The organism is Vibrio sp. OPT24 (assembly GCF_015163545.1).
In the GTDB taxonomy this organism is placed as follows: Bacteria; Pseudomonadota; Gammaproteobacteria; order Enterobacterales; family Vibrionaceae; genus Vibrio; species Vibrio cyclitrophicus.
On record NZ_JADDYI010000022.1, the window covers coordinates 69,735 to 127,405 of the forward strand.

Here is a 57,671-nt window from a genome sequence, read left to right on the forward strand (position 1 = left end):
TCCGTTACTGCATTTATCACCCCAATATCACTACAGACAAAGGTGAAGTGCTCGAACCGTTCGATGGCGAAGAGTATGTCGGTAACAATGATTGGGATTTCTACTTAGGTGACACTATCTGGGCGCCTGTCTCGAACAAGCTGGGCAAATGGCGCATGACGGTTGAGCTAAAAGGCAACATCATCGCCGACAAGACATTCGACCTAGTAGCAAAAGACGAAAGCCAGTTTTGGAAGCGTAGAGGTTTTTAGGCTAGAACTTCTGGCTAAATTCAGATACAAAAAAGCCGAGTCACATGTGAACTCGGCTTTTTGATATTGGCTAAATGGCTTTCACCACCTCGCTAACAAGTAAGATTATTGTGTTACGTAAGCCACTACAAACTCAGTGATTGCGACCATGTCTTTCACTGCAATGTATTCTTCAGTGGTGTGAACTTTCGCCATACCAGTAGAAAGGTTAACCGTTGTTAGGCCTTTCGCGTTGAAGTTGTTTGCATCGCTACCACCACCAGTGCGTTTGGTGTTTGCGCTTACGCCAAGCTTCTCAAACGCTGATTTGATAGAAAGAATATGCGGGTGATCGTCTGCAATAACGAATGCATCGTAAGCTCGAGTAGAGTCGATTTCTACTTCAGCGCCGAACTGCTTCGCACTCTCTTGGAATGTAGAGATCATGTGCTCAACTTGAGCTGTTAGCTTTTCGCCGCTTAGAGAACGAGCTTCAGCCACGACTTTAAGCTCTGGCATTACGATGTTAGTCGCTTGACCGCCTTCAACAATACCAACATTTGCTGTTGTTTCTTCATCGATACGAAGCAGGTTCATCTTAGTGATTGCGTCTGCAGCCACTTGAATTGCGCTGATGCCTTCTTCTGGCGCTAAACCAGCGTGAGCAGGGCGACCTTTGATCTTCGCAACAATTTTTTGCTGTCCAGGCGCTGCGTTTACGATGGTACCAATCGGGCCGCCTGTATCAAGCACGATAGCGTGCTCAGATTTGATGTAAGACATATCGAAGTTCAAAGAGCCGAATAGACCGCCCTCTTCGAATACAGTAAATGCAATCTCAATAGTTTTGTGTTCTTTGCCTTCCGCTTTAATTACGCGAACCGCTTCCATGATAGCTGCGATACCAGACTTATCGTCGCCACCCAGAATAGTGTTGCCTTTTGAACGGATGATGCCGTCTTCTATGATTGGCTCAATGCCGATACCTGGCGTTACTGTATCCATGTGGCAGCTGAATACAGTGCTGCCTGAAAGAGTGCCATCTAAACGTGCATAAATATTGAAACCGTTCGACACTTCTTCTGGAACAGCCAGTTTATGTACGTCAAAGCCTAATTCGCCTAGCTGCTCAGCCAGCGCTTCAGCAATGGCTTTTTCGTTACGTGATTCACTATCGATTTTCACAAGATCGCAGAAATGGTCGACAAGGCGTTGTTCATTAATTTGGGTCATTGTTAATTCTCATTATGCTTCCGCTTGTTCTAAAAAATCCGCGGAGGTAGGAACAGGAAAATCACTATAACGCCAATGAGGTAGATGATTGCCTGAGTTAAATCAAGAAAGTCGCCTGATTATTCTAATTAGTGAGAAATACACGTCGTCATTCTGCTAAATAGCGATATTTTAATCTGCATAGCGATCGGTATAATAAGTTTCTAATATAAGTAAACAGCAGTGATATGATCACTCAATTTGTAACGGTCTTAATACATGATATTGAGTGATCTTGAACGAGTATTTGCATTTTTTGAAGTGGTTGGGAGCAGAAGTTGGAAAGTGCTAAGCTTAAAAACACTGGCTGAATATTACGAATCCCAGGGTGACCTTGATACTGCCCCGAAATACTACAAACAATATTATCATGGCAACAAAGCGCTGCTGTTTGATAAAAGGCAGAGCGACATTTTCTTATTAGAACAAGATTATGCAACCGCGACACTCGCCAAAGAAAATGAGCTACTCAATACTGAAAAAGACCTCAACGAATTATTACTTCAAAAGGAACAACTTAGAAACAGAATCGTGATCGCATTAATTATAATGGTCAGCATTAGTGCTATATTGCTGGCGATTAGGCTTCGCAGTATTCTAAGCAAAAATAAGGCTCTTATCACTCAATCGACAACGTGTGAGTTAATGGGGTTATACAACCGACGTTATCTAGATCTCGACCACTTTAAGCGTGTTAATGACACCTTTGGACATGATGTTGGTGATGAGGTATTAGTGGAAGTTGCAAGGAGTGTAAAGTAACACTTATACCCAAATGACGTAGTGGCTCGCTGGGGGTGGAAGAATTTGTTCTGTTGTTGTCTGGTTCCATTGATAGGGGCATCGATTGGTATTTCTCAAAACCAACTCAACCAAGATACTTACAAAAAGTACCTTAAAGCCGCGGATGATGCATTATATTAAGCGAAAGAGTCGGGTAGGAATCAAGTCATCATCGCTGAAAGTTAATTGCTGATTAGAAAACATAAAGCCATTCTGATCTTCGTGAGACAAGAATGGCTTTTGGAATACTTTCAGAACGCTAATATCAAAGTTTGAGTTAAATATGGGTTTTACTTAGCGATATCTTGAATTTGTCTATATCAGTCTTGTTCAATTCGGCTTATTTGGCGATACCTTGCAGCATTTCGACCAGCTCACCTTCTGTAGTCGGTTCTTTAGACAGTTCAATGACTGCTGAAGAACCGCCTTTTAACATATAAGCTTGCGTTCCGCAGTGATCATAGTGGAACCATTTACCACTTACACACACGTCGGTATAACATCTTGGGTCTTGTTTAAGTTCCATATCAATTTCCTTATTAACATTTGCCTAACGTTTTTCAGGCTAATTGATCACAAACTGGCACTAATTGATCTATATCAATTTTGAGGCTAAATAATAACCGAATACTCAAATAAGAGAGCTGTGTCGGTTATCTAAAATCTCAAATCAAGCAGTTAGCGAACAACTCTAAGAGAAAGGTCGTGATTCGAGTTAACAACTGATTCTCTTTTTCTTGCCACATGATGCTTTTCTACTTACGCTACAATCACTTTAATCTCCCTACTTGCGTGGAACATGACTAATATTTTTATCGTTGTAGTGGTGCTTGTCGTCTTCTTTTACTTCATTCAGAAGTACGTATTTAAACATGACGACACAAAAGACCACGCTTATCAAAAAAAAGGGGCATTGCTCAACGTACAGCAAGCCACTTTTTATACGGCCTTGATCTCAGCAGTGGGTAATCATGGCGTGGTGTTTGCAAAAGTGAACATGGCGAACGTGCTTGCTCCTGCAAAAAGTAATACTAAGAAAAACTGGTTTATTGCCAATAACAAGATATCTCGTAGCTATTTTGATTTTGTAGTGTGTGACCCAAGAACATTAGAGCCACGTGTCATCATTGAACTCGATAATGGGAAAGAGTTGAACAAAGGCAAAGTTGACCGAGAAAAGCTGCTCATTCACGTTTGCAAGTCAGCAGGCCTGCCGTTGATCGGTGCATCGGTGAAACACAGTTATCAAGTGAGTCGCTTAAAGAGATTGTTGGCGGCACATATCGATCTTATCGAACCATCAAAGGAAGTTCGCTTCTGTAAAAAGTGTGGTAGCCCGATGATCATAAAATTGGCTAGCCAAGGCGACTATAAAGGACGACGCTTTTTTACTTGCAGTCGCCAGCCTAACTGTACTTATACTGAGAACTACAACGTGGTATTCGATAGCGAAGAAGAGTCAAACTAATATCTCAAGCTAAAAGTTCCGTTGGAGGTTTAAAAGACACAAAGCATGTCTATGTAGCTAGCCAGTAAAGTTGACTTGAAATGTGATCTATCTCAACCCGTTGATCTGCTTTGTGTTTAAAATTTACTCTGATTGTTGTTTTTAAAAGCAAACGAACAGTTTTGTGCAAATTTATCCTTGCACGCTACCCATTCACTCGTTATTATCCATCTCGTTCTGAAGCGTTAGCCACTTAGTAAAGCGGTTAGTTAAGTTTCACAGCATTGCCCGCTTAGCTCAGTTGGTTAGAGTACTTGCATGACATGCAAGGTGTCACTGGTTCGAGTCCAGTAGCGGGCACCACATTATACGAAAGAGCCCACCTAGTGTGGGCTTTTTTGTGCCTGTCGTATTTAGCTAGAACTAGCCGTCATAGCTAAATACCTAGAGGGATTTAGCCTCGAATGATCATTTGCTCGCGCTCAGGACCTACCGATACCATCACGATTGGTACGCCCATCAACTCTTCGATGCGAGTTACGTAATCTTGTGCCGCTTGAGGAAGGCTTTCAAACGTGCGGCAGCCAGTGATGTCTTCATCCCAGCCTGCCATGTCTTCATACACGGGCTTTAGCTCAGCTGTCTGTGGCCAAATTGGATTCTCAGTGTGCTCACCTGAGTAAGCAGTACAGATCTTAAGTTCGGATAAACCAGATAGGCAATCAATCTTAGTTAGTGCGATTTCAGTCGCGGCTTGTAGGTCAACACCGTTGCGAGTAGCTACTGCATCAAAGTACCCCATATCACGTGGGCGACCCGTAGTTGCACCATATTCGTTGGAGCTTTCGCGGAAGCTGTCTTGCTCTTCCATTGCAGTTACTAGCGTACCAGTACCAACAGACGAGCTGAACGATTTAGCAACAGCAATAACACGCTCAGGGCGAAGGGCAGGTAAGCCACTACCGATACCCGCGTAAGCTGCGGTTACATTAGAAGACGTCGTCCAAGGGTATTCACCGTAGACAAGGTCACGGCCTGCACCAAGTTGAGCTTCAAAAAGTAGGTTTGCGTCTTGTGATTGCAGTGCTTTAAGAGGCTCAGTCACGTTGCAGATGAATGGGCGCCAAGCCTTAGTCACTTCAAGTAGCCATTCTGTCATTTCAGAAGCTGTCTGAGTGAAATCACATTGAGGGTATAGCGCTTTAAGTTGAGGCATCTTCCAATCAAGCAGGAATTGAATGCGTTGCTCTAAAATCTCAGGTTGATTCAACCAGCCCACAAGAATGCCTTTTTTCATTACACGATCGCCGTACGCTGGTGCAATACCTTGACGTGTTGAACCGTAAGCGCCGTCGCCCAAACGCTCTTCTTCAAGCGTATCTTCAAGGGCGTGTAAAGGGAGACACAGTGTCGCACGATCTGAGATCGCCATTTTAACTTTGATGCCAGCCTCTTGAACTTCTGCAATCTCTTGAGTTAGCGCAGCAGGGCTGATCACCATGCCTGGGCCAAGAACCGCTGTACAATCAGGATTAAAAATACCACTTGGTAGTTGGTGCAGTTTAAATGTACCGAAGTCATTTACTACGGTATGGCCTGCATTGTTTCCGCCTTGAAAACGAATGCTAGCAGAAGCTTGGTCTGCTAAAAAATCGACGATGCGGCCTTTGCCTTCATCACCCCAGTTTGCGCCCACAACAACGATAGATGGCATAATTTTTCTCCTAACTGATTGAGAAATCATGTTAGGCCTACAAGGTGGATAAGAGAAATTAATTATCTTTATTATCTTGATAAGAATTTCATATATCTCTAAAGTCTTAAACCATAAGCGAGATTCCCTATTGGGTTCGTCTCTCATTTTAGAGAATGATGCAAGGAACACAGGAGAGATATGATGCTCGATATTAATTTGTTGAAGACGTTTGTAACGCTTGCGGAGTACAAGCATTTTGGGAAAGCAGCCAATGCACTACACATGACACAACCCAATGTGAGTTTGCACCTAAAACAACTAGAACAACAAACACGCATAAAGTTGATAGACAGAAGCCCATTTCAATTGACTCAAGCGGGTGAACGGCTATTGGAAACGAGCCAAAGAACGTTACTCGAACTACAGATTTGCCAGGCAGATCTCAATGCTATTAACGATCTCAAAATTGGCACTTTGACTATTGCTGTCAGCGACATCATTTCTCGATTCTTGTTGATTCGTCCTTTCCAGAAGTTCAAAGCACAGTATCCGGGTATAGACCTAACATTGTTGAATACCACATCATCTCAAGCATCGAGCCTAATCAAAAACGCTCAAGCGGATCTTGGTTTTGTTATCGCTAAAGAACAACACAATGAGTCGTTATATTTCACTAAGCTGCAGGATCTTTCTTGGTGTGCGCTAGGCGATGGGTTTGATATTCAAGGGGCTGAAAGAAATATAGAGAATGAGGTTAAAGGCGCAGAAGAAGATTCTGAGCTCACCTTAATTCTACTTGGCCACGATACGAGAACGCGTGATTTCATTGATGAAGGTTTACCAAACCTGAATCTACCAAATTACAGGGTGATGGAAGTAGGGAGTGTCGATGCTCAAATCGATTGGGCGGAAGCGGGGTTTGGTGTGGCGATTGTTCCAGAATTCGCGGTATCCACCAAGCAGCATCTGCATTCGAAAGTGACACCATTAACGAACTTTTCTAGTACGAGCCTTGGCTATATTGTTCGCCAGAACCAAGTATTGTCGAAAGCGACCAAGCAATTGTTAGGTTGGGTGAATGATGAGATTAGTCTGCTGCAAAACAAATAAGCGCCATCATTGACTTTGACTTACCTAAGCCTGCCTAGTATGGGCTTTTTTGTGCTTAACAAGCGCAGTTCTTTTGCAACCAATGGGCTATAGGGCTAATTGGAGCGCACATCAATTATTACTTTCGCAAACCAGAGCTTTGAAATTCGTCGTTGACAAAGTTTGACAATCAAACTAAATTTCAATCAATTGATTTGATAATCAAATTACTTGTGAGTCAAAGGGAATTTGTCAGCACCATGCCCTAATGACAGATAGCCCTAACCACAATACCAACTAAGGACGCTATTTTGAGTTTTCCAACACGTCACCAACACAACTTTTCTTCACATAACAGCCAAGGTGAGAAACGCACATTCTATGTCTTGTTATTGACCGTCGTTACTATGATTGTCGAAATTATTGCGGGTACCATTTACGGCTCTATGGCATTACTCGCCGATGGTTGGCACATGGGGACGCATGCTGCAGCGTTTGGCATCACCTTATTTGCATACCGTTATGCGAAGAAACATGCCGAGAGCGAACGTTTCTCTTTTGGTACAGGTAAAGTTAGCGTGTTAGGGGGCTACACCAGTGCGATTGCATTGGGGATAGTGGCACTATTGATGCTGGTGGAATCGGTGCATCGTTTGTTTAACCCACAAGCAATTCAGTTCAATGAAGCGATCATCGTTGCCTGTATTGGCTTAACCGTGAATGTGGTGAGTATGTTTTTACTCGGCGATCACCATCATGACCACGGACACGAGCATGGCCACAATCATAGTAAGAATCATGATCATTCACATAGCCATGATCACGACAGCGACCATAGTCATAAGCATGGTGAGCACCATCATGACCATAACCTACGCGCAGCCTACATGCATGTGTTGGCGGATACTCTGACGTCTCTGCTTGCGATTGTTGCACTGTTATTTGGTAAGTTCTACGGTTGGAACTGGTTGGATGCCGCAATGGGTATGATTGGCGCACTAGTAATTGCAAAGTGGACGATGAACCTGATGAAGCAGACCAGTCCAATCCTACTGGATGAGAATATTGGTGACGACTACCGTCAAAGCATCACCGAAGCTTTGGCTTCTTACGCCATTGTAACAGATTTTCACATGTGGAAGGTGAGCGGGCATCACTACTCAGCGGCGATTACTCTTGAATCAAACAGTGATAAAACCATCTCTGAATATAAACAAATGCTCGCCAAGTTTGATAAGATTAACCATCTTACTCTTGAAGTGCACTCAAACGGCCATGCGAAATATAGAACAGCTTAATCAAATACTAACCGAGTTCTACGATAAAATGTCTTCGTGGGAGCAATCTGTTGTCAAAGAAACGGGTTACTCCTTAGCGCAAGTTCATACCATCGAAGTGCTTGGTATGCATGGCGCGTTGAGAATGAAAGAACTCGCAGAAAAGCTCGGCATCACTACAGGCACACTCACTGTTCAAATCGAAAAGCTAGTGAAAGCCGAATTGATAGAGCGCCATGAACACCCAACCGACCGACGTGCGATAGTCGTAGCGTTGACCGATGAAGGGCAGAAGATCCACCTTCATCACAATCAGCTTCACTTGAATTTGGTCAATGAACTCACACAAGAATTCGAAGAAGACGAAAAAGTCGTATTGCTGAAATGTCTGACAAAAATGGTAAAAGCATTTTAGTTCGAGTGAGTATAAAGCTGAGAACGAATAGCGACAACTAACCGCTAGCAAGAACATAGATAAGTGGATCGTACCCGAGTAGGGGCGGTCCATTTTTTATGAATCGAAGAAATTGAGCATAATTTTGGTTCCTCTGATGAGCCCAAATAATGTCATTATAGCAACCGAGGTCAATGCAGTATGAAAGTTATTTGATTCAAAGCCTTACGTAGCCTGCTGTTTAAGCCTTGTTCGACCCGTCAAATAGCTGCCTCCCAAATCTATAATTCAACTAATGTACATGTTAGAAATTTGTGTTATTGATAATTCTAACTTTAGGTGCGCTCTCATTGGTAGCTCAAATCCAATTGAGAACAGTACGAGTTAATCACTATATAAATAACCTAGGTTATGCAAACGACTAGAGCTAGATAGATAACTGAAGCTAGATAAACATAAAAATAAGATAACAAAAGTTACACAAAAACTTAGATACCTATTATTAGATTAGTAAAGACGAGTCACATACATGAACATAAAGAACAAGCTCTATTCATTGGGAATATTTTCCATTTTCGGCATGATTGCATTGCTGTTTACCACTTCACAATTTGCAGATACCACGGCTCAAATGAGCCAAGCTAAACAAATCACCAAGGAACTTGAAGTACGATTGCTTAACCTTCGCCGCAACGAAAAAGATTTTTTGTTACGTAGCGATTTAAAATATCTCGATAACTTCGATGTTAACTACAACCAATTTTTAGAATCTGAATCTCAGCTCAATACCGTACTTAGCGATTTGGGTTTGGCCAACAGAGCACGGTTACGTGATGACATTGAAGCCTACCAGGTAAGCTTCGTTGAATTGGCGAAAGCTTATGAAGTCTACGGATTAGCACGAGATAAAGGCTTACTCGGTCGATTTCATGAAGAACTAGACAGCATCGGTGCAACAGTCAAAGCAGAGCAACAAGTCGAACTGTACTTGTTTAATGATCTGATTGAAAAGGGCATATTCGATCCAAGTGGTCTTTCAGTTAGTTCAAGCAAGTTGTTAGATACCGCTAAACAAGTGGTCGCACAGAAGCAAGTCATTGGCTTGAAGCACAACGAAGGTCTGTTAGGACAAGCACGCTCCGGTTCTCATGCTATAGAAACTCAGTTTAAAGAGTTCTCAGCGGTGTTAGAGCAACAAACGCAACAAGAGATGGACAAGCTATCGCTGATTAACAATATCCTTTGCGTCACATTGCTTGTGTCGATCATTCTGTTCAGCTGGTTAATTGTCCGCTCTATCATCGGTAAAATTGAATCTCTACTTTCGGTGATTCGTAACATTGTCGATTCTAACGATGTGTCCATTCGTTCACACATTGATGGCAAAGATGAACTCAGCACGCTAGGCCAATATTTCAACCAATTGCTTGATCAGTTGGAAGGCTTAATCGCGGCGTCTCAATCTAAGTCACTGCAACTGACGCAAAGCACGTCGAACATGCATGATGAGCTTGAATCGGTCATCAAACAGTTTGAAGTGCAAGCTGACCATACTTCAACCATGACCACTTCAGTGCAAGAAATGGTGCTCACCATCGGTGAAATCTCAGAAAGTACATCTGTGGCTGCGGAGGGTGTCCAGCAAGCCAAAGTGAATGCTGATAAAGGTCGTGAAGTGGTTGTAGACACTATAAACAATATTACCCAGCTGTCTGAACGTCTTTCAAGCAGCCAAGACTCGATCAGTTCATTGAACCATCATGTTGATCAAATTGGCGACGCGGTCAATATCATTCAAGGGATTGCAGAGCAAACCAATCTGCTAGCATTGAATGCAGCCATTGAAGCCGCGCGAGCAGGTGAACAAGGCCGTGGCTTCGCTGTGGTTGCGGATGAAGTACGAGCGCTGGCGAGTAGAACGCACCAGTCAACCACTGAAATCACCAGTGTAGTCACCGCAATCCAAAGTCAAATGAACGCTTCGATGACCGAGATTGGCGAATGTAATCAACAAGGGCAACTAACACTCAAAGATTCAGAAGAACTGGATGCAAGTTTGCAGCTTATCTTGAGCGACATGGAAAGTATTCAAGGCAACTCTGAACGTATTGCATCTGCGATTGAAGAGCAGGGCGCAGTGATGGCGCAAGTGAGTGATTCAATCACGGAGCTTAACACCATTTCGAACGACAACAACGCATCGGCTCAACACTGCTTAATGGAGGTAGATAAAGTGGCAGAACAAGCTCATGATATGGATAGAGCGGTAGCGCAGTTTAAAACGTCATAGTGGGTTTGATTTCATTCGGTAGGTAAGAAAAAATCGCCGCGAGGTATTAATCAGACTTAGTAATCTGAGGGCGCAGTTAATCTGCGCTTTTTTGTGTCTGAAATAATTAGATAATTACAAACAAATTAAAGCGAAAAATGAATGGAAAGGGAAGAACGTTGTTAGATAAGAAAAAAACGACCCTATAGGGGGGGAGGAGCAGGGTCGTTTAATCGTAGTAATTGATTGAAGCGGGAAGTCGTGGGGTTACTTATTTCGACCTTCTAGCACGTCTAGTGCTAGTTCAACCGCCTTATCAATGTTGTCGCATCCCGCTAATTTACCTGAGCTAATTGGCCCCAGTACGTTAGCGTATAGCGAGAGCTGCTTGTTAAATGGCAGGCTCAACTGCTCATATAAACGCTGGCGAATCTCGGCGTGCTGCTCAGGAGCGTGAGCAGCAAGGCTTTTCAAAGTGTCATAAACAAGAGTGGTTGTAGTGTTCATTCGTCTCTATATCGTCAAGTGGGAGGCGCTTATTTTATAATCTTTTGACCCTAGCTTGCTGTGATATATGTCATACAATAGTGCAAATGATATTTGCTTTTGGAAAATCTAATGTTTATAGATGTATCTCTTGAACCTGATGAGAATAAGGCATTCCAAAATAGACTTAACTATCTGTGAAATAAACCTAAAATGATGACAGACTGTAAAAGGCAGCTACATTATCGATTTTATTAGCTTATTTGACTGACGTTTAGAGCTTAAAGGAAGAGGAACAAAATGCACTACGACGTATTTAATGGAGACGCAGACGGCATCATCGCGTTGTTACAACTTCGCCTAAGTCAGCCTAAAGAGAGTGTACTCGTTACTGGTGTGAAGCGCGATATCAAGTTGGTATCTCAAGTCGTTAATCAGATGATGGGGCAAGGTAAACAAGGTGATAGTTCATCTGTTACGGTCTTAGATGTATCTATGGAGAAAAATCTATCCGCACTCCATTCACTACTAGACGCAAGTATCGACGTTTTCTATTGCGATCACCATCGTACGGGAGAAGTGCCGAAATCTAGATATCTTGAAACTTTGATTGATACTGCACCTGAATGCTGCACTAGTTTGTTGATAAATCGAAAGTTAAAGGGTGAGCATGTGGCATGGGCAATTGCTGCCGCCTTTGGTGATAACCTAAAAGCTGTCGCTGTTCAGTTAGCTGTTGAGAATGGATTGGATCAAGCTGAAATTGATTTCTTAGAGGAGTTAGGGACTTTAGTTAACTACAACGGATATGGCAGTTCGTTGAGTGATTTACATTTCACGCCAATTGAACTTTACCAAGCTCTTTACCAGTACCCCAACCCATTTGATCTTCTAGCAGATCAAGATTCTGTGTTTTACCAATTACGCAATGCTTATAAAAATGACCACCAAAAACTCATGAGCATTACACCTGTCCATGAGAGTGAATTTGCTCGAGTGTTTGAGCTACCCGGTGAGACTTGGGCGCGTCGCATTAGTGGTGTCTTTGGCAATGAAATCGTGAATCAAGATCCAAGTCGAGCACAAGCCGTTTTAACGAAGAATCAAGACGATAAATCTTACACCGTAAGCTTACGTGCTCCATTATCAAATCGAACAGGTGCAGATGAAATTTGCGCGAGCTTTGATACGGGGGGTGGTAGAAAAGCAGCTGCGGGAATAAATCAACTGCCAGAAACGGATAAGCAACGTTTTATCAACACTCTAACCAGTTACTATTCAAATAAACCCTAGTGGTGAAATAAATTAGGGCTTTATAACGCCCAGTTTATTTCCATTTCATACCGAAGGGGTAAAACTTTTAACGCGTGCTGTGTGACGAATGGAACTTTAATTGAGCTTCTATGTTGGCATATGAGAACGATCTATATTTAACAGCTCGGTTACGGTAAGGCCGAACAGTAATTGGATAATTTCGAGTGGGTCTTCGGTCGGGAGCCTGTCTGAGATATATTTTGCTAGGCCAAGTACCCCTAATCGACCTGAACCTTCAGAACCTTTTTTGTGAGCCTGCATTACAAACATGCGCATGATCATTTTAAATTGAGTAACTTTCATGGCTTTCTTCCAAGACTCAAGAAGGAGGGGCTTTGACGTGAAATCAAGGTGCTGCAAAATGATAGGGAATACCTTTCCTTTGATTGCAACTTCGAAATCGGCATTACTTGGGTAGTAGCCTTGCAAGGTACTTTTTCTAAGGCCGGTTTCTTTGCTTAGTCGATCATAAGTGACGTGATCCCAACCCTCGTTGAGGAAAATATCGAGAATAAGAGCGTTGTAAGAAGCGAAATTGTCCTCGCGTTGGTTTTTGGTGATTCGTCCCATACATATCTCCAGAAATTTGAGACGAAAGGTTAACACAACAGTTATTAAAACTGATGGATAGGTATGATGGTTAACTAATGTTTGACAGAGACTTGTCATTGGCCATTTGGAAGCCTTAACAACGGCATGTTTAAAAGTCTATATGCAACTTTGAATTGACCCATGATTCTAACTTTGTAATAATTATCGATGTGAATTAAGTCCATTTAACCATTTCTTCTATCAATATTAAATGCATGAAATTCAGCATTTTAGCGTTATATTTTCAATGAAAAGTCAAAATCAAATTGATTTTGTTATTCAATCTGTGACTTAAAATCACAAGTTAAATCAAAGCCTCAATTTTTATAAAAATTCCATTACTGATCCATAAATATTCATGACTAAAATGAATTGGTTTGGTTGTGATTGGCACAACTGTTGGTTAGGAAGTGGGATAAATGTTGAAACGTAAAGCTCTGCAATTAGCAGTATCGGTCGGCATGGCCGCAATGTCTGGCGCTGTTTATGCGAATGGATCGGACATGACAAATCCAGATTCGGGCGTTGTGGTTGGTTACTGGCACAATTGGTGTGATGGTGCGGGTTACCAAGGTGGTAATGCGCCTTGCGTAACATTGGATGAAGTGAACCCAATGTACAACATTGTGAATGTGTCATTCATGAAAGTGTACGATGTGGCTGATGGTCGAATTCCTACTTTCAAACTGGACCCAATTATTGGGGTTTCAGAACAACAATTTATCGATCAAATTTCTGAACTTAACAAACAAGGCCGCTCTGTACTGTTAGCTCTGGGTGGTGCGGATGCACACATAGAATTAAAAACAGGTGATGAAAGAGCGTTTGCTGACGAGATTATTCGTCTAACTGAACACTACGGTTTTGATGGCCTAGACATCGACTTAGAACAAGCGGCAGTGACGGCAGCCAACAACCAAACCGTGATTCCAGACGCGCTTAAGCTTGTGAAAGACCACTACCGCACTGAAGATAAAAACTTCCTAATTACGATGGCTCCAGAGTTTCCCTATTTAACGTCAGGTGGCAAATATGTCCCTTACATCGATAATCTAGAAGGTTACTACGATTGGATTAACCCGCAGTTTTACAATCAAGGTGGCGATGGTATCTGGGTTGAAGGTGTAGGTTGGATTGCTCAGAACAACGATGCGTTAAAAGAAGAGTTTATCTACTACATATCTGACTCTCTTATCAACGGAACACGCGGTTTCGACAAGATTCCACACGACAAACTTGTGTTTGGTATTCCTTCAAGCATTGACGCAGCAGCGACGGGTTTTGTAAAAGACCCTCAAGATTTATACGCCGCGTTCGAAACCTTAACAGCTCAAGGTCAACCTTTGCGAGGCGTGATGACCTGGTCTATCAACTGGGACATGGGCACCAACAAGAACGGTCACGAGTACAGCGAACAGTTTATTAAAGATTATGGCCCGTTTGTTCATGGTCAAGTGACGCCACCACCCGTTGAAGGCGAACCAGTACTGAAAGGTATCGAGAATGCACGAGTTCTGCACGGTGTTGTCTTTGAACCAATGGAAGGTGTGACTGCAACAGATAAAGAAGACGGTGATCTAACGCCATCAATCGACGTAGAGGGCTATGTTGAAACAGCAGTTATTGGCACTTATGTTCTGACTTACCGTGTAAAAGACAGCGACAATAACGAAACGGCTAATGCAAGAATGGTTGAAGTGTACAGCCAAAAGCCTACGTTTGGCGGCGTATCTGATACCACGGTCATGCTAGGCGCATCGTTTGATGCTATGGCAGGAGTGACGGCGAATGATGCTGAAGATGGCGATCTAACAAGTACCATCTCACATTCTGGCAGTGTCGATGTGAATGAAATAGGCAGCTACTCGCTTGTATATAGTGTGACAGACAGTGCTCACCAAACCGTCACTGCTGAACGTAAAGTGTCTGTGACTGATGGGTCTAACTGTGCTACGGCATGGGATACTGACACCGTTTATGTTGAAGGTGACCAAGTTTCGCATGACGGCTCAACGTGGGCTGCGGGTTGGTATACTCGTGGCGAAGAGCCAGGGACGACAGGTGAGTGGGGCGTTTGGAAAAAGGTTTCAGAAAGTTCATGTGGTGGTGAAAATCCAGATCCAGGCGGTGACTTAGAACTTCAAGTAGCGGGCCTACAGTCTGAATACGCACCGGAGAACGGCCATGTACATTTAGAGGTGACACTGACTTCAAGCGAAGCACTTGATGTTACAACAATGGTGATAAATAGCGCAGGTACTGTTGTTGAACAGGAGAAAGTGAACTTGGTTGATAGCCGTACTATTACAATGGATCTCTATGATGTAGCCGAGGGCCAATACTCATTTGAAGCGGTTGGTAAGGCAGCCGACGGTGAAATAGTGATGGTAAACAATTTATTCTCTGTAAAGGCAAACGGCGGCACAACACCACCTCCAGGCAATTATCCTCCATATGTTGCGGGTACAAGTTACGCAGCGGGTGACATTGTAATGGGTAGCGACAATGCCTTATACGAATGTAAGCCTTGGCCATACACTGCATGGTGTGCAAGCCCAGCTTACGCCCCTGCAGTCAGCCAATACTGGCAAGATGCTTGGACAAAGCTGTAAGCTCGTTAGAAGTTAGTGATAAGATAACAAACAACGATAGAAGAGAGGCATTTTGCCTCTCTTTTTTTATCTGTAGTTCTTAATACAGTTGGTAGATGTGGAAGGCCGAAAGTTAATGAGACTAGACATTGCTAAAGTCGTTTTTAAGCTCAAATCAAGTAAATCATGTTTGCTTTAGATCAAAATAAGAGTGATTATCAATTGTATTATTTATTGAGAAAATGCACTATGCGTACACTGAATTTTATGTGATCTAATTATTTAAAAAATGAATCTTGCACAAGTCGACCTCAATTTATTAGTCATCCTCAAACACCTGTTAGAAGAGAAGCATGTTTCTAACACGGCATTAGCTCTTGATATGAGCCAACCAACAGTGAGTCGTTCACTGCAAAAACTGCGAACGGTATTTAACGATGACTTGTTGGTGAGAGCGGCATATGGCTATGAATTGACGCCAAAAGCAGAAGCGATTAAGCAAGATTTGAATTCGGTACTGACTCGGTTAGAAAAGTTGGTGCATGGCGATGTGTTCGAACCTCACAACAGTGACACAACGGTTCGATTTTTCGGCCTTGTTCCTCAAGTGTCACACTTGCTTCCTAAAGTGGTCGCGGAGATACGTAAGCAAGCACCGAACATGATTGTCGATATTGATTCTATTCCTAAAAGACACTTCGACCCTTTGTTGTCTGGGGATGCACACTTTGTATTGTCGACTCATGAACCATTGAGTTCAGAACAGAACCTGTATCGAATGTTCGTGATCAGTCGCGATTACCGCTTATTGATGAATAAAGACCATCCCTTGGCTGATAAAGAAATTACGGTCGATGATTTGCTCAACAGTCATCTTGGTCAAATTTCTTTGCAAGGAGACAAGAAGCTCTCAATTGAGAGTCGATTTAAAGATCTCGGTTTGATTGATAAACAACGTCAGCTCTCGATTCCCATCCAGTTGTCGAATTTTAACGTAGCGCCTGACATGGCGGAAGCGACAGACATCATCTTCCACTTGCCTACGCCTTTTGCACTGCAAGCTACAAAGCAGAGGAACCTCATTTGTAAACGCGTTCCTAAAGCACTTCGCCACCCATCTGAAGATGTGTATTTATACTGGCATAAACGTTTTCACAACGACCCAATGTGTCGCTGGGTAAGGGACCTCTTTAAAGAGGTTTATGCTTAGCGAGCGGCTTTCAGCGCAAGTTATGAACCTTACTATGGCTTTAAATCTGATATTAATAGGTATGTAAAATGTGAGCTTGGTTATTGAAAGATATTGAATATGCTTATTTTTATGTATGTGAATATTGAATAGCGAAAATCAATTTTTGGTATGAAACTTTCATTGATAACAATGGTAAGTGAATGTCTAATGCAAACCATTATCATTACCAATCACATATAAGAATGCATATCATGTCTGAGAGATCTCTTTTAACTCGCACACCTTTATCGATCGCAATTGCTGTTCTTTGTTCGTCACTTTCGGCTAACGTGCTAGCGGAAACAAAAGTGACTGACACGGATGAACAGATGGTTGTTACGGCGACTCGTACTGAAATGGCTTTGAAAAAAGCACCAGCCTCAATGTCGGTTATCACTGCCCAAGACATAGAAGACAGCCCTGGTATTACTTTGGCTGATATCGTTGCTGAGTCAACCAGTGTGGAGTCTGATTTTGACAGCACTCGTGCTGGTCGTCAGATGATCTCGATTCGTGGTATGGATTCTGATTATACGCTTATCATGGTTAATGGCCGTCGTCTAAGTTCAGCAAGCGCGATTATCCGCGGTAACGATTTTGACTTATCTACTATTCCAGCTGACTCAATTGAACGTGTTGAGATTATTCGTGGCCCAATGTCGGCGCTTTACGGCTCTGATGGTATGGGCGGTACAATCAACATCATTACTAAAGCACCAGAAAATGACTGGAGCTCTACAGTAAGCATGGATAACTCATCCCCTATGGATGGCAACGGGGGACAAGAATACTCAGTTGGCTTAACTACTTCAGGTGCGCTGATTGAAGATGAGTTATTTGCTCGAGTGTCTGTTAACCAAACGAGCCGTAATGCATGGCAACCATACTCAGGTACGCATAATTCAGGTTACGATCGTGAAGATGTAACAGCATTAGAAGGCCGAGATACGCTGAGCATGTTAGCAAGCCTGACATGGCATGCAACAGACAACCAAACTCTCGATTTCGACTTTGGTTACAGTGATGACGAGCGTGAATCTGCCGCTGAAAGTTCTAGCTCAGTGATTGAGTCCAATACTCACGTGGTTCGTCATAGCCAAGCTATTACACACAGCGGTTACTGGAGTTGGGGCGATACTCAAGTACGTTATTCTCGCGAGAACGTAACGGATAACGATGCAGCCGATTTAGGAAACAACTTCAGCAGCGATATCGAAGAACTGACTCAAATTGTTGAAGCGTCTGCAACGACTTATCTTGGCGATAGTCACACATTAACGTTTGGTATGGATTACCAACTGAGTGAGTTGACCAATAAAGAAAACCTAGTGAGCGGCACGTCCGAAGCGTATCAAGGTGCATTATTTATTCAAGACCAATGGCTAATGACCGAGCAACTGACAGCAACGATCGGTGGTCGCTTAGATAAACATGAACTTTACGGCGAAGAGTTTAGCCCGCGTGTGTACCTTGTTCACCAAACTACCAATGACTTAATCATTAAGGGTGGTGTCGGTAAAGCGTTTAAAGCACCATCATTGACTCAAAACCAACCTGATTATCAAGTATCAAGTTGCAAGGGAGGCTGTGCTCTGGTTGGTAATGAAGATCTAAAACCTGAGACAAGTTTGAACTACGAGTTGGCAGCCGTGTACACGCAACCACGTTGGAATGTAGAAGCTGCGTTATTCCGTAACGAAATCAATGATCTGATCGACAGAACAGAAGGTTATTGCCCACAAGGTGGTGATTGGAACGAAAGCGCTCGTCAGTGTGAAAATCCTGATGGTTCATCAACGGGTGAACTCGGCGCAAAAACATACGAGAACGTAGCCGAAGCGATCATTCAAGGTGTTGAAATTGCGGGTCAGTACCAAATTTCAGACGAGTGGGGCGTATCGGGTAACTACACATATCTAGATACGGAAGATAAATCTACGGGTGATGAACTTCTTGAGCGTTACAAGCATTCAGGTTTAGTTAAATTGAGCTGGAATCCTACGTATGACCTCAACACATTCGTGAGTGCGCGTTACCGTGGCGAGCGCCAAATCGAAGCCGATCTAATTCAAGATGCTTACACGACGTTAAATATTGGTACCGTTTATAATGTGAACGATTCAGTACGTCTGCGTGCGGGTATCTCGAATTTAACTGACGAATCAGTATCAAACGAACTAGAATACTTAGGTTATGTTGAACAGCCACGTACTTACTATGTTGGTATGACCGCTGATTTCTAATCCGTCTGTTTGTAACTCGATAAATAGAGCCTGATAAAATAACGAACCCACACGACTTAACATCGTGTGGGTTCTTTAGATCTAATGCTCATACATTACTTAGTTAAATAATGCCGGTAATGTAAGCTAATAAGCTAATAAGCTATATAGCTAGGAATCCATTAGGCTTTGACACAAGTTATCAGCGCGTTGCCTGAAATTAGATCCCAAGGCAAAAGTTTGTCGTAATCGTGTTCGAAAGTATGAACCTCAAAATAGGGCTTCAATATTTCGAACAGCGCTTTGAAGTTGAACGCCACCATTGGGTGTTCATCATTCCATATTTGCGTTTCACCTGCGGTCGTTTTTTCAATGCTGAGTTTCAGCGCTTGCTTATCACCTTCGCCAGAGTAATACCAACCTGAACGGAACGTAAAATCGTCTTGCGCTTGGTTTGTGGTATGTCGAACAAACAGATCGTTGCTGATCTTATCTTTATCTACCACGTTAAAGCAGAATACACCGCCAGGTTTAAGCGCTTTATGAACGCTTGTAATGCACGCTTTCAAATTCTCGATGCCATCGTTGTAATGGATGGAGTATAAGAAACAAGTGATCAGATCTAGTGGCTCAGATACTTCAAAATTACTCATGTTCTGCACTGAAAAGCTGGCTTCTGGGCAGCGAGCTTGAGCGATGTCTAACATTGGTTTGTTCAGATCAAGCCCACTACTTTGGTAGCCATAGTTAATGAAGTGACGAACGTGTGGGCCGGTGCCACAACCAAGGTCTAGGTGAGTTTTTCCATCATTTCCGAAAATTTGATGTAGCCTACGAACGCAGTTACTTTGCGCTTGGTAGTCAATATCGACACACATTAAATCATAATAACCCGATAGGTCGGTGTAGAGTGCGTTGGCGGACATAGTGGCCTACAGCATTTGCTGAAATAATTGGGGTGGCGCATAGTAAACTAGAACCTAAAAATAACAAGCAAATCTTCGATAAATTCATGTGCATTCAGTACTGTTCTTGATTACTAGCCAAGCACTTAATGACCATGCCACCAACAGTGTGAGCATCGGTATCGTTAGTCAACTTAAAAATCGTCAATATCTAACATTTACTAGTTGGGATGTCAGTGTACAACTTTCCTTTTGTAAGCCTACCCTGATAGCGTCTAGATAACGCTTTTTACTCGGTCTTGGTAACCGAAGGTATGAGCGTTCTGATTGTCGACATCGATTCTTCGGTGATTTTGAAGTGTCATACGCTCTTGTGAAGAATCGAAATTCCGACAAGGTATTACGGCGGTTAAATCTAGTTAGATACCCATATCGACCTGACTGCTTATTTTTCATTGAAAACAGGTGCTTTAAGCAAAAGCTAATGTCGTGCTCGTGCTAAGACTTGTCTTGTTGTCATGTATGTGTCAAAAAGGGTACACGAGAAATACAGCGACACTCCATCGTTACAGTGTGTTATTCGCTAGGTATTAGGATAGAGTAATTTTACGGTATCGAAAGTTGATTAATAATTTATTAAGGAAAATGAATCAGTTATGGAAATAAAAATTGACGACTTGTCGGGTGGAGAAGTGATTGCATTGCTTGAAGAGCATTTGGCGGATATGTATGCGACATCTCCACCAGAAAGTGTACACGCACTGGATATTAAGGGTTTAAAGTCGCCAGATGTTACCTTTTTCAGTGCTTGGAAAGAGAACCAGTTACTTGGTTGTGTGGCAATCAAAGAACTTGATACCCAACACGCCGAACTTAAATCGATGAGAACGAGTCAGTTTGCAAGGAAATCCGGTGTCGCAAGCAAACTATTGCAACACGTTTTGGAAACCGCAACGGCCCGCCAGTATCAACGTATTAGCCTAGAAACCGGTTCAGAAGTGTACTTTCAACCTGCTCGTAGTTTGTATGAGAAGTTTAGCTTTGATTACTGCCAACCCTTTTCGGATTATTCGCTTGATCCTCACAGCCAATTTATGACTATTGAGCTCAATTAATGCCAACTGATCTTTCAAGACAACAATTAGTGCTAAAACCGTTGTTACTTTCAACTCATTCAAACTTAAAGATTTAGTTTAATGTCGACTTACTTTGCTGGTTTCACTCTCGGGCTTTCGTTGATCCTCGCGATCGGCTCTCAAAATGCTTTTGTTCTTAAACAAGGTCTGAAGAATCAACATGTGTTTGCCATTTGTTTGGTCTGCGCTATTTCAGATGCCCTTTTGATTAGCTTCGGTGTGACAGGCTTCGGCGCGATTGTGAAGCAGTTTCCACAAATCGAGCAATTTGCTCGTTACGGTGGGGCAGTATTTTTAGGCGTGTATGCGTTCTTGAGTTTACGTTCGTCTTTCACCGAGACTCATGCGCTTGAGGGAGTTGGAGATACCAAGGAATCACTAATAAAGGCGATGGCGATGTGTTTAGCGTTTACATGGCTGAACCCGCACGTTTATTTGGATACTGTAGTCTTGCTAGGGTCGATCTCTACGCAATATCAACCTAACCACATGCTATTTGGTGCGGGCGCGATCACCGGATCATTTGTGTTCTTTTTCTCTCTTGGCTATGGCGCTCGCTTTTTAGCTCCGCTGTTTAAGAATCCAAGAGCGTGGAAAGTGTTGGAGTTTGTGATTGGTATGATCATGGCGTCGATTGCGGTTTCTTTAGTTATTTAGTTCTTGCGTATCGAACTGTGAGGCCGTTTAGTTTACGGCCTTATAATTTTTGTTGTCTAACTTTCTGTCCTTAAACATTCCGTCTTATAACTTTCTGTTCCACATGACATTTCATGCCTGTTTAACTTATTTCTAATTTGTTTATTTTTGCCTTTTTCGAGTGTTATTTGAACAGTGACGCTCTGAATATTAACCATGGTGAGCGCAAAGTCTCACTTTTGAGACTGATAAAATATGGCTACAGGTTCGCTTGATAGCGCTAAAATGTTGTGCTAGTTTCCCATTCGCTTTCTAAATGAACACTGTTTTATTATTCATGGGAGGCTTTATTTTTCATTTTTTTAAACAGTAGCGCAACAGTTGGATTGGTGTCGGAATACATCCAAAGACAGTGACAGCGCTATTGTAGGACAGACTAAAAAGGGTATTTACATGCTTAAATCAACATTTCTATTAGGCCTAGTTGGCTTGGTTTCACTTCCTACTTATGCTGCTGGTATCGAAGGCGGTCCATACATTGGTGCTGGCCTTGGTGTCTACCAAGATTCAGACACTGACGGGGCTGGTAGTTTAGATGCTGAAAGCATGGGTTATAACCTTTACGGCGGTTACCAATTTAACCGTATTGTAGGTATCGAACTTGGTTACACGGATTACGCTGACTACGAAAAATTTGGTACTAAAGTGTTGTCGCCGACCTCTTTTTCTGTTGCTGCAAATGTAGGTTACACATTTGATAACTCAATCCGACCTTTCGTGTTGGCTGGCCTGAGCTATGTTGACCTAAACGCTCATGGTTCGAGCTACATTGATGACGATTCTGGTGCTGGTTTTCACTTCGGTGTTGGTGTTGAATATACCCCGGTTGAGAGCCTTACACTGCGTCTAATTTCACAGGCAGATGCCGTAAACATCGAACTCTTTAATAACAATGGCAATAGAATCGCGAGCAGAGATGTGGCGTTCAGCAGCGTTACTTTAGGTGCTTCGTACAACTTCTAACAGCTTCATATTTTGGGTCATAAAATAGCTTAAATTTTAGTCGTCAGTTGATTCAATCATCAGATAATTTAATGATTAGTTAAGTGAATTGAATGAGTGACTAACTAATTGGTTTACAAAATGACCCGTTAGTTTTGAGCCCACGTTATCAAGCGATACCGTGGGCTTTTTTGTAGCTCAGTAGGTTCGTAAAGAAGGTATAATGTGTAGAATCTTATCTTTGACAAAACCGAGAATGCTAGATGTCTGAACTAATCCAACAACAAATTGGAAATATCGCACTAGTCGTCGAAAACTATGACGATGCAATCGAATTTTATACTAAGAAACTTCAGTTTACTTTGGTTGAAGACACTGATTTAGGTGGTGGTAAGCGTTGGGTTCAGGTGTCGCCACCCAACTCGAACGGTACTAACTTGCTAATAGCTCAGGCGAGCAATGAGGAACAGAAAAAAGCGATCGGCAACCAAACTGGCGGCCGTGTATTCTTGTTTTTGCAGACCAATGATTTTTGGCGTGATTATGAGCTAATGAAAGCGAAAGGTGTTGTGTTTAATGAAGAGCCACGAGAAGAAGCGTACGGAACGGTCGTGGTTTTCCAAGATCTGTATGGTACTAAGTGGGACTTGCTACAGTTGAATCGTCCCAACCATTAAGTTCTAAGTTAACTCGATTTACACATCAAAACCGCTCTAACTTTGAGCGGTTTTTTCATATGAAAAGTATCGATTGATGGTACGTTGAAAACAAAGCCTATAAAGCCTGAATTTTATTGTTTTTCACAAGCTTATAAAAGGAAAATAATGCTAACCCATTTGGTAGTTGATCGGTATTTTGATAAATTAAAGCTATTATAGACATCCAGTGAGCCGCAATGAAAATTCTTCACACGTCAGATTGGCATCTTGGCCAAAACTTCTACAATAAAAGCCGCAAAAACGAACATGAACGGTTTTTACAATGGTTGCTAGAGCAAGTTACTGATCACGATATCGACGCAATTATCGTGGCTGGTGACATCTTCGATACCAGCACACCGCCAAGTTATGCCCGTGAGATGTACAACAAGTTTGTTGTCGACTCGAATAAAATTGGTTGCCAGTTAGTGCTATTGGGCGGTAACCATGATTCTGTGTCGGTACTTAAAGAAACACAGCAATTGTTGAAGTATATGGGCGCGGACGTGATTCCAAATACCAATGAAGATCATGCGACTCAGGTTGTCGAGCTGAAAGGTAAGGGCGGCGAGGTTGAAGCGCTAGTTTGTGCGATCCCTTTCATCCGCCCTCGTGATGTTTTAACCAGCCAAGCAGGCGTGTCGGGTGTTGAGCGTCAGAAACAGTTGGGCGACGCGATTAAGCAGCATTATAAAGATGTCTACGATGCAGCAGTCGAAAAACGCGATACTTTTGCTAACCGCGACACAATGCCGATCATTGCGACAGGGCACTTAACCGCAATGGGTGTGAAGCAATCTGACTCGGTGCGTGATATATACGTTGGTAATTTGGATGGTTTTGCTGCCGACGGTTTTCCAAATGCCGATTACATCGCGCTTGGACATATTCACCGACCTCAAGTTGTTGCTAAGCGAGAACACATTCGTTACTGCGGCTCGCCAATCCCGCTCAGTTTTGATGAATTGAAATCTCAAAAGCAAGTGTGTGTGGTTGAGTTTGTTGAAGGCGAACGCACCATTTCTCAATTGTCTGTCCCGACATTCCAACTGTTGGCCGAAATCAAAGGTGATTTGAGCGAGATTGAATCTCAACTGAATCAATATATTGGTTTGGAAGAAGGCCAAAGCGTGTGGTTGTCTATTGAAGTTCGAGCACAAGACTATCTATCGGATTTACAAGAACGCATGCGTGCCTTAACCGAAGACTTAAACGTTGAAGTACTTCAGTTAAGAAGAGCAAGAGAGCGCCGAAACCAATCGTTAGAGCAAGAATCAGCAGAGACATTAGCGGAACTCACGCCAATAGATGTGTTTGAGAAACGTATCGCACTCGAGGAGTTTGAAAGCGATACAGAGAAAGCGCGCTTAGAAAGAATGACGGTGAAGTTCAAGCAAGTAATTGTCGAAGTGTCTCATGGAACTGATGATTTAAACGGTACAGAAGAGTAATCAAGAATGAAAATCTTAAGCTTAGAATTTGAAAACTTAAACTCTTTGAAAGGGCGTTGGAAGCTCGATTTCACACAGTCGCCTTTTGCCGAAAACGGCTTGTTTGCGATCACCGGCCCTACCGGGGCCGGTAAGACGACGATTCTTGATGCGATTTGTTTGGCATTGTTTCATCGTACACCACGGTTAAGAAGTATCGCCAAAGGCACTAATGAGCTGATGACGCGCGGCACTGGCGAATGTTTTGCTGAGATTGAATTTGAAGTAAAAGGAAAAACTTACCGTTCGAACTTTCATCATAAAAGAGCTCGTGGTAAGCACGATGGCGCGCTGCAAACGCCAACTTGTGAGTTTGCAGATGCAGACAGCGATGTGGTTTTAGAAACGCAGCTGACTAAGAAAATTAAGATGGTTGAAACCGTAACGGGTTTGGACTTTTCTCGCTTCACTAAATCGATCATGCTTTCACAAGGTGAGTTTGCAGCGTTCCTAAATGCCAATGCAAATGATCGAGCAGAACTCCTTGAAGAGCTGACTGGTACAGAAGTCTACAGCCTGATTTCAGAGCGTATTTATGATCACTTCAAATCGAGCGAAGAGTCACTTAATCACCTTAAAGCGAAAGCAGAAGGCGTGAGTTTACTGTCTGAAGAGCAAATCCAAGAACTGACTGGCGAGCGAGAGGCTCTCGAAGCTGAACAGAAGCGTTTAGCCGATCAGCTGAAAGAGTGGCAAGCACATCTCAGTTGGTGGAAAGAAGTGACCAAAGCTGAGCAAACTATCACGACCAGTGAGCACGATCTTAAAACGGCTCAAGATGAACTAGATCGCAACCAAACATCATTAGTTCGTTTAGCAAACAGTGAACCTGCTGAAAAACTGCGTCCAATGCACAAAGATCTAAAGCGTTGCGAGCAAGAGGTCAACACTACTCAAGCTAACTTAGGCAACAGTACCAAGTTACTTGCTGTCCGTGATGCAGAAAAACAAGACGCACAGACTAAACTGACTCAAAGCAGTGTGATTGTCGAACAAGTCAAAGCCGAGCAGCAAGATCAGGAGAAGATCATTGAGCAAGTTCGCCCACTCGATAACCAAATTGCAGTGCTCAAAGATAAACAGACAGCGGCCGTTAACGCAGCGAACACGCTAAACGACCAACAAATGCAACAGCGTAATCAACAGCTCGTTTTAGTGCAAAAAACTGATGAGCTGAAACAACAAGAGCAACTCAGCACTGATTACCTAAATACTCATCAAGCTGACCAACATCTAGAAAAATACTTAGGTCAGTGGCAAGCCAAAGTAGAGCAAGTTCGCACCCTTGAGCGTCAGCATTCAGAGCAGTTGAACTTAGCGAAGCAAGCCTTGTCTGCGGTTGATGCTCAGCAATCAGTGATCAAGTCAGCTCAAGAAGAAAAAGCATCGCAAGACAAAGCATTAGCTGAACTGGTTGTAAAGGAAAGCAATGCAGAGCAACAATGGGAAGCATTGCAAGGCAACACCAGTGAACAAGTGTTGAATGCACAAAAAAATCTGTTGGAGTTTTGGAATCGCAATACGCACTCATTGCTTGAGGTTAATCGTGGCTTCTTAAATGCCCAGCAACAGCTGCACGCTAAAACTCAGGGACATCAAACTAACACTCAGTTGGTCGACAAGCTTTCGAAAGAGCGTGCAGTGCTGGTGGAGCGATACAAAGAAAAAGAGACTTCACTTGAGCGATTAACGCGCTTGATTGATCAAGAAGGCGAACTGGCAAAATATCGTGCAGCATTAGAATCTGGATCTGTATGCCCGCTGTGTGGTTCAACAGACCATTATATTGAGCAGTCACAAGATATTGCCAACTTAGTTGCTCAACAAGAACGTGAAAAGCATGAGCTAGCGGTTATTAAAAAGGACGGCCAAGAGCACCGTCAACAGTTAGATTCTCTAGCACCAATGATTACGGGGCTTAACGATGACATTCAACGTGCGCAAGAGGATATTCAGCAAGCTCAACTTAACTGGCAAGGCATTGTTGGTAAGCTTCAGCAGAGCTTATCGGATTTCGTTGGCACGGCTCCAGAATTAGCATTGTTAACGGTAAGCGATTTAGGCAATGAAGCTTCAGTTGCGACTTTCGCTCAGCAGTGTGAACTTCTACTAAGTCAGATCTCGCGGCAACTCAAAGCGCTAGGTGATGCTAAAGCTCACTATGCCGAAGCTGAGAAACAACGCTTATCTGTAAGTGTTATGGCTGACAAGGCGCAATCTAACCTTGAGTTGGCCGAGCAACGCTTAGCTGACTTGAATAAGCAAAACCACAGCACAATTAAACAAGTGGCTCAGATCGCTCAAACGAAAGAGCAGCAATGGAACTCTTTGAAAGAGAGTATTGTTCAAACTTCTATTGAAGCACCTGAACTTGAGCATATTGATGATTGGTTTACTGCAAAATCGCAAGCATCAAACACATGGCAGCAAACTAAACAGCAACAGGCCGATATTGAGAAGCAGCTACTCACTCAAAATGCTGAATTGAAAACGCTAGATGACAAGTTGAGCAGCCTTGAGAAAGAGCTTGCGACATTGACGCAAGAGAGTGAGTCTTTAGTGTCAGAGCTCACTCGTGTAACTGCTGAAAGGACAGAGTTATTTGGTGATAAAGACATTCAAACCACCAGCAATGCGATGAAGCAAAAAGTCACTGAAGCGGTGAGTACATTTGATGCCGCTCAGTTGGTGCTTAACCGTTGCGAACTTGAACATCGAACCGAACAAACCAAACACACAAGCTTCTCTGAAGAGTTGATGAGCAAGCAATCAGCTCATACGCAAGCGCAGCGTGATTGGTTAGAAGCAATGAAAGCTAGCCCATTTGAAAGTGAGGCTGATTTTGAAGCTGCGTTGCTAGACGAAGAGGTTAGAACTCAACTTCAAAGCTTGAAGAAGACACTTGAAGAAGCAATCGTAAGCGCACAGGCGAGATTGAACAGTGCTAAAGCGAATAGAGTTGAACTGCAAGCTCACGAGAAAGCCGAAACATGGAGCGCCTTACCGCAAAATGAAGTAGAGCTAGCGATGGCTCAATGTCAAAATGAACAGCAACAACATGCTACTCAAATAGGTGCAATTTCTGCGAATCTAGAGACCGACCGTCAGAATCGCAGCAACCAACAAGACTTGTTCAAACAGATAGAAGAACAGCAATTGGAGTTTGATGACATATCACGTTTGAATTCTTTGATTGGCTCAAGAAATGGTGACAAGTTCCGTAAGTTCGCTCAGGGCTTAACACTTGAGAACTTGGTGTACTTAGCCAATAAACAGCTACAACGTTTGCATGGGCGCTATGAATTGAAACGTAAGACTGATGATGCTTTAGAGTTGCAAGTGCTAGATACTTGGCAGGGCGATGTGATGCGAGATACCAAAACGCTCTCGGGTGGTGAAAGCTTCTTGGTGAGTTTGGCACTAGCGTTAGCGCTATCTGATCTTGTAAGCCACAAAACCAGTATTGATTCGTTGTTCCTCGATGAGGGTTTCGGAACGCTAGACAGTGATACCTTGGATATAGCGCTTAACGCATTAGATAACTTGAACGCTTCAGGCAAGATGATTGGTGTGATAAGCCACGTAGAAGCATTGAAAGAGCGCGTGCCTGTGCAGCTCAAGGTGACCAAACACTCAGGCCTTGGCTTCAGTGAAATGGAAGGACAATACAAGGTTGTTGTTTAGTTAAACTTTTCTCTGTGTGTACAAATACATGCAGGCATAGATAAAGATAAAACAGCTCATCGGCTCTGTCGCTCTCCCTTCTGGAGGTTGACGGCGTTGGGCTGTTATCTTTCACCGCCGTCATTCATCGAAGCGAGGGGCGAGCGTAATGGGGAATCTCTAGTAAACGAAGAAAGTTCATTCAGCGATAAGGAAGCATCAATGCACAAGAAACCATATCTACCCACGAAGATATGTCCGGTTTGCCAAAAACCATTTGCATGGCGCAAGAAGTGGGAGCGTTGCTGGGAAAATGTCATCTATTGTTCAGAACGCTGTCGTCGCAACAAATCCTAATTTAGATCGATATGATCCAACCAGTGACACTTAAAGTGTTAGACTTAAAAGCCTACCGATCTACAAACACAGCCATTACTCCAATCAAGTGACATCAACACCAAATCGCTGTTTAAAAAAACAATCACCCCAATTCTTAATGGTTTTAAGAACCAATTGATAATCACTTCTTCATTTCTTAAGTTAATATTTCTATCTGTAAGATAACTGCTGTATAAAGGCGGCATGAAGATACCAAAAAGAATACAGCCTTTAGTTGACGATGGTTTAGTCGACGAGGTAACAAGCCAACTGATGAGTGGCAAAGAAGCGTCAGTGTATATAGTACGCTGCGGCGATACGATCCGTTGTGCCAAGGTTTATAAAGAAATAAGCCAACGTAGCTTCAAGAAAGCGACAGCATATCGAGAAGGGCGCAAAGTCCGTAATAGCCGTCGAGCTAGAGCCATGGAAAAGGGCTCGGGTTTCGGTCGTGAGCAACAAGAAAAAGTATGGCAAAGCGCTGAAGTTGATGCTTTATATAAATTGGCAGAGGCAGGCGTTCGTGTACCCATTCCTTATGGCTGTTTCGACGGCGTGCTTCTTATGGAGCTAGTCACTGATGATGACGGTTATGTCGCGCCAAGACTAAACGATGTCGTGATGTCAGCTGAACAAGCGATTGAAGATCACCAAGTCATGATGACCTACGTGGTCAAAATGCTGTGTGTTGGTTTGATTCATGGCGACTTGTCTGAGTTCAACGTGCTTGTGGATGAATATGGTCCAGTGATCATTGATTTACCACAAGCGGTTGATGCATCTGCCAATAATAATGCAGAGTGGATGTTGACTCGCGACGTAAATAATATTCGTGATTATTACGCTCAGTTTGCACCAGAGTTATCAACGACAGAGTATGCTAAGGAAATATGGGCTCTGTACGAGAAGGGCGACCTTAAGCCAGATACTAAGCTAACCGGTGAGTTTACAGAAACCGATGAATTAGCGGATATCGAAGCTATCATGCAAGAGATAGATGCGGCAAGAGTTGAAGAACAACACCGTCGTGAACGTGTTAAAGAAGAAAAAGAAGGTGTCGACGACAGCAAATTTAATTGGTCTGAGTCTTAGTAAAGACCAATTAAATCAAAGCTGAACCTAAGCTATGCCTCTTTTGATAAGACAACGTTAACTGTAACGAACTGCTTCTTCCAGACGACTAAACCCAATAGAGCCAAAACTCTGTTGGGTTTTCTGTTTTTATACCAATCACAGTAAGTGATTTAACAACGATAGCTTAGAAACGGTAGAGAACGAAGCCGTGTTTTTCGATAAGTAATGATTCTAGAATCAAAAGTTCAGACGAGGTTATCGGATTTTTTAACGATCTATGGTCAGAATTATTTACCACGATCGGTAGTCCTTATCACCAAGTCAATTGCTCACCATCATACGCGTAAAAGTTGCCACTGTTTTCCGGTATTGCACTGCTGATTATGTCGACCAGTTGGTGGGCGACGTAGCTCGATTCAAACAGCTTTCCTTCAGGCACATTCGCTTGAAATGGCTTTGACAACGCGGTATCGGTTGTACCTGGATGCAGTACTAACACGGTTCCTTTCTTAACCGTTCGTTGCCATTCAATCGACATGGTTTTGATAAACATGTTTAACGCTGCTTTTGATGAGCGATAGCTGTACCAACCGCCTAATCTGTTATCTGAAATACTGCCTACCTTAGCTGAGACGACCGCGAATTTTGGATTGTCACTGAATCTTAGAACAGGTGTGAAATGTTTAGCCAACAGTAAGCTTGGTAGTGTATTAACAGAGATGTTTTTCAGAAAAAATTCAGGGTCGATAGACGATAAGTTCTTTTCCGGCCCAAGGTTTGGCGTGTGAAGCATCCCTACGCAGTTGATTAACCAATCAAGTTTATTGAACCTCGCGCTTAGTTGTGCGACTTCTGTTTCGTTGGTTGCATCGAGTTGATGCCAGTGAAGTCGCGTGTCTTCAAGAGCGGGGCATTGCGAGTGGTAAGTAGCATCAACCTGAACATCGAGAAAATCAAAATGAGACAGCTCAGACAGTAGGTGTTGAACCACTGCGAAACCAATTCCGCCGCTGCCACCAATGACTAATATTTGTAATCTGAGTTGTTCCACCATTATAAGTTCTCCAAGTTAGTCAGTCGTTGTTCTGCAGTATCGAGAATTGCTTGTTGGTCTTGCTGATCCATATTGTCCCAAGATCGATATAACATGCCCATGCGCGGGTTACGGTTTAACGCATCGCGATGTTGATTCATGAAGCGCCAGTACAAGCTATTGAATGGGCAAGAGGATTCACCGCTGCGCTCTTTTATCTGATAGTGGCATCCTTTACAGTAATCACTCATACGGTTGATGTACGAACCGCTGGCAGAGTATGGTTTGGTTCCTACGATGCCGCCATCCGCAAACAGTGCCATACCTCGCGTATTTGGCATTTCGACCCATTCAATCGCATCTACGTAAATGCCAAGGTACCAACTGTCGACTTGGTCAGGTGCTATGCCAGTTATCAAGCAGAAGTTGCCAGTGATCATCAGCCTCTGAATGTGATGTGCATAAGCAAACTCAAGGGATTGACCAATCGCGTGCTTCATGCAATTCATTTTGGTTTGACCATCCCAAAAGTAATGAGGTAATTGTCGGTCGGCTGAATAATAGTTTTTATTGGCATAAGCGGGCATGTTGGCCCAATACACGCCTCGAATGTACTCACGCCAACCAAGTATTTGGCGTACGAAACCTTCGACCTGAGCGATATCGATGCTTGGTTTATCTTGAGCCTTTGACGCTTCAAAAGCCGAGAGTGCCGCATCAATGACTTCGCGAGGGCTAAGCAACTTGCTGTTCAAAGAAAAAGAGAGACGACAATGATACAAGCTCCACTTTGAATCGTGTTCTGTAGTCATTGCATCTTGAAATTGACCAAACAGTGGCAAGCAAACTTGGCAAAAATGAGCGAGTAGAGACAAGCTTTGAGCTCGGTTTACTGGCCATAAGAGTTGCTCACCAACTTCGCCAATGGTTTGTACATGATGACGCTCGATGCGCTTCAAAAGGTCCGAGATATCGTTAGCGAACATCAAAGGCTGCGGTAAGTTGGCGATGTCTCGCTTCTTAAGCTTTTTACGATTGTTGGCATCGTAGTTCCACTTACCACCAACCGGTTTGTCATCCTCCAACAAAATGTCGAAACGTTTTCTCATCCGACGATAGAAGTGTTCCATCATAATGTGTTTGTCTTTCGGAAACTGCGTTTCAATTTCCTCAAACGGAAATAAGAAGTGCTCAGTATCACAACATCCTTTGGTAACATTGGTTAGTTTGAGTTTTGCCATTTGCTGAAGTAAGCGATATTCATCCGGTCTTTGGTATTCAAATTTTTCGGCGTCGAACTCGCTTACATAATGTTGAAGCAGGGCATCCAGGTTTTCGAATTGCGCTGTGTCATCCAATGTTAAATGCAGTACCTGATGACCTTGTTGAGTGAGTTCGTTGGCGAAATAGGACATGGCAGAGAAAAATGCAGCGACTTTCTGAATGTGAGACGCGACATAATCCGTTTCTTGTTTGAGCTCAGCGATCATATAAATCACACTGTCGTCGACTTGCTGAAACCAAGAGTGTTCAATGTTGAGTTGATCACCAAAAATAAGGCGTACAGTTTTGAATTTCATAGCTTGTCCTGCTTAGAGGCGGAGGTTGTATGCTGGCCCGTCTCTTTCCATTGATTAATAAAGACGTGGTCTGGATCGTACATCTCTGTCTGTTTTGCTAGATCAAAGTGGCGTGATTTAGGCTGTGGTTGGTTTATACTTTGATCCTTGTGGATTGATTGGTTGTTATGGCTTGATTGGTTGTTATGGCTTGATTGAGTGTTGTGGACTGGTTGATTAAGATCCCCAGCGATATACGCCCAATTTCCCCAGTTCGATGCCACGTCATAGTCAACGAGTTGGCTTTCGAAATAAGCGGCGCCGTTTCGCCAATCCACTCCTAATTCATAGATCAAACAACTTGCGGCCAATTGTCGGCCACGATTAGACACGTACCCCGTAGTATTAAGTTGGCGCATGCAGGCGTCGACAATCGGATAGCCCGTATTGCCGCATTTCCAATTAGCGAAGTTTTGTTGAGTCGTGTTGGTTGCCAGGACCGAATCGATGCTTGGGTTGTCTGTGCCGTTTTGAAACAGGGATGACCCTAAAGATAAGCACTTCCAATAAAAATACTCACGCCAAAGTAGCTCAAAGAAAATCCAATAGGTTGAATCGTTTGAGCCATGTTTCGCTTCAAATTGAACAAGGTTGCGGTAGATCGTCTTTGGTGAGACACAGCCGAGCGCTAACCATGGTGAGAACTTGGTTGAATTTTCTTTGCCATCGAACGCGTTTCTGGTCTGTTTATATTGGTGAGCATAGGGATGTGAAAAATAGTCGTGCAAATGCGCTAGGCCGGCTTGCTCTCCGCCAATGAAGCTGCTGTTGTGTAAACCGTTTACGTTTGTGTTGCTGATGTTTAGGCAGTGTTCATCGAACTTTGAATTAGAGGCCTGTTTCGAGTGACAGTGTGACAAAGCTTTAGGCATTGGTGGTAGTGTGGTGATGCTTAGGCTTTGTGTATCAATAGGTAAGTGCTCGACTAATTTTCTAAACTTGGTGAACGAGCGAGGTAACTTAGATAACTCAAAGGGAAGCTGCTCCAGCTCTAACAGAGTTGAATGATGCTGCTGCATTAAAATTAATTTTGGAAAGTTAAACTGTATCGATTGCACAAGATGTCGCTCGTCAAAGCCACAATGATGACTCACAAACAAGTGTGTGGCTTGCTGTGATTTGATAATTTCACTCAGTGCGAAGTCTCTACTCATTTCCTCATCAGTTAATGTTGAAGATCGCAGAACGATGAGCTCTTGCCCTAGGTTAGCTAGGCGGCTTTCTAAATCAGTAATAGACTGAGAAATGAATTTTGCTCGCTCTGCCCCATATTGTTGCTCTTTCGCAAACTTGCGAGAGAATACGGACAAATTCGGCTCGATCACTACACATATCAGTTCATCAACGAGCCGAGACGCTTTACCAAGCAACTCGTTATCGTCGGCTCTTAAATCGTTGGTGAAAAGATAGAGGCCAATCTTCTTCATTGTTTACACTCTGTTTTGTTAATTATTAGACGCTTACGAGTTGATCGGGCGCTAAGATCACAAATGAATGCTGGACGTCGATGATAGTAGTGGGCGATTTAAAGTGGACACGAGAACGAGGTTAAAGAGTACATAACCGAAAGAAGATAGAAGCGAAAGAGCGCACAAGCCAACCAATAACACGGAGAGAGGTTGGCTAATCGTGTTTGGCTTCAACGTCCTTTCTCTTAGACATCGTATATTTTAAAATCAGCCTACTCCATTGGGACGACTAAGATATCGACTGGAGAGGTGTCGATAATTTGTTTCGAATGGGAGATGATCTTATGCCAAAAATCATGGTGGTGACCACATAGCAACAGGTCGACTTTGTTTGCCTCGATGGTATTTTTGAGCTTGTTGTTCAAATCACCAGTACCCACAAAGATATGGTTGATTGGATGTTTGGCGTAAGTCTCGAACTCTTTCAATTTTGCTAAGGTATCTTCATTGAAAGGTAGATCACTGCTATTTCCCTGAATATCAACGAGTTCTGGATAAATTTCTCCGTGTGTACCATCGATATAAACAAACGAAATACTAGCCTCTAGTTTGTTCGCAAAGAAGGTCGCTCTATCAATGAGAATTTTAGTGTCTTCAGACAGTTCAAGTGCGACCAGAATATGTCGGTATTCCATAATTAAAGCCTCTTATTGTGATTTCTTTTACAAGCATAGTTTTTGTTGGCGTAAATTATATCGAAGAGGTCCCATATTGCGCAAAAACGTCATTCAAAGATCTTCTAAGCATTGTGATATTTATATCGCTTTGATTGATAAGAAATTTACAAAAGGTTGTTATAGTGAAGCGCGCTCGATGTTCTACGCGATTCAACAAACTAATGCGCTAATAACTAAGAGGCACTAATGACAGCATTACTTACCATTCCTACTCGAACATTAGGCTTTGATTATGACATTGAAATCAGTGACTGGTCTCAAAAGCTGGCCGGCTTTCATGTGTTTGAAGGTGGTAGGCGGCCACTTGATGGTGGCATTGGTTTAAGCTTAAATCTTGTCGAGCAATTTGATGTTGACGGTCGTTGGTTAAACTCATTGCCGGTTCGCTATCGTGAGATCACAGACGATTTCCCAGAGTACCAATATCAAATGCTGTGGTTGGCTGCGAATACCTATGAGGCTGGGCAATTATTGGAGTTGCGTCCGGTCATCTTGGCGTTGATTTGCATGAAATACAGCGTTGATAACCAAAAGGCGTTGGCGCTTAGCCGTTTAGGGCAAAAGAAGATCCTTGAGAAATTGGGCTTAGATAGCAGTAAGGCCACCCTCAAATTCATCGATAAATTAGAGCTTCACTACAATGTGGGTGATGAGCTTGACCATATAATGCGTATTCTTGAACCTCTGCAAAGACGCGTATTGAAGTTTAAGCATTATTCCAAAGTAGGCTACACAGCGTTGCGTTTGGATCAGGTTCATCCGTTTTTAACTGGCAGCCGATTAGGTATTGCTATGGTTAAAGAAGGCAGACTTAATGCACCATCGAAAATGGCGATGTTCCAAGATGCGATATTGCTAGGGCAAGATTTGGAGATAGGAGATCCGCTTCGTGCCATTACCAGTCAGAACTCTTTTGCGATGTTTGAACAACTTCACGACCGTTGGACGGAACAGCGTCAATTACGTCGCTTAGAAGGTAACCGACCAATGGATAAAGACATTCCTTATCCCGTTCCTTTGCTAGGGAACGACAATATTCATCCCCTCACTGATTATTACGATTTGGAACGCGAAGGCATTGAGCAGAAGCACTGTATTGGTGTCTATCACAACCGAATCATGAGCGATCGTTATGTGGTATTCCGCATGCTTAAACCCCAAAGACTAACTATAGGTTTGCGCCGTGTTCCGAGCAAAGCATTTCCGTTTGAAATTGACCAAATCTGCGGAAAAAGAAATGTACAACCATCGAAATCCGCACGGCAAGTGATTCACGACTGGTTAGAAGAAAGTAAACACAAGTACATGAAGTAAAGGGACCGCTTATATGTATCAACAAGGCGATCTATGCCCACATTGTGGTTTGATTATTGTGATGCCTACGGATCTACAAGGCGAATGCCTAGGGTGTGGGGAAGAGATAAATCAAGACCCAGCAGACGAATACGACGAAGAAGAGTAGCTTTACCTACACTTAGATTAAACAAGGCTAGGATGGCCAAATTACTCCCTTTCAAAGGACGGAAAAAATGCAGAAAGTAATATTTAGAAATTGTGATGAAAGCTCACCTTATTGGAGTGTGTTAGAAGGCTTATTTCAAAGTGAATGGTCTGATTTTAATTTTAAAGACACCTATAAAGAAAACATACAACTCCCTCCTGTTATAACAGCACTTAGCGATAATGTGGTCATTGGTGGCTTGGCGTACTCCCACTTTCAGGAACCTCATCAAGTGAATGATGTGGTTTGGATTAATGCGGTTTATGTTGATGAGAAATGGCGTGGTCAAGGTATTGCCAGTGAATTGATTAAGCGAGCACTCGCACAAATGCCAGACTATTATCAATCTCAACCCGAGACTGACTCAACTTCTAAGTTGTACGCCTACACTAATACTGCACCGTTATATCTTTCACTCGACTGGTCAATTGTTGATATAGAATCGGACCCCGCGCACCATGTAGTAAGCGTCTTATTTTAGAATCTTTATAGCACAGCAGCTACTTGTCATGTGAGTAGTAACAAAAGGTTAAAAAGGCTTTGTGCGATTCTAAGTACCAGTATTCGCAGCTTATTTCCTTCAATGCGCTATTTCTCAGATTAACGCTTTCACTTATCCCAAACTCCATTGCATTTTGGGTTATTTGCTTCAATTTCGCATCTTTAAAATTCAAATCTCGCGTAGAGAACTTAACGAGTGCTTTGTATATCGACTCTTTAGCTGAAAAGAGCAGTGTGATGGCTTGCGCTTTGGTTAACCTTGCACTCATTGCTAAATCGACTTCTTGTCCCTCTACAATCATGCTTCCAATTTCGTTGCAAACACCACTCGAAATGATCTTTTGCACATCGATACCAAGATTCTCTCGATCTGAATGATAGGAGGGGGTAACTGCAACGCATGCCAAGCTTTCGCAGTGCGAAATGGATCCAATAGTGCCAACAGGGAATTGAGGGCTACGGTCGATGTTCGGCTCAAGAGTGCAATGTTCGAAGCCTAATTCCTCTAGCTTGCTCGCCACTAAATAGCGACCAACAAAATACTCAGCTTTTCTCTTGTTAATGGAGCGGATGATAGCTTCAGGGCAATAAATATTGGTTTGTTCAAACATACTGTCGCAAAAGCGCGTGTAGTCGAACTGTGTTAGCTGGATGTCGACACCGTCGCTTCGCGCCGTTGTATTGTTCACCCCGGTGTTGGCGTATCCAAAAGGCCATAGCGCTGTTTCAGTATCAAGGGCTAGTTCATTGCTCATAAAGCCAAAATTTCCAGGAAGCGGACGAAAGGGGTTGTTCATCATTGAGTTTACCATTTTGCAACAAGGTGAATAATTGACTCTAAGCTTTATATTCTAAAGTTAAGCTTCTAACCCTTTAAATTATAGGGGAAAAGCTAGTATGGCATATAGTTTAATCTAAATGAAAATCGTTTGCATTTGAATTTTTGCAAGTGTATAAAAGCGTGTCTGTTAATGATTTTATGAATATGTTCATATTTCATTAATTTTTTAGTGAATGGTGTGTTTTAAGGTTGAAGATATGATCGAAGCAAGAGGGCTCGGTTTTAGCGTCGGGGATAAACAGCTACTCAAGGCGTTCAATGTATCGTTTGAGCAAGGAAAAATTTACGCTTTGGTTGGGCACAATGGTTCGGGGAAATCGACGTTATTGAAGTTGTTGGCAAAGCAACAGAACGCCACATCTGGCGACATCATTCTAAAAGACAAATCGATCGCTAAGTGGTCGGATAAAGATTTCGCCAAGCAGATCGCATACTTACCACAACATTTACCAGCCACTGACAGCTTGTCTGGACAAGACTTAGTCAGCTTTGGTCGTTATCCATGGCATGGCTTATTAGGGCGCCTTTCGAGTAAAGACAAACAGTACGTTCAAGAGGCGATGCAACTAACTGATACGGCTAAGTACGCCGATCGTTTGGTTGACACTTTATCTGGTGGTGAACGCCAGCGTGTTTGGCTAGCTATGTTGTTAGCACAGCGAACCAAGTATCTATTACTTGATGAGCCATTGTCTGCACTCGATATCGGCCACCAGATTGAGATGCTGACCTTGATTAAACGCCTGAGTAGCACTTTGAATATTGGCGTGATCATCGTAATACACGACATCAACATGGCAGCACGTTTCTGCGACCATATCATTGCCTTACATAGTGGGGAGTTACTGATTGAAGGTGAGGTTGACGAGGTATTTAGAGAGCCGGTATTACAAGATATCTACGGCGTTCCGATGCACATTACCCAGCATGCAGCAGGCTACCCTGTCGCGATGCCAGGTGATTTGGAGCCAGCATGATGTGTCCGTTTAGCTCTCGTACATTCAACAATCACTGCTTATTAAGTTACGTCGGTCTGCGGAGATCAAGCCGCATTAAGACGGTGACACTTTTATCTATCTTGATGACGTTATCTCCCTTTTCAATGGCCGAGCAAGAATCGCTTAATGCCAATAATCACCATGCACCGCGGATGGTTTCGATTGATTGGACCCATACTGAAACGCTATTAGCGCTTGGTGTTACGCCTGTTGCTGTCGCGCAAATTCCAGACTATAACTCTTGGGTTAAATCGCCAGAAATCCCTCATGCTGTTGCTGATGTTGGGCTAAGAACCCAACCAAATCTTGAGCGTATTCATGAGCTCAAGCCAGACAAAATATTACTCTCTCCGATGTTTTCAACATTGGAGCCCCAACTAAGCAAAATCGCACCTGTTACCACTATTGGTTTGTACCGAAGTGGAGATGTGGATTGGTCAGCGCTAGAGCGAGTGACTCGTCTATTGGCCCAGGTCACTGAGGTCAGTCAACAAGCTGAGATCCTAATCGAAAAAGCCAATCGCGAAATGGACCGCTTGGCTTCCTCATTGCCACAAGACGTACCTGCGTTATTAATGGTTCAGTTCATGGATACCAACCACGTTCGCGTTTTTGGTGACAACAGTTTGTATAAAGCGTCGATAAATAAGATTGGCCTTCAAGCGGCTTGGAAAGGGCAGACTAATGGGTGGGGCTATAGCTTAGTCGGTGTCGATCAACTGATTGGTGTTGAAGGGCAGATTGTAATTATTTCTCCTATGCCAGCGGGCACAAAAGCGCACCTTAAAAAGAATCAGTTTTGGCAATATATAGTGAAAGAGTCGGGTTATCCGGCACTGCAGATTCCTGCGGTATGGAGCTTTGGGTCTATCCCTTCAGCCACTCGCTTTGCAAGGTTCATTGTTTCTGAGCTGAATGACGGGAAGGTGTTATGAGAGTTCTCTCGTTCGGAGTCTTGACTCTGTTGATGGTTTCTACATTGATGCTCATTGGGTTGCATTTATCCGTACCTCAGTTCGGGTTAGATCGAATATCGAGTCTGTGGGTGGCCGATTTTGCTTCACCTGAGTCGGTTAAGCTGCATTTGGCTTGGTGGCCTAGGTTATTTACCACTTTATTGTCAGGAGCAGCTCTGGCAGTTGCTGGTGTGTTGATGCAACAAGTGCTCAGAAACCCATTAGCTTCGCCATCGACCTTAGGTGTTGCAAGCGGTTCAAGCTTTGCGTTGATGCTCGCAACACTTTATGCCCCTTGGCTTTTAGAGTGGTCATACTCCTTCGTGGCACTTATCGGTGGCGTTGCGACCATTGGCTTGGTGTTTGCGCTATCGTGGCGACGTGCCTTGTCTCCAACTGTGGTGATTGTTTCTGGTTTAGTTGTCAATCTCTATTTTGGCGCAGTAAGCACAGTCCTTCTGATGATCAACCAGGACAAACTCAATGGTTTGATGATCTGGGGCGCAGGTTCCTTGGTCCAAACTGGGTGGGAGGATGTTCAATATCTTGCACCGCGTTTGGTTATCGCAACACTTATAGCGTTTCTGTTCGTAAAGCCTTTAAGTTTGCTCCAGTTATCAGAGCAGGGTGCTAAAAGCTTAGGTGTGTCACTGGCGAAGTTGAGAGTCGTCTGCTTAGGGCTGGCAGTATTGCTGACTGCTTGGGTTGTGAGCGCAGTTGGTGTGATTGGTTTTGTTGGCTTGGCGGCTCCGGCTTTGACACGTTTAATGGGCATTCACCGCTTAGTACCTAAGTTGCTGGTGTCGATGATGTTAGGCGGTTTACTATTGAGCCTAACCGATCTCCTGATTCAACAACTGCCAGGCATTATGTCGATGTTTATTCCGACAGGGGCAGCGACAGCGGCTTTGGGCGCGCCGCTTCTGTTGTGGTTACTGCCGAAACTGTCGATGAAAAGCCAGTCACAAACACAAACAGTATTGACGCGTCATAATGAAATTGCTTCTCGCCTGAATAAAAGCTCTGTGTTGTTGGCGACAGTGTTGATTGTTCTTTCGCTCATCGTGTTCAGTCTGTTTTCAGTCCAGAGTGAAGGTTGGCGTTGGTTGTTTCAAACGCGCGATTGGGCATTGCTTGAGTGGCGTTTACCTCGATTAATGGCGGCTGCACTAGCTGGAGGAATGTTAGCGGTCGCAGGAACTATTGTTCAGCGTTTGAGTGGCAACCCAATGGCGAGCCCAGAAGTGATTGGTATAAGCTCTGGTACAGCTCTTGGTTTGATCATTGCCATTTTTTCCGGTCTAGGAAGTAGCGTTGTTGGTCTTTACACCGGTGGTTTTATTGGTGCGGCCTGTACGTTAGGCATCATAGTTGTACTCAATCAAAAGTCGGGCTTTCAACCTGAAAGAGTGTTGCTTACCGGCGTCGCGATAACGGCTCTGATGAATGCAGTACAAAGCTTCGTGTTGGCAGGGGGCGATCCGAGAAGCTATCAAGTGTTGGCGTGGTTAGCTGGCTCTACTTATTACGTGACTGAAGTAACGTTAATGCCATTGCTTTTGTCTTCGGTTGTATTTATTTCGCTCGGTTTTGTGTGCGCTCGTTGGTTAGATGTTTTACCACTAGGGCAGGCTAGTGCGCAGTCACTTGGCGTGAACGTGTCTCGATCTCGAATCCTATTGTTGGTGCTGGTGGCATGTTTAACCGTGAGTGCGACATTGGTGGTTGGCCCGTTGAGCTTCGTTGGTTTAATGGCACCGCACATGGCGAGATTGTTTGGTTATAGCCGTGCTAAAGAGCACCTCATTTGTTCATCGTTGATCGGTATGGCACTGATGTTGTTTTCTGATTGGCTCGGTAGACAATGGCTTTATCCGCAAGAAATCCCAGCAGGGCTGGTGGCTTCTATCATCGGTGGCATGTACCTGATGTGGGGCTTAAGAAGGCTTTAGCAGCGCCATTAGAGCCGTGTCGCAATAGGCTCTATGGTTCAGTGTTTGCATGATTCAACGTAAACGAGGTTATCTTTCAATGTTGTTGATAATGATAATCACAATAATAATTAATTAACTGGTGTGTATGAAATGGGATTGATCCTACTGCTAGCGGAAAAACAGAAAAAATCACTGTGTCTGGTGATCTTGTTGAGTATCGCGAGTGCATTTCTGAGTGTGGGCGTTATCGCGTTTATCCAACACAAACTACTGGAAAACAGTGGTGTGCTTTCTGATACTTTGATTCAGTTTTCGTTGTTGCTGATTGGCCTTTTAGTTACGGCGACCGTCGCACAAGTGGCACTCCATAAGCTTGGACACCAATTCGTGTACAACAAGCGGTGTGAGTTGGTTTCTCAACTGTTAAATACCGATATTGAGCAAGTGGAGAAGGTAGGGAGTGCCGGCGTCCTAGCTTCGCTTAACACCGATATTCGAAATATCACGATCGCATTTGTCCATTTGCCTGAATTGATTTATGGCTTGGTGCTTACCTTTGTTGCTCTAGCTTATTTAGCTTTCTTATCTATGCCCTTGTTTGGTATCAGCGTTTTAATGCTCTCTTTAACCGGTGTCATAGGTTACATGCTCGTTACGCGTATCACCAAACACGTTAAACAGGTCCGTGAGTACGACGATAACTTGTATCACGACTATCAGTCTTTGATTGATGGTCGAAAAGAGCTGTCGTTGAACCCGTTCAGAGCCAAACGTTATTTCGACGAAACCTTTTCGATTAATGCTGAAGGCTATCGAAAGGAAGTGACGCAGGCCGATATCTTAAATGGTTTTGCGGCAAACATGGCGAACACGGTAGTGCTAGCTTTGATTGGCTTAAATTTTTACCTCGCAATTGGGCTAGGTTGGGCGACAGTCGAAGTCGCGTCGACCTTCGCTTTAGTCGTGCTGTTTATGAGAACTCCATTAATGTCGGCGGTCGGTTCAATTCCAACGCTAATCACCGCAAATATTTCAATGCGAAAGCTGTCGTCTTTGGATTTGAGTCCTAATCGAACGCTCAATCCTAAATCTGCACAAACGAAAGTCTTTAAGTCGTTGTCGTTGGTCGAAGCGAGCTATCGATACCGTTCAGATTCAGATGGTGACTCATTCGGAGTCGGTCCAATTAACTTCAAAATCGAACGTGGCGAACACATCTTCGTTATTGGTGGCAATGGTAGTGGTAAATCAACTTTTGCTCGCTTGCTGACCGGTCTTTACCGACCCCATGCCGGGCAAGTGTATGTTGATGGCAATGAGGTAACACAGCAGCATTGGCAGGATTACAGACAGCAATTCTCTGCTGTGTTCAGTGATTTTCATCTGTTTCATCAAATTGTCGATGGAGAAGGTCAAGACATTGATAGCAAGGACATAGACGAGTGGATGGTTAGGTTAGAAATGGCTCATAAAGTCGACCACAAGCAGGGCACCTTGAGTGATGTTCGTTACTCACAAGGGCAACGAAAGCGCCTAGCACTCATGATGTCTGTTCTAGAGAAACGCGGCTGTATTTTGCTTGATGAGTGGGCCGCTGATCAGGACCCACGTTTTAGAAAGCTCTTTTACCGCAAGTTGCTGCCTCTATTAAAAGAACGTGGCGTAACGGTTATCGCCATTACTCATGATGATGCTTATTTTGATGTCGCAGACCGTATTTTCAAAATGGATAGCGGCAATCTTATTGAGTTGAGTAAAGGGAATTTGGCTCAAGCACACCAAGCACTAGAAAGTGTTGTGGCTTGAGTATTTAAGAACCGGTTTAGGTTCAGAAAACACAATAAATAAAGTTAGTTGAGGAAAACATGAGTATTGATAGCCCAAATACAGAATTCACCGTTGTTATTAACGCGCAAGAACAATACAGCATTTGGCCAACGTACCACTTAGTACCAAATGGTTGGACTGAAGTAGGCGTAAAGGGCAATAAAGAACACTGCCTTGAACATATCCGCGAAGTCTGGACCGATATGCGTCCGAAAAGTCTGCGTGACGCGATAGATGCTCTAGAAAACTAAACCCGTTTAACCTTTAGTCAGTACCTGTACTTTTCGCCTGTAGCGGGCGAATTGTGGATTTCTGCAACCAAATTTCATGTTTAGGTAATAAAATGTCAGTGGATGATGAACAAATTTTGGACTCCGTAAGCCCTTGGAGCCCGCTCTCATACTCTCAACAACGTTTGTGGTTATTTCAACAATTGCAACCAATGAGTTTGGCTTACAACCTGGGGGGCTTACTTTGGTTTGAAGGTGAAGAGGTTACCCTCGATAAGCTTCAGCACTCACTTAACGAAATGGTATCGGCGTTTCCTTCGTTACGCAGCCAGTTTGCAGAAGTTGAAGGTAAGGCCGTTCAGCGTGTCCTGCCGCTTCGTCGTATTGAATTTGATACAGTCGATCTGCGCAATGACACCAACTCGATTAAGATCATCAATCAAGATGCTCGTAGACGTTGGCAGCAGCCTTTCAATTTAATGGAAGGTCAGTTAGCACGATGCTGTATTTATCAAGTCACTGAGCATCGTTTTGGAGTGCTACTTTCGACTCACCATATTGTGACTGATGCTTGGTCATTCCAGCTCACGATTAAGATGCTAGTTAACTCAGTGGCAGGCAAAGCGTATCAAACTAGAGAGGTTCAAAGTTACCTCGATTATGCCACAGAGCAAGCCAGTGAAGAAAAGTCAGAACGCTATTCAAAACAGAAGTCATTCTGGCAACAGCTTCAGTTCCTTAATGAAGAATCTGTTTCGATATCAAACCTAAACGCGCAATCGCAAGATACCTATGGGGCTAGACATGAGCTTGTTGAATTACCAAGTGACATAGACGAATCAATAAAGCAGTTAGGTAAAGAATTAGGTGTAACCAAGTTTGATATCATTGCGTCTGCGATGATGCTCACGTTGCGCCAGTACTCGTCTAATGTGCATCCATCGATTTGTGTCCCTGCGTTAAACCGTAATGCAAAAAACCGTAGAACTGTCGGGTTTTATGTGAATAGTACGGTGATGGGTTATCGAATTGATGCAGAAATGACGCTGTCTCAGTTAGTCAGCCAAACACGTGACTCAATGAAAGCATCTCTCGCGTTTGAAAGTACACCGTTAGAAGCGCTCGTCGGCGATTTACCGTTACCCACAACGGCTCTGAATTTTAGAAACCACGGTGACAAACTATCAATTAACACCAATGGAGTGTCTGCACAATTTGAAGAGTTTCCAGTATTGGAAACCCCGTTTGAGTTAGTGTTGGATGTGATCAACAAGAGCAGTGCGCCACTTAGGTTTGTTTACGGGAAAGAGAAGTTCACTCGCCCTTTTATTACTAAATTTATCGAGAGCTTTAAGGTGAATCTTGAGGCTATCGTGCAGTCACCATATACAGCTGTGGCGTCAGTGAATGCGATTTCTAGCAAGGATATGCGTTTAATCGACCAGTATGGTTCGGGCGAGCATGAATGGCATTACCGACCGTTTACAGATTTGGTTACTGAACAGGCGAAGAGTAGTCCAGACAGCATCGCGTTGAAACACCAAGACGAATCGATGAGCTATTTAGAGTTGGAAACTCGCTCTAATCAGTTGGCTCACTCCATTTTGTCTAAGCGCGTAACGTCACAATCACCTATTGGTGTGATGATGGAACGTGGTGTCGACATGATCGTGTCGATGATTGCCGTGCTCAAATCAGGTTCGCCATTCTTACCACTAGACCCTGATTATCCAACAGAAAGATTGAGCTTCATGCTTGAAGATAGTGGGGCTGAACTGTTATTAACGCATCCTAAATCTCAAGACCGATGTTCTGACATTCTTGAATCTAGTGACGGTGTCACTCCGTTCTGTGTTGAGAGGGCAGCGCTTGCAGACTTTCCATCTGATAACTCTTTTACACAACCGTTGGCTGAAGAACTGGCCTACATAATCTATACCTCTGGTTCAACGGGAAAACCCAAAGGGGTCACCATTTCGCATGAAGGTTTGAGTATGCATGTTCAAACCATTGGCCAGCGATATGGAATGACGGCACAAGATATTGAATTACATTTCGCTTCAATCAGCTTTGATGGTGCCGTTGAGCGCTGGACTGTTCCATTGGCATTCGGTTCACGCTTAGTTATTCGCGACCAAGAGTTGTGGACCGCAGAACAGACATGCGAAGCGTTACAGAAAGAAAAAATCACCATTGCTTGTTTTCCACCTAGCTACATTGGCCCATTGCTTGATTGGGTCGAACAAACCAAACCATCACTCTCTCTACGTTCTATCACCTTAGGCGGTGAAGCCTTTACTCGCGAGACTTTTGACCGTATTCAGGCAGTGTTGGCCCCCCCTAGAATCATTAATGGTTACGGGCCAACAGAAACGGTGATTACACCGATGATCTGGGAAGCGTATACCAATGACACTATGAATAGTGCTTATGCACCAATTGGAACTCGAGTTGGTGATAGGAAATTGTACGTATTGGATTCTGAGTTAAGTCCAGTACCTCTGGGTAGCAGCGGTGAGTTATATATAGGTTCTGAAGTCGGTTTAGCGCAAGGCTATTTGAGACAACCTAATCTAACCGCAGAGCGTTTTCTGCCTGATCCATTCATAGCTAACGGCGAAAGAATGTACCGAACGGGTGACTTAGTTCGGTGGCGTGATGATGGCGTTATGGAGTATCTAGGTCGTGTCGATCAACAGGTTAAGATCCGTGGTTTCCGCGTTGAGCTAGGAGAAATTGAATCTCAGTTACAAACCCTGTCCGGCGCTGAATTCTGTTCTGTGGTCGCTCACGAATCGCAAACAGGTAAAAAACTTGTTGGTTATGTGCAGTTAAGGGACACATCATCACTCGATAATAAAAATATTCAAGAAACGCGTTGGCTAGATGAGTTAGCAAAGGCGCTTCCAGATTACATGGTACCTGTTTGCATTATTGTGCAAGATGAAATGCCACTGACGCCAGCCGGGAAAGTAGATAGAAAGCAGTTGCTTGCCCCTGACTGGTCAGAAAATCTGAGTAACCAAGGAACGCTTGAAACCAAACGTCAGCAAATACTTGCCACGGTATGGTGTGAATTGTTGAAGTTAGAGGGCGTTGGGGCTGATAGTCACTTTTTCGCTCTAGGTGGCGATTCGATTATGGCTCTTCAACTTGTAGGGAAGCTTCGCCAACAAGGTTTCATGCTATCGCCTAAACAAGTTTTCGATTTTCCAAAGCTTCAAGACATGGCGGAGATCTTAGAAGAGAGTCAACGGGTTCTAGCCGATCAAAGTAAGCTACAAGGTCGTGTTGCATTGTTACCTATCCAGCAACGGTTTATTGAACAATTTGAGTTGAGTCGATGTAATCAATATATTCAGTTTACATGGCGTCACGCTCTTAATATTGAGCGTTTAAGTCATGCGTTAAACCAACTTGCTGATCATCATGATGCGCTTAGACTTAATTTCTCAAACTCGTTGAGCCATAACGCTTCGTTTGGAGTCACTGCTGAGTATCAAGAAGAGGCTCGGTTTGCGATTCACCCATTCGATGACGAAATAAACATCGAGCAGGTGCAATCAAGCATCGACCTTGAAAAGGCTATTACCGGCGCGGTTGGTATACGCAATTTGAAAGGCTCAACAGAAGGCAGTGAAGTTCTTATAGCGATTCATCACTTGGTGGTTGATGCGTTGTCATGGCCAATGATTATTGAAGACCTTAGTAAGCTTTATGAAGCGTTACCAGAAAACGATGAAGCTACCAATACGCTTTCACCAAAGACCCACAATCAAGGGAATTGGGTAAATAACTTAAATACTCTGCTAATAACCGAGCAACGACAAGCTTATTGGCTCGATCAAATGCAAGCACCTATCTATTCTACAGAGCGTGCTCTGCCAATCTCGACACAGTGGTTGACGCCACTGTCTAAAATAGAGTCGTTGACCAAAGCTGGGCAGAGCTTTGCCCGACTCACACAAGAACAAGTGGTCTTTATTGTCTGTGCGTTAACAGTCAGCACGCAGAACCAAGGTCAGGCGCTAACCATTCATCGTGAGTCTCATGGTCGTTTTACTGACAATATAGGCTTAGATCTAAGTCGTACCATCGGTTGGTACACCTCTCTTTATCCACAAGCTATACCAGAACTCGGAACGTTAATGGAGTGGGTCAAGTCTCTAAAAGATAGCTTCGATAGCGACCACGTAGGCGGTATCACTTTCCACGCGGGAGTGGCGCAAAACTTATGGCCACATGTTGGCAACATGGATGTATTGTTCAACTACCTTGGCAATGCTACACAGCAAATAAATGGAAAAGTCGATATAACGGGCTCGGGGCTATGGCGAGATAAATCCAACGTTGCAGACGCTGCTGTTGTTATCAATGCTTCCGTTGTTAATGATCATTTGCAGTGGGATGTCGAGTTCGACAGTGGTTGCTTCAATGAAACTGAAATTGAGGTGTTACACGCGGCACTTAACAACTCTATTGAACGCTTACACGATCTGTTTATTGAAGTGGATCCTATCTTAACGAAAACCGATGCGCCTTTGGTGGAGTTGACCCAATCTCAGTTGAATCAATTGTGTCAAGGGACAAAGCAACCAGAGTCGCTACCAAATACGATCCTACCATTATCTACCTTGCAGCAGGGGCTGTATTTCCACGCAAAACTCTCAGATAGTGACAGTACCTATGTAAACCAAATTACGTTGCCGTTAAATCACGTTGAACTGCCGAGAATGATTGAAGCTTGGCAAGGCGTAATGCAACGACATCAAATGTTGCGTTCGACATTGTTCTCGTTGGATGGCAACGCGTATTTAGCTGAATGGCAACAACTGGAGCTGAATTACGTTGTGTTAGATGTGCGTCTACGCAGCCAATTCGATATAGCTGAATATAAAAAAGAAATCATTGAACAAGGCTTCCAGCTTGAGCAGCGTTTAGAACGCTCGCAGGTCACCCCCTTATGGCGTGTTGACTTCGTGCAAACGGAAGATCATCAAATTCAATGCGTATTTACGATTCATCATATCTTAATGGATGGATGGAGCACTGGGGTGCTGCTCAGTGACCTGTTTGCTATTTATCAAAGACGCACGATTACACCGGTTAAAGGTCAGTTTTCAGATTACCTCGCTTGGGCGTGTCAACAAGATCACCAGCAGTCGAACGCATACTGGCAACGTTACTTGCAAAATATGGAATCTCCAACGCGTTTGGTGGAGTCTTTCGGCAGTTCGGATTCTCTGGAGTCTAAATATAATCGATTCAATGATGATTACTCACAAGAGACTGTCGGTGAATGGTTGCCAAAACTCAGCGCAGCGGGTGTGACGTTGAATACCTTGACGCAAGCGGCGTGGTTGCTGACATTACACCGATTCACGGGGCAACAGACACCTGTGTTTGGTAATACCGTAGCGGGGCGACCAACGGATCTAGCACACAGTGATTCTATGGTTGGTCTATTTATTAATACGCTGCCAATCGCACACCAAGTCGACCTTTCCAAATCAGTTTCGCAATGGCTGTTGGATATTCAAAACTCATCAAGTGAACAGCGTGAGTTCAGCTATTCATCTCTGTCTGATATCCAAGCGCAAACAGGTTGGACTGGCGATAACTTATTTGACACCTTGGTCGTATTTGAAAATTACCCACTGGACGAGGCGCTTCTTAAAAGTAATCGCGAAGGGGAACTGAGCATCGGGGAACCTGAAAGCTACGAGTTTACCCACTACCCACTGACGTTGGCGATTCTGCCGAGCGAATCACTTCGTATCGTTTTTGCCTACGATGAAAGCAAATTCTCTCAACAGCAAATTGAAACGCTGTGTGCTACAAATCGACATTACTTAAATAAGTTGGTTGAGCGCCTATCGAAAGAGTTAGGTTCTATCCCTGTGTTAGCGAAAGGTCAGCTTAATGAATTGGCGAAGTTCGACCGTGTATCAGAACCTTGGACGTTTGAACCTTTTACCGATTTAGTTTCTAAGCAGATGTTATTGCGTCCTGATAATGTGGCATTGGTTTCTAATGTTGAGCATGAACTTGGTGTTCATAAAGCGTCGCTAACGTTTAAGCAGTTGGTTGAACAAAGTGATGCCGTCGCTGCTCGATTGATTAGCGAAGGTATAACACGTGACGATATCGTCGGCGTGTTATTTGAACGTGATTGCAACATGTTGGTTACGATGATGGGGGTAATGAAAGCAGGAGGGGCATTCTTACCTTTGGATCCGGCTTATCCGCAAGAGCGTCTTGAGTTCATGGTTAAAGATAGTCGAGCACGGATACTGGTGCACGATGCACTTAGCGGGGTCCTAGCAAATGAGATTTGTAATCAAGCCAAGGCTGTAAGCTTCAACGCGTTGGATCTCAACGCCAAGTTAATCGATAAGCCTGCGATTTTATCTGATCAGCTGGCGTATATGATTTACACATCTGGTTCTACAGGTAAGCCCAAAGGCGTGTGTGTATCACAGCAAGGTTTGAGCATGCATGTTCAGACTATTGGTCAACGTTACGGAATGACGCCTGACGACGTCGAGCTTCATTTTGCTTCGATCAGCTTTGATGGTGCGATAGAGCGCTGGACTGTGCCGTTGGCATTTGGTTCTCGCCTCGTGATTCGAGACCAATCGCTATGGAGTGCTCAACAAACGTGTGATGTATTGGCACGGGAGCGAGTGACCATCGCATGTTTCCCTCCGAGTTATGTGCTCCCATTGCTAGAGTGGATTGAAGGAACTCAACCAGAGTTATCGGTTCGTTCATGGACATTAGGAGGTGAAGCCTTTACTCGAGATACTTATTTCAAACTGCAACAAGTATTGAAACCGCAAAGAATAATCAATGGTTACGGCCCGACCGAAACCGTTGTAACGCCAATGATTTGGGAAGCGTATCTCGATACTGGCTTAGACAGTGCGTATGCCCCGATAGGTAAAGCTGTCGGCTGTAGAACCTTGTATGTATTGGATAGCGCGCTGAATAGGTTACCAGCAGGCGTTGCGGGTGAACTCTATGTTGGCGAAGAGGTAGGGTTAGCGAGAGGTTACTTTGAGCGACCTGACCTAACTTCAGAGCGTTTCTTACCAGATCCATTCGCGAGTAACGGGGAGCGAATGTATCGAACTGGCGATGTTGTGAAATGGCGCTCAGATGGTGTGATGGAGTACCTCGGGCGTAGTGATGAACAAGTTAAGATTCGTGGCTTCCGTGTAGAGCTTGGTGAAATTGAATCTAGACTTCAGAAGTTAACTGACTCAGAACTGTGTGCGGTTGTCGCTTGTGATAGCCCGAGTGGCAAACAGCTTGTCGCGTATCTACAGAGTGATAGTTCACTATCAATGTCAGATATGCGAAGTGATCTAGCAAAAGATCTTCCAGAATACATGGTCCCAAGCCAATTCATAAAGTTAGATAAAATACCACTTACGCCTGCGAGTAAAGTTGATAAGAAACGTTTACCCGCTCCGGATTGGTTAGCAACTAATAAAAGTGACTACATCGAACCAGTTGGCAAGATAGAGCAAGCGTTAGCTAAGCAATGGTGCGCGCTGTTTGAAAAAGACCAAATAGGCAGAGAGGACGATTTCTTTGCTTTAGGTGGTCAATCACTATTAGCGACTCAGTTAGTTGGCAGATTAAAGCAGCAAGACAGCATCAGGTTATCGCTACAAGCGGTGTTCGATACGCCTGTACTCAAAGATCTTGCGTCTCAATGTATCTCTGAACTTTCTTCGTCGTCGGCTCATGGAACGCAAGACCTCGCTGTTTTCGCTCGAGCTCCTCGATTACCGAATATGCCTACGTCAGCGGTACAGCAGCGGCTATGGTTTGTTCAACAACTACTACCAACCAGTGCTGCTTATCACATGCCACTGGGCTTGAAGTTTACTGGGCGTGTTAACGTTGCGGTACTTAAACAAGCTATTAATACCTTGGTTTCTCGCCACGAAATATTGAGAACCAATTTTGCGCAGGTCGACGGAGAATTGATGCAACAGGTGCGTCCTGAGCGTTACATTGAACTTGGCATCCATGAAGCTGCTGTTAATGATCAAGATCGCTTGTCTCATTACAAAGATTTAATAGCCAAACCGTTCAACTTCGCTGATGGGGCGCTTATTCGATTTGATTGGATGCCGCAAACTTCTGACCTCGATGAGTTTTGTAAGCTAGGCGAGCAAGACGAGAAGGCTGAATTGCTTATTGTAGTGCACCATATTATCTCTGATGGTATCTCTATGCAGTTGCTCCTAAAGGAGTTGTCGGGCTGTTATCAATCGCTAGTTGATCCAACTTATAAAGGAAGCGAAACGCCAAGCGAGCTCCAATATATCGATTACGCACAGTGGCAAAAACAGTGGCTTGAATCAGAAGGTGCAAGTAGGCAAAAAGGCTGGTGGTTAGATGCGTTGAAATACGATATTGAACCATTAGTGCTACACAGCGATGTACCAAGAGAGCAAACCGAAACGAGCGGCAACCGTCTTCATTTTGAACTGTCTCGCGAGCAGATTGCGAGTATCAGCCAACTGGCAAAATCGCACAGCACTACGCCATTCAATGTGATGCTGACATTGTGGCATTTGTTGATGCACAAGTATTCTGGCCAAGAGCAAATACGCGTCGGTGTGCCAGTCGCAGGGCGGACTCAAGCAGAAACACAAGTGATGCAGGGTTGTTTTATCAATAGCTTGGTGATCCCCGCACAATTTAGTGAATCACAAACGTTTTCTGATTTGCTAATGCAAGTGAAGTCCTTCAGCGAAAAAGCATTGGAAAGACAAGACTTCCCATTTGAAATGTTGGTCGAGTCATTGGGTATCAAAGGTAATTTACAGTATCACCCCGTGTTCCAAACCAGTTTCAACTTACAACGTTTTGATGAGAACGCGATTTTCGATTGGAATGATATTGATGTCGAGCCCTTTGACCCCGGCGTAGTGAATGCTCAGCTCGAAATTGGGTTAGATATTCAGCAAATGTCGGAACATAAATGGCTTGGATTCATAAGCTATGCCTCACCTATATTTACCACAGACTTTGCTCAGGCACTTCTTGATCATTGGCGACTTCTTCTCGAGAAGGTTTCGCGAGATAATCGTTGCTCAATCAACCAGCTTCACTTAATAGACAACACCGCGAAGCAACAATGCATTGCGTTTAACAACACTGAACTTGATTGGGGCAGTTTAGTGACGCCGTCACAAAGAATTCAACAACAAGCTCAGACTGCACCTGACTCGATAGCGCTATCAATGCAAGATCAAGCCCTGACTTATCAAGAGTTTGACCTGCGTGTAAATCAAATGGCGAATTGGCTACGTGGAAAAGGAGTGAACTCTGAAACACGTGTCGGTTTAGGTCTTGAACGTTCATTCGATTTAGTGATTGGATTGCATGCTATCACTCGTGCTGGTGGCGCATACGTGCCATTAGATCCGAGTTATCCAGAGGATCGACTGCAGTATATTTTGCGATCAGCTAATATCGACTTGTTATTGACTGACTCCAATTCAATGCACTTGTGGCCAGAGACTGAGGGTTGTGAGTATATTGATTTGACTAAGCTTGATGTGTCCAACCAACCATTCCAAGCACCTCACGTCGATTGGCAGCCTGATCAGGCGTTGTATGTGATATTTACTTCTGGATCTACAGGTTTGCCGAAAGGCGTGGTGAATACTCAAGTTGCGTTGCAAAACCGTTTGAATTGGATGCAACAAGAATATGCGCTGAACGAGTCCGATTGTGTACTCCAGAAAACGCCTTTTAGTTTTGATGTCTCGGTATGGGAGTTCTTCTGGCCATTAATGACAGGAGCTCGCCTTGCTATTGCTCCTCCTGAAGCACACCGCCAGCCTCGTCTACTTTCTGAGGTTGTCCAAAAAGAGAAAGTGACAACCATTCACTTTGTTCCTTCGATGCTGAATGCCTTTTCAATAGAAACGACGATATCTGAATGTACTTCGCTAAGACGCATTATCTGTAGTGGTGAGGCGCTTCCTGCGGATCTTGTAGAACAAGTACTGAGTCATGCGCCTGTTGAGCTACATAACCTTTACGGGCCAACAGAGGCTGCGATCGACGTAACGTACTGGCCTTGTGAATTACCTGTATCGAAGCGAATCCCTATCGGCTATGCAATCAGCAATACGCAACTACATGTTCTGGATGATAACTGGAACCCAGTGCCTGTTGGTGTGCCTGGCGAGTTGTATTTAGCTGGTGTCGGTTTAGCGCGTGAGTATTTGTCACGACCTGACCTGACTGCAGACCGTTTCGTGCCTAACCCGTTCGGAGGTCCGGGCTCTCGCATGTATCGGACGGGCGACCAAGTCGTTCAATATGCAGACGGACGTTTAGAGTATCTCGGTCGCTTGGATAACCAAGTGAAAATCCGTGGCTTGAGGATTGAACTAGAAGAAATTGAGAATGTGATTAACCAACTCGATTGGGTTGAAGAGTCGGCGGTTGTTGCGTTTAAACATCAAACGGGTGACCAACTCATTGGTTATGTCGTCGACCCTATGTGGAATGAGCTCAAGCAAGACAACGAACTCAAGTTAGAAATAGTAAAACAACATCTGTCGGAACAACTGCCCGATTATATGGTGCCAACTATATTGCTAGGTTTGAGTGAAATGCCGCTTTCTCCAAACGGTAAACGAGACAGAAAGGCACTGCCTGCGCCTGAGTGGCAATCAATTGAGTATCGCGCTCCGGAAACGGAGTTGGAACGTTGGTTCGCTGCAAATTGGGCCGAAGTTTTAGAAATATCCCAAGTAGGCTTGGACGACAACTTCTTTGCCTTAGGTGGCCACTCTTTATTGGCGACTCGCGTAGTCGCAAAAGCGCACCAAGAGTTGGGGCTAGAAGTGGCTCTAAAAGATTTTTTCGAAGCCAAGAGCCTACAAGCTTTATCAGACAGCTTACAAGCTCAATATCAAACACAAAACCAACATGAACAAGACGAATTCGATGCCATGGCAGCATTGATGGACGAATTGGAGCTGCTATGAGTGATTTAAACGAGTTAAACCAACCAACATCTGCAGTCCAAGCAGAGGCGACTGCGAAATCGAATGTTGTTAGCAAGAAGAACGATACCGAGAAACAAAGTGCGAACAGTGCAGGAAAAATTGATAAGCATGCGTTAGCAAAACGGTTTCTTCAATTAGGTAAGCCGGAGCAGGTCAAGTTCATCGAGCTACTGAGTAATAAAGGGTTAGACTTTGAAAAGCTACCGATTGTGTCCGTCGGCGCTGAACAGAAAGTGGGGCTCTCTCCAGCGCAGCAGCGACTGTGGGATATTTATTGTTTAGATAAAGGAAACAGTGCCTACCATATGTCAGGTACGTTCGATGTTAAAGGCAAGTTAGACACAACACAGCTAGGTAACCTAGTAAATAAAGTCTTGGATCGGCATGAGGTATTAAGAACGCGTTTTGTTCATGAGTCCGACAGTGCCGTAGTTCAGTTTGTCGACCGATCGGCAGTCATGTTTCCGGTGATTGTAGATGCTCAAGGTTGGAGTCAACAGCAAATTCAAGATACACAGCGAGATTTTATAGGAAACGCATTTGATCTCGAAACTGAACTGCCGATTCGGATGCTATGCTTGAAGCTCAACAATGGTTCATGGAAGTTGCAGCTCGTAATGCATCATATCGTATCAGATGGATGGTCGATTGGCGTGTTCGTGAGTGAGCTTGTTTCACTCTATCAGCAAGGTGATTTGCCGAAATTACCGATTCAGTATCGTGATTACTCCCAGTGGCAAACGGCTTTGCTTGACGCTGGTAAAGGTGCTCACCACATTGATTATTGGAAGCGAGAACTAAAAGATTCTAACTCGGAGCTATTATTCCCTTGGTGTTGCGAAATCGCACCAAATCAAAGGCGTGCTGCCGATTCGATCAGCTATGAGCTGAGTAAAACTCAATCTAACAAGATCAACCAAGTGGCTCGCCAATTATCGGTAACGAATTCGAGTTTGTGGTTAGGCGTTTGGCAAGCGGCTTTAGCCACGGTGACACATCGCTCTGACATATCAGTCGGCGTCCCTATGGCAAATAGAACCCGACACGAAGTGTCGAACCTGATTGGCTTCTTTGTTAATACCATGGTGATTCAACAAACTATTTCACCTAAATGTTCGATCGCGAAAGCAATTGCAGGTGCTCATGACAAAGTACTCGAAGCACAAGAACATCAACTGCTGCCATTTGATCAGCTTGTCACGGCATTGTCCGATGAGCATAAGTTGATAGAAAGAAAGGCTGGGCAGACGCCGTTGTTTCAAGTGTTGTTTAATCATCAAAGCACTTTGTCTGGGGATATCCACTTAGATAACGAACTGATTTTGTCTGCTCAAGACCAAAAGGGAGAGTTCGCACTATTCGACGTTGCATTAGATGTACGTGAAAGCCAGAGCAAAACACGTGTCGTATTAACTTATTCGAAAGACCGAATAGACGAAGACAAGATGGCCGAATTGAATGCAGTTCTTGAAAACCTAATACGAGACTTAGACGTTAATTTAGGTTGTAGCCTGGCTCAGATGAAGCATTTATCACCGCATGATGAAGCTGTCCTTAGAAATCTATCGCAACCAGAAGGCAATTGGCATTTTCAGTCAATTATCGAGTTACTGGAAAATCAAGCACGAGTAAGGCCCGATGCGATTGCCTTAAAGCATCAAGATCAACAGCTTACTTTTGCAGGGTTAGCGCATTCATCATCCGATCTTGCATCCAAACTCAAAGCTCAAGGTGTAAGACGTGACCAAGCGGTTGGTGTGCTCTTTGAGAGAGGGGTACAGATGATCGTTGCAATGGTAGCGGTCATGAAAGCGGGTGGGGCGTTCTTGCCGTTAGATCCTGATTATCCAACCGAGCGCTTGGCTTACATGATACAGGACTCTCAAGCTCGCTTTGTGGTTACACAGCATAGGTTGGGATCTCGTTGGCATAGCATTCAATCAACATTTAAGGCTTCATTATCACAACCGAATCCTCTGTTTTATGGGGTAGGGGAGAGTGTTGATGAGTGTGAGCTACGATCTTCAAACGGAGAGTTGTTGCTTGTGAGATCAAAAAAGCAACAACGTGAAGAGGAACAAACAACAGCAGCAAAACTTCATCCTGAACAATTGGCCTATATTATCTATACATCGGGTTCGACAGGGAAACCAAAAGGAGTCGCGGTTAATCATGTTGGATTATCGATGCATGTTCAAACCATTGGTCATCAGTATGGCATGACGCCAGAGGACATAGAGCTGCATTTCGCATCGATTAGCTTTGATGGCGCCGTTGAACGTTGGGCGGTACCTTTGGCATTTGGCAGTAAGTTGGTTATTCGAGATCAGGAATTATGGAGCGCTGAACAAACTTGCGATGTGCTCAGCAAAGAAAAAGTCACGATTGCGTGCTTCCCGCCGAGCTATGTTGGCCCATTATTGGATTGGATTGATTATCAAAAGCCTCCCCTCAGTGTCAGATCTTGGACACTAGGAGGTGAAGCATTTACCGCAGAAACCTATCAGCGTTTGCAAAAGGTTGTTAACCCGCCACGCATAATTAATGGTTATGGACCGACAGAAACCGTTGTTACCCCAATGATTTGGCGAGCATATCCACAAGATAAATTAACCAGTGCGTACGCTCCGATTGGGCAACCTGTCGGTGAGCGTCGCTTGTACGTCTTAGATGCTCAATTGAATAAAGTCGCGTTTGGCAAAGTCGGCGAATTGTACATTGGCGCCGAGGTCGGGTTGGCTAGAGGCTATCTCGATCAACCAGACCTAACGTCCGAACGTTTTCTACCAGACCCGTTTCGCGAACATGTAGGTGAGCGAATGTATCGTACAGGGGACTTGGTGCGGTGGAACGATGATGGAGTGATGGAATACATAGGTCGGGTAGATCAGCAGATCAAGATTCGAGGCTTTCGTGTCGAGTTGGGAGAAATAGAAAGTCGACTTCAATCTATATCAAAAGTTGAACACTGTGTCGTCGCACTTCAAGAGGTTGGGGCACAGAAGCAATTGTTTGGTTACCTCCAAAGCAGTGAGCCTGAACGATTCGATCTTGATGACATTCTCGACCAATTATCCACAGTGCTGCCAGATTACATGGTACCAAGCCAATTATTAGTATTGGAAAAGCTTCCGCTCACGCCTGCAGGAAAAGTTGATAG

The 57,671-nt window shown here is 43.8% G+C and carries 40 protein-coding genes and 1 tRNA gene (1 of these 41 only partly in view); 30 read left to right on the forward strand and 11 right to left on the reverse strand.

What is annotated here, in order from left to right; genetic code table 11:
- The coding region (locus IQO02_RS22110; RefSeq protein ID WP_228006026.1) for a DUF3859 domain-containing protein at positions 1-251 on the forward strand (251 nt) is incomplete at its 5' end.
- 105 nt (positions 252-356) lie between these two features.
- Here the strand turns inward: IQO02_RS22110 and IQO02_RS08005 are convergent.
- Positions 357-1,463: a M20/M25/M40 family metallo-hydrolase gene (locus tag IQO02_RS08005; protein WP_016793537.1), complete on the reverse strand. Its 1,107-nt coding sequence runs from the start codon at positions 1,461-1,463 to the stop codon at positions 357-359.
- Positions 1,464-1,721: 258 nt separating this feature from the next.
- On the opposite strand from IQO02_RS08005, the gene IQO02_RS08010 reads away from it, so the two are divergent.
- Positions 1,722-2,264, forward strand: a complete 543-nt coding sequence (locus tag IQO02_RS08010) for a GGDEF domain-containing protein (RefSeq protein WP_016793536.1) — start codon at positions 1,722-1,724, stop codon at positions 2,262-2,264.
- Positions 2,265-2,625: 361 nt separating this feature from the next.
- Here IQO02_RS08010 and IQO02_RS08015 read toward each other — a convergent pair whose 3' ends face one another.
- Positions 2,626-2,811, reverse strand: a complete 186-nt coding sequence (locus IQO02_RS08015; protein WP_010441167.1) for a hypothetical protein — start codon at positions 2,809-2,811, stop codon at positions 2,626-2,628.
- 273 nt (positions 2,812-3,084) lie between these two features.
- On the opposite strand from IQO02_RS08015, the gene IQO02_RS08020 reads away from it, so the two are divergent.
- Together IQO02_RS08020 and IQO02_RS08025 are read left to right on the forward strand one after the other, a co-directional pair.
- Positions 3,085-3,753, forward strand: a complete 669-nt coding sequence (locus IQO02_RS08020; protein WP_010441166.1) for a DUF2726 domain-containing protein — start codon at positions 3,085-3,087, stop codon at positions 3,751-3,753.
- Positions 3,754-4,018: 265 nt separating this feature from the next.
- Positions 4,019-4,095, forward strand: a tRNA-Val gene (locus IQO02_RS08025).
- A gap of 91 nt (positions 4,096-4,186) precedes the next feature.
- On the opposite strand, the gene IQO02_RS08030 is transcribed toward IQO02_RS08025, so the two are convergent.
- A complete protein-coding gene (locus tag IQO02_RS08030) occupies positions 4,187-5,446 on the reverse strand; it encodes an adenylosuccinate synthase (protein WP_010441165.1) in 1,260 nt (419 codons plus the stop codon).
- Between the two features lie 180 nt (positions 5,447-5,626).
- On the opposite strand from IQO02_RS08030, the gene IQO02_RS08035 reads away from it, so the two are divergent.
- The 4 genes from IQO02_RS08035 to IQO02_RS08050 all read left to right on the forward strand — a co-directional run bounded on the left by IQO02_RS08035 (position 5,627) and on the right by IQO02_RS08050 (position 10,478).
- The gene (locus tag IQO02_RS08035; protein ID WP_016784492.1) at positions 5,627-6,538 is read left to right on the forward strand and encodes a LysR family transcriptional regulator; all 912 of its coding nucleotides are present in this window, start codon (positions 5,627-5,629) and stop codon (positions 6,536-6,538) included.
- Between the two features lie 290 nt (positions 6,539-6,828).
- Complete coding sequence (dmeF, locus tag IQO02_RS08040; RefSeq protein ID WP_016789535.1) at positions 6,829-7,815, forward strand: CDF family Co(II)/Ni(II) efflux transporter DmeF; 987 nt, start codon at positions 6,829-6,831, stop codon at positions 7,813-7,815.
- Complete coding sequence (locus tag IQO02_RS08045) at positions 7,793-8,209, forward strand: MarR family winged helix-turn-helix transcriptional regulator (protein ID WP_010441160.1); 417 nt, start codon at positions 7,793-7,795, stop codon at positions 8,207-8,209. Before dmeF ends, IQO02_RS08045 begins: the two co-directional genes overlap by 23 nt.
- Before the next feature lie 559 nt (positions 8,210-8,768).
- Complete coding sequence (locus IQO02_RS08050) at positions 8,769-10,478, forward strand: methyl-accepting chemotaxis protein (RefSeq protein ID WP_016789536.1); 1,710 nt, start codon at positions 8,769-8,771, stop codon at positions 10,476-10,478.
- Positions 10,479-10,724: 246 nt separating this feature from the next.
- Here IQO02_RS08050 and IQO02_RS08055 read toward each other — a convergent pair whose 3' ends face one another.
- Positions 10,725-10,964 (reverse strand): PAS factor family protein, encoded by a 240-nt coding sequence (locus tag IQO02_RS08055; RefSeq protein ID WP_004733935.1) that lies wholly within the window; start codon positions 10,962-10,964, stop codon positions 10,725-10,727.
- Positions 10,965-11,243: 279 nt separating this feature from the next.
- Between IQO02_RS08055 and IQO02_RS08060 the strand changes: the two genes are divergently transcribed.
- Positions 11,244-12,236, forward strand: coding sequence for a hypothetical protein (locus IQO02_RS08060; RefSeq protein WP_010441154.1), 993 nt, complete (start codon positions 11,244-11,246; stop codon positions 12,234-12,236).
- A gap of 108 nt (positions 12,237-12,344) precedes the next feature.
- Here the strand turns inward: IQO02_RS08060 and IQO02_RS08065 are convergent, their stop codons facing one another.
- Positions 12,345-12,827, reverse strand: coding sequence for a hypothetical protein (locus tag IQO02_RS08065; protein WP_010441152.1), 483 nt, complete (start codon positions 12,825-12,827; stop codon positions 12,345-12,347).
- 440 nt (positions 12,828-13,267) lie between these two features.
- Here IQO02_RS08065 and IQO02_RS08070 point away from each other — a divergent pair, with 440 nt between their 5' ends.
- The 3 genes from IQO02_RS08070 (at position 13,268) to IQO02_RS08080 (ending at position 18,913) form a co-directional block, all read left to right on the forward strand.
- The gene (locus IQO02_RS08070) at positions 13,268-15,460 is read left to right on the forward strand and encodes an immunoglobulin-like domain-containing protein (protein ID WP_016769225.1); all 2,193 of its coding nucleotides are present in this window, start codon (positions 13,268-13,270) and stop codon (positions 15,458-15,460) included.
- A gap of 268 nt (positions 15,461-15,728) precedes the next feature.
- Positions 15,729-16,649 (forward strand): LysR family transcriptional regulator, encoded by a 921-nt coding sequence (locus tag IQO02_RS08075; protein ID WP_016769226.1) that lies wholly within the window; start codon positions 15,729-15,731, stop codon positions 16,647-16,649.
- A gap of 233 nt (positions 16,650-16,882) precedes the next feature.
- Complete coding sequence (locus IQO02_RS08080; RefSeq protein ID WP_016769227.1) at positions 16,883-18,913, forward strand: TonB-dependent receptor domain-containing protein; 2,031 nt, start codon at positions 16,883-16,885, stop codon at positions 18,911-18,913.
- 161 nt (positions 18,914-19,074) lie between these two features.
- Here the strand turns inward: IQO02_RS08080 and IQO02_RS08085 are convergent, their stop codons facing one another.
- Positions 19,075-19,818: a class I SAM-dependent DNA methyltransferase gene (locus tag IQO02_RS08085; protein ID WP_010441145.1), complete on the reverse strand. Its 744-nt coding sequence runs from the start codon at positions 19,816-19,818 to the stop codon at positions 19,075-19,077.
- 635 nt (positions 19,819-20,453) lie between these two features.
- On the opposite strand from IQO02_RS08085, the gene IQO02_RS08090 reads away from it, so the two are divergent.
- The 8 genes from IQO02_RS08090 (at position 20,454) to IQO02_RS08125 (ending at position 29,892) form a co-directional block, all read left to right on the forward strand.
- Positions 20,454-20,912: a GNAT family N-acetyltransferase gene (locus IQO02_RS08090; RefSeq protein ID WP_102282596.1), complete on the forward strand. Its 459-nt coding sequence runs from the start codon at positions 20,454-20,456 to the stop codon at positions 20,910-20,912.
- 81 nt (positions 20,913-20,993) lie between these two features.
- Positions 20,994-21,590 carry a LysE/ArgO family amino acid transporter gene (locus IQO02_RS08095; protein ID WP_016769228.1) on the forward strand — a complete coding sequence of 199 codons (597 nt, stop codon included), beginning with the start codon at positions 20,994-20,996 and terminating at the stop codon, positions 21,588-21,590.
- Positions 21,591-22,022: 432 nt separating this feature from the next.
- Positions 22,023-22,592, forward strand: coding sequence for a porin family protein (locus IQO02_RS08100; RefSeq protein ID WP_016769229.1), 570 nt, complete (start codon positions 22,023-22,025; stop codon positions 22,590-22,592).
- 242 nt (positions 22,593-22,834) lie between these two features.
- A complete protein-coding gene (locus IQO02_RS08105) occupies positions 22,835-23,248 on the forward strand; it encodes a VOC family protein (protein WP_016769230.1) in 414 nt (137 codons plus the stop codon).
- A 218-nt stretch (positions 23,249-23,466) separates the two neighbouring features.
- Positions 23,467-24,720 carry an exonuclease subunit SbcD gene (gene sbcD, locus IQO02_RS08110; RefSeq protein WP_016769231.1) on the forward strand — a complete coding sequence of 418 codons (1,254 nt, stop codon included), beginning with the start codon at positions 23,467-23,469 and terminating at the stop codon, positions 24,718-24,720.
- Positions 24,721-24,726: 6 nt separating this feature from the next.
- Positions 24,727-28,443, forward strand: coding sequence for an AAA family ATPase (locus IQO02_RS08115; RefSeq protein WP_016796464.1), 3,717 nt, complete (start codon positions 24,727-24,729; stop codon positions 28,441-28,443).
- A gap of 201 nt (positions 28,444-28,644) precedes the next feature.
- A complete protein-coding gene (locus tag IQO02_RS08120) occupies positions 28,645-28,779 on the forward strand; it encodes a DUF2256 domain-containing protein (RefSeq protein ID WP_010441138.1) in 135 nt (44 codons plus the stop codon).
- A gap of 225 nt (positions 28,780-29,004) precedes the next feature.
- Positions 29,005-29,892 carry a PA4780 family RIO1-like protein kinase gene (locus IQO02_RS08125; RefSeq protein ID WP_016790642.1) on the forward strand — a complete coding sequence of 296 codons (888 nt, stop codon included), beginning with the start codon at positions 29,005-29,007 and terminating at the stop codon, positions 29,890-29,892.
- Positions 29,893-30,187: 295 nt separating this feature from the next.
- On the opposite strand, the gene IQO02_RS08130 is transcribed toward IQO02_RS08125, so the two are convergent.
- From IQO02_RS08130 to IQO02_RS08145, 4 genes are all read right to left on the reverse strand, one after another.
- Entirely contained in the window at positions 30,188-30,928 is a 741-nt protein-coding gene (locus IQO02_RS08130; protein WP_016797024.1) for an SDR family oxidoreductase, read from the reverse strand.
- Positions 30,928-32,487: a cryptochrome/photolyase family protein gene (locus tag IQO02_RS08135; RefSeq protein ID WP_016786169.1), complete on the reverse strand. Its 1,560-nt coding sequence runs from the start codon at positions 32,485-32,487 to the stop codon at positions 30,928-30,930. The genes IQO02_RS08130 and IQO02_RS08135 overlap by 1 nt, the downstream gene beginning before the upstream one ends.
- Positions 32,484-33,953 carry a DASH family cryptochrome gene (locus IQO02_RS08140; RefSeq protein WP_193838524.1) on the reverse strand — a complete coding sequence of 490 codons (1,470 nt, stop codon included), beginning with the start codon at positions 33,951-33,953 and terminating at the stop codon, positions 32,484-32,486. Before IQO02_RS08140 ends, IQO02_RS08135 begins: the two co-directional genes overlap by 4 nt.
- A gap of 254 nt (positions 33,954-34,207) precedes the next feature.
- A complete protein-coding gene (locus IQO02_RS08145) occupies positions 34,208-34,630 on the reverse strand; it encodes a universal stress protein (RefSeq protein ID WP_010441133.1) in 423 nt (140 codons plus the stop codon).
- Between the two features lie 228 nt (positions 34,631-34,858).
- On the opposite strand from IQO02_RS08145, the gene IQO02_RS08150 reads away from it, so the two are divergent.
- From IQO02_RS08150 to IQO02_RS08155, 3 genes are all read left to right on the forward strand, one after another.
- The gene (locus IQO02_RS08150; protein ID WP_010441132.1) at positions 34,859-35,986 is read left to right on the forward strand and encodes a PcfJ domain-containing protein; all 1,128 of its coding nucleotides are present in this window, start codon (positions 34,859-34,861) and stop codon (positions 35,984-35,986) included.
- 13 nt (positions 35,987-35,999) lie between these two features.
- Positions 36,000-36,134: a hypothetical protein gene (locus tag IQO02_RS22350; protein ID WP_016784477.1), complete on the forward strand. Its 135-nt coding sequence runs from the start codon at positions 36,000-36,002 to the stop codon at positions 36,132-36,134.
- A gap of 67 nt (positions 36,135-36,201) precedes the next feature.
- Positions 36,202-36,654, forward strand: a complete 453-nt coding sequence (locus IQO02_RS08155; RefSeq protein ID WP_010441129.1) for a GNAT family N-acetyltransferase — start codon at positions 36,202-36,204, stop codon at positions 36,652-36,654.
- Positions 36,655-36,673: 19 nt separating this feature from the next.
- Here the strand turns inward: IQO02_RS08155 and IQO02_RS08160 are convergent, their stop codons facing one another.
- A complete protein-coding gene (locus IQO02_RS08160) occupies positions 36,674-37,474 on the reverse strand; it encodes a 4'-phosphopantetheinyl transferase family protein (protein WP_010441127.1) in 801 nt (266 codons plus the stop codon).
- Positions 37,475-37,712: 238 nt separating this feature from the next.
- Here IQO02_RS08160 and IQO02_RS08165 point away from each other — a divergent pair, with 238 nt between their 5' ends.
- The 7 genes from IQO02_RS08165 to IQO02_RS08195 form a co-directional block, all read left to right on the forward strand.
- On the forward strand, positions 37,713-38,492 hold the full coding sequence (locus tag IQO02_RS08165; protein ID WP_010441125.1) for an ABC transporter ATP-binding protein: 780 nt from the start codon (positions 37,713-37,715) through the stop codon (positions 38,490-38,492).
- Positions 38,489-39,448: an ABC transporter substrate-binding protein gene (locus IQO02_RS08170; protein WP_016769239.1), complete on the forward strand. Its 960-nt coding sequence runs from the start codon at positions 38,489-38,491 to the stop codon at positions 39,446-39,448. The genes IQO02_RS08165 and IQO02_RS08170 overlap by 4 nt, the downstream gene beginning before the upstream one ends.
- A complete protein-coding gene (fhuB, locus tag IQO02_RS08175; RefSeq protein ID WP_010441121.1) occupies positions 39,445-41,421 on the forward strand; it encodes a Fe(3+)-hydroxamate ABC transporter permease FhuB in 1,977 nt (658 codons plus the stop codon). The genes IQO02_RS08170 and fhuB overlap by 4 nt, the downstream gene beginning before the upstream one ends.
- 132 nt (positions 41,422-41,553) lie before the next feature.
- A complete protein-coding gene (locus IQO02_RS08180) occupies positions 41,554-43,209 on the forward strand; it encodes a multidrug ABC transporter permease/ATP-binding protein (protein WP_010441119.1) in 1,656 nt (551 codons plus the stop codon).
- A 59-nt stretch (positions 43,210-43,268) separates the two neighbouring features.
- On the forward strand, positions 43,269-43,481 hold the full coding sequence (locus IQO02_RS08185) for an MbtH family protein (RefSeq protein ID WP_010441117.1): 213 nt from the start codon (positions 43,269-43,271) through the stop codon (positions 43,479-43,481).
- A 92-nt stretch (positions 43,482-43,573) separates the two neighbouring features.
- Positions 43,574-54,490, forward strand: a complete 10,917-nt coding sequence (locus tag IQO02_RS08190; RefSeq protein WP_016799749.1) for a non-ribosomal peptide synthetase — start codon at positions 43,574-43,576, stop codon at positions 54,488-54,490.
- Positions 54,487-57,671, forward strand: partial view of a non-ribosomal peptide synthetase gene (locus tag IQO02_RS08195; protein ID WP_016799748.1) — the 5' portion only. 2,431 nt of this gene lie beyond the right edge of the window; 3,185 of the gene's 5,616 nt are visible here — the first part of the coding sequence; its start codon is at positions 54,487-54,489; its stop codon lies off the right edge, out of view. The genes IQO02_RS08190 and IQO02_RS08195 overlap by 4 nt, the downstream gene beginning before the upstream one ends.

Excerpts from the sequence above, each read along its gene's own strand:
- IQO02_RS08170 (WP_016769239.1), top strand. The coding sequence starts at position 38,489 with ATGATGTGTCCGTTTAGCTCTCGTACATTCAACAATCACTGCTTATTA.
- IQO02_RS08120 (WP_010441138.1), top strand. The coding sequence starts at position 28,645 with ATGCACAAGAAACCATATCTACCCACGAAGATATGTCCGGTTTGCCAA.
- IQO02_RS08185 (WP_010441117.1), top strand. The coding sequence starts at position 43,269 with ATGAGTATTGATAGCCCAAATACAGAATTCACCGTTGTTATTAACGCG.
- IQO02_RS08140 (WP_193838524.1), bottom strand. The coding sequence starts at position 33,953 with ATGAAGAAGATTGGCCTCTATCTTTTCACCAACGATTTAAGAGCCGAC.
- IQO02_RS08045 (WP_010441160.1), top strand. The coding sequence starts at position 7,793 with ATGCGAAATATAGAACAGCTTAATCAAATACTAACCGAGTTCTACGAT.
- fhuB (WP_010441121.1), top strand. The coding sequence starts at position 39,445 with ATGAGAGTTCTCTCGTTCGGAGTCTTGACTCTGTTGATGGTTTCTACA.
- IQO02_RS08050 (WP_016789536.1), top strand. The coding sequence starts at position 8,769 with ATGATTGCATTGCTGTTTACCACTTCACAATTTGCAGATACCACGGCT.
- IQO02_RS08010 (WP_016793536.1), top strand. The coding sequence starts at position 1,722 with ATGATATTGAGTGATCTTGAACGAGTATTTGCATTTTTTGAAGTGGTT.
- IQO02_RS08130 (WP_016797024.1), bottom strand. The coding sequence starts at position 30,928 with ATGGTGGAACAACTCAGATTACAAATATTAGTCATTGGTGGCAGCGGC.
- IQO02_RS08180 (WP_010441119.1), top strand. The coding sequence starts at position 41,554 with ATGGGATTGATCCTACTGCTAGCGGAAAAACAGAAAAAATCACTGTGT.
- IQO02_RS08125 (WP_016790642.1), top strand. The coding sequence starts at position 29,005 with ATGAAGATACCAAAAAGAATACAGCCTTTAGTTGACGATGGTTTAGTC.
- IQO02_RS08115 (WP_016796464.1), top strand. The coding sequence starts at position 24,727 with ATGAAAATCTTAAGCTTAGAATTTGAAAACTTAAACTCTTTGAAAGGG.
- IQO02_RS08160 (WP_010441127.1), bottom strand. The coding sequence starts at position 37,474 with ATGATGAACAACCCCTTTCGTCCGCTTCCTGGAAATTTTGGCTTTATG.
- IQO02_RS08100 (WP_016769229.1), top strand. The coding sequence starts at position 22,023 with ATGCTTAAATCAACATTTCTATTAGGCCTAGTTGGCTTGGTTTCACTT.
- IQO02_RS08055 (WP_004733935.1), bottom strand. The coding sequence starts at position 10,964 with ATGAACACTACAACCACTCTTGTTTATGACACTTTGAAAAGCCTTGCT.
- IQO02_RS08150 (WP_010441132.1), top strand. The coding sequence starts at position 34,859 with ATGACAGCATTACTTACCATTCCTACTCGAACATTAGGCTTTGATTAT.
- IQO02_RS08135 (WP_016786169.1), bottom strand. The coding sequence starts at position 32,487 with ATGAAATTCAAAACTGTACGCCTTATTTTTGGTGATCAACTCAACATT.
- IQO02_RS08065 (WP_010441152.1), bottom strand. The coding sequence starts at position 12,827 with ATGGGACGAATCACCAAAAACCAACGCGAGGACAATTTCGCTTCTTAC.
- IQO02_RS08145 (WP_010441133.1), bottom strand. The coding sequence starts at position 34,630 with ATGGAATACCGACATATTCTGGTCGCACTTGAACTGTCTGAAGACACT.
- IQO02_RS08070 (WP_016769225.1), top strand. The coding sequence starts at position 13,268 with ATGTTGAAACGTAAAGCTCTGCAATTAGCAGTATCGGTCGGCATGGCC.
- IQO02_RS08030 (WP_010441165.1), bottom strand. The coding sequence starts at position 5,446 with ATGCCATCTATCGTTGTTGTGGGCGCAAACTGGGGTGATGAAGGCAAA.
- IQO02_RS08080 (WP_016769227.1), top strand. The coding sequence starts at position 16,883 with ATGTCTGAGAGATCTCTTTTAACTCGCACACCTTTATCGATCGCAATT.
- IQO02_RS08155 (WP_010441129.1), top strand. The coding sequence starts at position 36,202 with ATGCAGAAAGTAATATTTAGAAATTGTGATGAAAGCTCACCTTATTGG.
- IQO02_RS08060 (WP_010441154.1), top strand. The coding sequence starts at position 11,244 with ATGCACTACGACGTATTTAATGGAGACGCAGACGGCATCATCGCGTTG.
- IQO02_RS08105 (WP_016769230.1), top strand. The coding sequence starts at position 22,835 with ATGTCTGAACTAATCCAACAACAAATTGGAAATATCGCACTAGTCGTC.
- IQO02_RS08020 (WP_010441166.1), top strand. The coding sequence starts at position 3,085 with ATGACTAATATTTTTATCGTTGTAGTGGTGCTTGTCGTCTTCTTTTAC.
- IQO02_RS08085 (WP_010441145.1), bottom strand. The coding sequence starts at position 19,818 with ATGTCCGCCAACGCACTCTACACCGACCTATCGGGTTATTATGATTTA.
- IQO02_RS08095 (WP_016769228.1), top strand. The coding sequence starts at position 20,994 with ATGTCGACTTACTTTGCTGGTTTCACTCTCGGGCTTTCGTTGATCCTC.
- IQO02_RS08165 (WP_010441125.1), top strand. The coding sequence starts at position 37,713 with ATGATCGAAGCAAGAGGGCTCGGTTTTAGCGTCGGGGATAAACAGCTA.
- IQO02_RS08005 (WP_016793537.1), bottom strand. The coding sequence starts at position 1,463 with ATGACCCAAATTAATGAACAACGCCTTGTCGACCATTTCTGCGATCTT.
- IQO02_RS08035 (WP_016784492.1), top strand. The coding sequence starts at position 5,627 with ATGATGCTCGATATTAATTTGTTGAAGACGTTTGTAACGCTTGCGGAG.
- IQO02_RS08090 (WP_102282596.1), top strand. The coding sequence starts at position 20,454 with ATGGAAATAAAAATTGACGACTTGTCGGGTGGAGAAGTGATTGCATTG.
- sbcD (WP_016769231.1), top strand. The coding sequence starts at position 23,467 with ATGAAAATTCTTCACACGTCAGATTGGCATCTTGGCCAAAACTTCTAC.
- IQO02_RS08075 (WP_016769226.1), top strand. The coding sequence starts at position 15,729 with ATGAATCTTGCACAAGTCGACCTCAATTTATTAGTCATCCTCAAACAC.
- IQO02_RS08190 (WP_016799749.1), top strand. The coding sequence starts at position 43,574 with ATGTCAGTGGATGATGAACAAATTTTGGACTCCGTAAGCCCTTGGAGC.
- IQO02_RS08015 (WP_010441167.1), bottom strand. The coding sequence starts at position 2,811 with ATGGAACTTAAACAAGACCCAAGATGTTATACCGACGTGTGTGTAAGT.
- IQO02_RS22350 (WP_016784477.1), top strand. The coding sequence starts at position 36,000 with ATGTATCAACAAGGCGATCTATGCCCACATTGTGGTTTGATTATTGTG.